Genomic DNA, 42,954 nt, shown 5'->3' with positions numbered 1-42,954 from the left:
GTCCGACACCGTTGGTCGAACTCACCGCATCCTCGGATAGCAGTGCCTCGCCAGCGACGGTCGACAATTCGGACCCGGCCCGCGTACGGTGACTCAGAGTTCGGCCGCCAGCCGCGTGCCCTGCTCGATCGCGCGCTTGGCGTCCAGTTCCTTGGCCTCCTCGGCGCCGCCGATGAGACGCGCTCGCACACCGAGGGATTCGAGCCCGTCCTGAAGATCGCGCACCGATTCCTGACCGGCGCACACGATCACGTTGTCGACCTCGAGTACCCGCCTGCCGTCCCGGTTCGAACCGAAGCTGATGTGTAGGCCGCGATCGTCGATCCGCTCGTAATTGACCCCGCCGATCTGCTCGACGCCTTTCGCCTCCAAGGTGGCGCGATGGATCCAACCGGTCGACTTGCCGAGACTCAGCCCGAACGGTCCCGACTTCCGTTGCAGCAGTGTCACTTCCCGCACAGCGGGAATGTGCCTGCGCGCGGTCAACTGTCCCGGCGCGCGATGGTCGTGGGTGACACCCCATTCGTGCCGCCACTGGTCGAGTTCTAGTGCGGCCGGACCGTCGACGGCGAGGAATTCGCTGACATCGAAACCGATTCCACCCGCGCCTATGACGGCGACACGCGTGCCGACGGCGCGCTCCTGCCGGATCAACTCCGGATAGGACAGGACCATCGGGTGGTCGATCCCGGGGATATCGGGCACACGAGGTCGCACGCCGGTCGCCACGACGACCTCGTCCCAGCCGCCGCCGACCAACTGCTCGGCGGTGACCGGGGTGTTCAAATGCACCGTGACAGAATTCAATTCGAGTTTGCGGCGGAAGTACCGGATCGACTCGTTGAACTCCTCCTTGCCCGGGATGCGCCGGGCAAGGTCGAACTGGCCGCCGATGGTGTCGGACGCCTCGAAGAGTTCGACGTGATGACCGCGCTCGGCGAGCCCGATCGCGGCCGACAACCCCGCCGGGCCCGCGCCGACGACGGCGACGCGTTTGGCGTGCTGGGTGGGCAGCAACTGCAGCAGTGTTTCGTGACAGGCCCGCGGATTGACCAGGCAGGATACGGTTTGGCGAGTGAAGGTGTGGTCGAGGCAGGCCTGGTTGCAGGCGATGCAGGTGTTGATCTCGTCCACCCGGGACTCGGCGGCCTTGCTCACCCATTCCGGATCGGCCAGCATCGGGCGGGCCAGCGAGATGAGATCGGCTTGGCCCCGCTCCAGGATCTCCTCGGCGACCTCGGGCATGTTGATACGGTTCGAGGCGCAGACCGGAATCGACACGTGGGTCTTGAGTTCGGCGGTATATCCCACGAACGCTGCCCGCGGCACCGAGGTGGCGATCGTCGGCACCCGCGATTCGTGCCAACCGATATCGGTATTGATGACGTCGACCCCGGCGGCTTCCAATTCCTTGGCCAGCGCGATGATCTCCTCGAAGGTCTGCCCGTCCTCGACGAATTCGGCCATGGATAGCCGGAACATGAGGAGGAAGTCTTCGCCCATCGCGGCCCGGGTCCGCGCCGCGATCTCGACCGGGAACCGCCGCCGGTTCTCGGCGGAGCCACCCCAGCGGTCGGTGCGGTGATTGGTTCGCGGCGCGAGGAATTGATTGATCAGGAAGCCCTCGCCGCCCATCAATTCGATGCCGTCATAACCCGCTACCTTCGCGAGCCGGGCGCAACGCACGTGGTCGGCGATCGTCGATTCGATGCCCTCTTCGGTCATGGCCTTCGGCTCGAACGCAGTGAGCGGGGACGCCACCGCCGAGGCCGATACATTGATCGGGATATTCGAATCGCGCCCACCGTGCACGATCTGCAAAGCGATCTTGGCCCCCGCCTCGTGCACCGCGTCCGTGATGACCCGGTGGCGTTGCGCGTCGCCCTCGGTGATCATCGCGCAGGCGAAGGGCCACAGCCATCCTTCGCGGTTCGGTGAATATCCGCCGGTGACGATCAAGCCCACGCCGCCACGGGCCCGTTCGGCGAAAAACGCGGCCAGCCGGTCGATATGCCAATCCCGGTCCTCGAGCCCGGTGTGCATCGACCCCATCACCACACGATTGCGCAGCGTGACCCGCCCTACCCGGAGTGGCGACAACAAGTGCGGAAAAGCTGAACTCATGTGTGGAACCTAATGACTGCTCCGCACCCCCGCAACCGGGGTTGACCAGCCATCGGTCCGCGGGTGAAATCGATGACCGGGTGACGAGCGCTCGGTGCTCACGCTGGATCAGCGGGTGCGGCAGGCTCGATCGAGTGCGCTCCCGGCCCCGGTCGGAATGCCACGTCACGAGGGGAGTCGATGTGATGACCGGCGGCGCAGACGAGTTGGACACCGACCTCGGCCTCGCATTCTCGGTGTAGCGAGGTCACCGGCGGCCCCTCCGGATCCGCCAGGTAGCGGTCGCCCCATTGACGAATCGCCACCACTATCGGAAACACATCGAATCCCATTGGGGTGAGCCGGTATTCGTGGCGCTTGCGCTCGCCGGGCTCCTGATACGGCCGGCGGACAAGCAAACCCACCTCGCAGAGCCCGGCCAGGCGATTGGTCAGCACCTGTCTCGGCACGCCCGCGTGCTCGCGGATCTGGTCGAAACGCCGGATGCCGTTGAAGATTTCGCGCAGTACCACCACTGTCCAGCGTTCGCCGAGGATCTCCATCGCGCGGGAGACCGTGTCGTTCTCGGTGGACCAGTCCATGGCGGGTGGGTGCGGCTGTGTCATGGCAGCAGTCTAGATGCTGGATCTTATTGACAGACTCAGCCGTCGCTGCGAGGCTGCATCCATGTTTCGAACTCAGGTGGAACGTCCTGGTGCGGACCCACAACGCAACCCGTGGCCCGCGCTGATCGCGATGGTCGTCGGGTTCTTCCTGACAACCGCCGACATGATGATCGTCCTGGTGATCAATCCGGTACTCCTGCGTGCTCTGGATGCCAGTGTGGCGCAGGTGATCTGGGTGACCAGCGCCTATCTGCTCGCCTTCGCGGTACCGCTGCTGGCCTGCGGTCGTCTCGGTGATCGCTTCGGCCCCAAGTACATCTACCTCGCCGGGCTGGCGATATTCACGCTTGCCTCGCTGTGGTGCGGGCTGTCGCAGTCCATCGGCGTATTGATAGCCGCGCGCGTGGTGCAGGGGTTCGGCGCGGCGCTGATGACACCGCAGACCATGGCCGTGATCAGACGCACCTTTCCGGCCGAGAAGCGGGGCGCGGCGATGTCGCTGTGGGGTGCGGTGGCGGGACTGGCCCTGCTGGTCGGACCGATCCTCGGCGGCACGCTGTCGGATGCGTTCGGGTGGCGGTGGATCTTCTTCATCAATATCCCGATCGGGGTTGTCGGTCTTGTACTCGGTCTGCGGTTGGTGCCGGCGCTACCGACCAACCCGCACCGCTTCGATATCCCCGGCGTACTGCTGAGCGCCGTCGGCATGTTCCTGCTGGTGTACGGCCTGCAGGAGAGCGATATCCGGAACTGGGACACCCTCATCTGGATTTTGATCGCCGCCGGGTTGGTGGTCCTGGCGATCTTCGTGGTGACCCAGCTGCGCGGTGGCAGTGAACCGCTGCTGCCGCTGACGTTGTTCCGCGACCGCAACTTCGCGCTCGGCAACATCGCGATCGTCTCCACCGGCGCCACCGCGACGGCCGCCATGGTCCCGCTGTACTTCTACCTCGAAGTGGCGCGTGGGCTGTCCCCGACCCGGGCGGCGCTGGTTTTCGCGCCGATGGCCGCCATGATGCTGGTTTTCGCGCCGGTGGTCGGCAAATTCGGTGACAAGGCGCATCCTCGGTTGTTCCCCCTGGTGGGTTTCACGCTCTACGCGGTGACGATTGTCGCGATGTCGATCCTCATCCCCCGAGAGGCGCCGATCGCGTGGTTCGTCGCGGTCGGGGCGGTCAGCGGCTTCGCCAACGCGTGCACCTGGGCGCCGCTGGCGGCGACGACCACCCGCAACCTCCCCGAACACCAAGCCGGCGCCGGGTCGGGGGTGTACAACGCGATGCGCCAGATCGGTTCGACGATCGGCAGTGCCGCCATCGCCGCGACGATCACCGCGCGTATGTCCGCGCACGGTCTGGGGGGAGGCAAGATCGGGAAAGGGGGTATGGGAGCCGACATCATCCCCGACGCCGTCAAGGACCCACTCAGTTCGGCATTGAGCCAGGCCATGTATCTGCCCGTCGGATTCCTCGTGGCCGGCATCGTCGCGGCGCTGCTGTTCGAATCGGCGACGTCACCGCGTCACGATGCCGCCGAGACGGTGCCGCCCGAACCATCGCGTCCCGCCGATGCGGTCGCGGTCATGACGGCCGAGGCGGGCTGACTGTTCGTGGTCGGCCGATGAAGTTCGTCTCGTCTTCGGCGAGCCGTCCGTTGGCCTGTATCCCGGTTGGTGTACCGCGGGTGTCGCCGTCACGACCGCAGAGGTAGTGCCCGGTCGTGACGGCGAAGACCCCGGAAAGCACCAACCGGAGCACGATGTTGTCGATCATGTGGAGTCGCGGCTGTTCGAATCGGCTCTCGGCGGCCGTTGGTCTTCGGGGTTGTCCGGGTCGGGGTCGCCGAACCACCGTGACGGCGTGTGCTCGCCATATGCGTCGTGCCAGTCCCACCATTCGTAGGGCGGGGTCTGCGGGTAGCCCTCCGGTGAGTCCTCCCACTGCTCCTGGCGGCCCAGCGCGGTCATGTCGAGGTAGCTCCACGTGGTCCCCAATGCCTCGTCGCCGCGATTGTTGATGAAGTAGGTGCGGAAGACGCGCTCGCCGTCGTGAATGAATGCGTTCGTGCCGTGCCATTCGTCCACGCCGAAGTCTGCGTCGAAGTCGTCGGTGATCGTGTACCACGGCATTTCCCAGCCCATCCGAGCCTTCAACCGCTCGATGTCCTCCTGCGGCGCGGGGGAGGCATACACGAGGGTGGTATCGCGGGTGTTCAGGTGGGCAAGGTCGGGTACGTGATCGGCCATCATGGAGCAGCCGCGACAGGCATGGTCGGGCCAGCCGTCCACGCCGGGCTCGAAGAAGGCGCGGTAGACGATCAGCTGACGCCGGCCCTGGAACAGGTCGAGCAGACTCGCCTTGCCCTCGGGTCCCTCGAATGCGTACTCCTTGTCCACGGCCTGCCATGGCATCCGCCGTCGCAAGGCGGCCAGCGCGTCACGTGCGCGGGTCAGCTCCTTCTCCTTCACGAGCAGCTGTTGCCACGCTGCCTGCCACTCCTGCGGCGAGACGATCGGCGGTGTGTTCATTGTGCGATGCCCTTCCCGTCTGTACTGGTCGTTCAGCCCAGTGGTGATATGCCCGCGGAGGTGAGCGTGTTCGTGTGGTGGACCGGGTGTTCAGCGGTCGCGATTTCGAGAACCGACTTGCCCACCTGCTCCGGGGTGAGGGCGGGTCCCAAGGACCGCACGAACGTGTCGGTGTCGACTCCTTGCCGCTCGGCATAGGCCGCCACCGCCGCCGCCCCCAGATCGGTGGCGGGCGTCAACTGAGGGAGGACGGAGACGAACCTGATCCCCAGTTCGGCCCGTTCCGACTCAACGGCGGCATAGCTCGTGAGGAACCTGACGGTGGCCTTCGCTCCGGCGTAGCCGCCGCTCAGCGGCGACCCGTTGATCGCGGCGCCGCTGGAGATCGCGATCACCGAGCTGCCGCGCGCCAGCGGGCGCCGCAGCGCTTCGCGAATCCAGTGGAACGCCTGCGCTACGTCGACATTCCAGTTCTGGCTGAAGGTCTCCCACGTCTGATCCTGGACGGGGCTCATCCGCGGAGTGGCCCCCGCGCACAGGACCACCGTGCGCGGGCGATGCTCGTCGAGGAGTCGCCTGGCCGTCGCGGGATCGGCGGCGTCCGCGGCCACCGCGGTGAAGCTGCCGCCGAGTTCGTCGCGCAACGTATCGAGCTGCGCGCTGGTCCGGGCGACGCCGACGACGTGTGCACCGGCAGCCGACAGCGCCCTGGCGATACCGCGCCCGAATCCGCGGCCGGCTCCGGTCACGATCGCCGTCGTGCCTTCGAGGCCGCTGTGCTCGAATGTGCTGTGCTCGAATGTCTCGTTCACGGTCGTACTCGCTTTCGTTGGTGATGTGCTCGAGGCCCCCACTAATTCAGATACGCCGCGGCGCTGCGATTCATCGGTGCGGCGCCGACCAATTCGGTCTGGTTGCCGGTGTACTTTCTCGGCGATCGGTGGCGTGCCGACCGATGAATTTCGCTCGCCGGACGTGTCTGTACTGGTAGGGGCGCCAATCCTCGTCACGCCGAGACCTAGGAGTACGACCGTGCCGGTCCAGGAGGATTTCATCGAGCAGGCGGCGCCGTTCCGTGCCGAACTGATTGCGCATTGTTATCGCATGCTCGGCTCGGTACACGACGCCGAAGATCTTGTCCAGGAGACGTACCTGCGCGGCTGGCGCGGCTATCCGGCGTTCGAAGAACGCGCGGCGCTGCGCACCTGGCTGTACCGCATCGCGACGAGCGCGTGCCTGCGCGCATTGGAGAACCGCGCCCGCCGGGTGCTGCCGGCTGGACTGGGCGCCGGCTCGATCGACCCAGATGCGGGTCTGGACGGCGATGCCGGTGCGCACCGATGGATGCAGCCGCTGCCGGACGCGTTGACACCGGAAACGGCACTTATCGCCAGGGAAAGCGTCCGGCTGGCGGTGGTGACGGCCATGCAGGAGCTGCCCGCGCGTCAGCGGGCCGTGTTGATCCTGCGCGACGTCGCGCAGTTCAGTGCCGCCGAGGTGGCGGAAGTGCTCCACACCACCTCCTCCGCAGTCAACAGCGCCCTGCAGCGTGCACGCGCCCATCTCGCCGAGGTGGCCCCCACCGACGAAAACGTGACCGAACCGGAAGACGCCGAACGCCGTGACCTGCTCGACCGTTACTGCGCGGCATTCCAGAACGCCGACCTCACAGCCCTCACCGAGCTACTGGCGACCGACGTCAGGCTCGAAATGCCGCCGGTGCCGCTATGGTTCACCGGGCGCGATGCTGTGACTCGGTTCCTCGCCAAACGTGCCTTCGCCAAGCCTGGCGATCTCATGTTGATCCCGACCGCCGCGAACGGACAACCCGCTGTCGCCGAATACCGTCGGGGCGCAGGCGGCATCCTGGAAGCCCATTCGATACACGTGATCACCACCGGCGCCAACGGGATCGCCGCCGTCACCGTCTTTCTCGAACCAACGCTGTTCGCCGCTTTCGGCATGCCACTGACCGATCCTCCCTGCGCCACCGCAGAGAGATCGTGGTGATGCCCAGCGAGCCGACCTCGGCGTGATCAGCCGCGTATTGGGCGGAGTCCGGTGAATGCTTGCAATGTATTTGTGCCGCTGGAGGTTTCGGCAGAGCTGAGCGAGGCTGGCCGGCCCTCGGACAGATGCGTATTCTCCCGGATCATCGAGGTTCGATCGAAAGCCTGTGGCGGAATATGTTTTTGGGGTCCCACTCTGCTTTGATGCGCTGGAGCCGCGTGTAGTTGTCTCCGTAGTAGAGGGCGTGCCAGGGTGCGGTCGACGTATTCCATACGGGGTCCGCGAGGTCAGGATCTGGGTAGTTGATGTAGCTGCCGCCATTTCGGTCGTCGGGGACCGGGGCTGCGCCGGTGTCGGCGTAGATACTTCCGTAGGTGGTTCGTGCCCAGGAGATGAACCGGTCGTCGTCGCTGGGATCTCGCCAGGTGGCATGGACGAGCATCTTCATGAATGAATCTCGGGCGGGCATGGCGGTGGCGTCGGGTGCGGTGGCGTTGATCGCGCCACCGAATGGTGAAAACTCCACGAAGGATTCACCGTTCACGGTCAGGCCGACCAGCGCGCGGTAGAGGATTCGTAGCTGCTCGGGTGAATACGGTTGGCGCAGCATGGCGGCCTTGATCTTGACCCGAGCCGGGTTTGTCGGGGCCGCGTAGTACTGCTCGATGCTGTCGGCATAGTTGAGCCGGGTGGGTGGCAGCAACACGGGTGCGGGCGTGACCCCGTCGGTGACTGTGGCGAGGAATTCGTCGAGTTGGGACTGGGCGTCGCGGGGCTCTCCGTAGGAGAAGATCAGTAGGTCGGCGAAGCCTTCGATGAGTGGCCGAAAGATGAGCCGCGCGTACAACCCGGCGAATCGGTTCGCGGGCTCGCGATATCTGGAGTGGAAGTCGAGGTAGTTGCCGAGAAACCGCACGAAGGATTCCTCGGTGACCATCGGCATCGGCAGCAACAGCCGCCCGACGAGCACACTGTCGGGCCGGCGCGGGAGCGCAAGCGTCGGATCGGTCCCGTCGGAATCCGGTGAGCGCAACAGAAATCGGGATACCACGCCGAAATTGCCGCCTCCGCCACCGGTGTTGGCCCACCACAGATCTCGATGCGGGCCGTCTTTCGTCGCGACGATCAGCGAGGACTCTCCCCGTGCGTCGACTGTGACGATCTCCACCCCGTACAAGTGGTCGGCGACCAGACCGTACTGCCTCGACAAAGGTCCGTAGCCCCCGCCACTGATGTGCCCGCCCACACCGACGGCCCGGCATATGCCGCCGGGAATTGTCACACCCCACCGAGACAGCCCACGGTAGACGGAGTCCAGATCCGCGCCCGCACCGACCGAGAACGCCTTGTACTGGTCGTCCCAACCGACAGTGTTCAGCCGCTGAAGATCGATCAGACTTCGCGTGTCGGTACTGTCGACGAAATCGTCGAAGCAGTGCCCACCCGAGCGGACCGCGATCCGCAGATCATCCCGCACCGACCGCGCCACCGCCTCCTGCAATTCGCCAGTGCCCGACGGGATGTGAATCCGCTTCGGTTGCGCCACGAATCGCCGGTTGTATCCCCGTAGGGTCAGCCGCTGATAATCCAGCTCACCGGGCGCCACCGCTTGCGGTTCGGCGTGCGCCGCGAACACACCGGTCGCACTCGCGGCAGCGCCCAACGTGGCCGCTGCCATAAACCCTCGACGTGACAACGACATCCGATATTCTCCAAAGAATCTTGTCAAAGCGAAAACCCCGATGTGATCCACACCTGCGACCACTGCCGCACGACCCGGATCCGCACCGGTGTTGCGGCCAGAGCAATCGCGTTGCGCTACAGGTAATCGAAAGTTCGCAGCCGCCAGGACCCTTGGATACGGCCCGCCAGCACTCCGGTGTGCAGCATCCACAGTCCAGACGGAACCCATCTGCGCATGAACACGAAAGCTGGGTTACAAAACAGCACGACCGCGAGAGTTATCAATGTTCCGCGCAATGGATACGGCGGGCAGCCGTTCGGTCGATGTTTGGCATACACGTCGACTTGGGAGCGGCCATAGTTGAGGGACTGATGCCAAGCCTCCCGCAGTGTCGGCCGCAGCCGATAAGCAACCATGGCGCCCGGTGCGTGCCCGAGCGTCATACCGGCCTCCTGAATCGTCCACGACATGTCGAGGTCGTCACCGTAGACCATGGTCTCGTCGAATCCACCAACCTTCTCGAAGGTGGTCCGCCACATGCTCATGTTGTTGCCGTGCATCCAGTACAAATAGTGTGAAGGGAAGCGTTCCTCCGGTGGCGGCGATGGTCGCCATTTGGCCACCTTCGGGCTGTTCAAGGAGACGACCTCGATCGGACCGCCGACCGCGTCGTAGTCCGCGGCAGCCTCGACCAGTGCGCTCAGCCATCCCGGATGGACCCGATCGTCCTGATCGGTGAAAGCCAGGAAATCGCCACCTGCGGCTACCGCGCCGACATTGCGGGCGTGCGGCGCGCCAGCGCGATCGGAACTGTCGACTCGGCGCAAACGCAGCCGCTCGGCCAGCGGGTGTCCTTCGAGATGCCCGGGCAAACCATCGGTGGAGCCGTTGTCGCTGATGATCACCTCGAATGGCCCCGAATAGTCTTGTGCGGCAAGACTTTCCAGCTGCTCGTCGAGCAACGGGAGACCATTGAACACAGCAATGATCACAGAAACCAGCTCAGGCTTCTTCGCCGGCACGAGTTCGCACTCCAACACTCGATCTCTCCTAATCTTGATCAAGGGCCGGTCAAACACTGTCGAGCTCAGCCGCCTCGAAAATTACTGCCTCCCCATCGTTGGGAAGATCAATGCGGGGATGCGGTACTCGTGAATTCGCGAACCCGGTCCATTAGTTGGTTTCCCCGGATCCTTTGGCCAGGACACCGGCGGTGAAGATCTCCGTGTCGGGCTCGGCCGCAACGTGTCTTGCCTTGCAGCACACCGGTTTCGGCGACAACCGCGCGAACAGCGTCAAAGATCCGATTCGGCCGATCCGACATGGCCAGCCGGCGCCGCAAAGGTGAGCGTTCGGCCATCGGCATCAGGAAGATTCGCCCGAGACAGGTCTCGTGGGATCGGCGGCGGCAGGTCCGCTCGGTATTGCCTTGGTGTCATCCCGAACCACCGTCGACATGAACGGTTGAGGGTGCTCTGTTCGGCGTAGCCGAGCAGGCCCGCGATCTGGCTGAGGTGCAACCCCGGTTCGGCAAGGTATTTCGCCGCTTGGTTGCGGCGTACCCGCTCAATGAGTTCCTGACAGCTCAGGCCCTCGTCGGCCAGGCGTCGTTGCAGCGTCCGCGGATGCATCGCCAGTTCGTCGGCGATGACCTCGGCGCTGCACTGACCGGTGGGCAGCAACTTACGGGCCAGCTCGGCCACGCGTTCGGACAGCGCCGCACTGCTCGGAACGTACTGGGCCTCCATGTACTTCGTGGCGATGCGCCTGGTCTCGGCGTCGGCGCCCTGGATACGCCTGTCTGCCAATTCCAGGGGCAGCTCGAACCCGCACGACGGCTGCCCGAAGAGCACGGTGCAACCCAGCGCTTCTCGATAGGCAGCGTCCGAGCCCAGTTGGCCGTGCACGAATGAAACCGAGCTGGGGCGCGCGTCAGGTCCGCCGAGGAGGCGAATCATGCGAACGGCGTCAGCCATGCTCAGCTCATACCCCTGGGGTATCTCCAGGGGAGGCGGGTCGGTGATCTCGTAGGTGAACCCGACGTCGGCCTCCGTAGTGCGCGCGACCGTCAGCTTCATCGCCGGAGAATGGACGTGTAGGTAGCGCGCGATCGACTCCAGTCCACCGAGCACGGTCTGAGCATTCCGCGCGATCACCGCGATGGGTCCCAGGATGTGCAGACCCTGCCAGCGTGCCAGGCGAAGCCCGAAGTCCGGACAATCCAGGCCGGCAGCGCTCGCCTCGAACAGACGAACGGTCGCCTGGAAGGAGACGAACGCGTCCTCCTGATACTCGACGCCCGGCTGGATGTGGAAGCGCGACAAGAAAGGCTCCGGGTCAGCACCGAGCTCCTTTACCAGCTCGCGGTACCCCAACAGGGCTGCGGCACGGATCACCGTGTCCATGCGACCACCTCCTTGTGTCGGGAAATGATAAAAATCTGTCGGGAACTGTCAAGATCTGTGACGTGGCGCACAGTCATCCTCTTTCTACAGCGTCTTGTGAACACAGCACGCAGAAGCAAGAGGAAGCCATGAACGCACAACATTTCGACGTCTTGATCATTGGTGCCGGGCTGTCCGGCATCGGCACGGCCTCGCAGGTGGCGGCTGCCTTCCCCGATAAGACCATCGCCGTGCTGGAGCGACGTGAGCGGCTGGGCGGCACCTGGGACCTGTTTCGTTACCCCGGCATTCGTTCGGACTCCGACATGTACACCTTCGGATACAAGTTCCGTCCGTGGCGCGACCTGACAGTACTCGCCGCCGGCGGGTCGATCCGGGCGTACATAGCGGACACCGCCAGGCAGTTCGGCATCGACGAGAAGATTCACTACGGCCGGAAAGTCGTCACCGCGGACTGGTCGACACCCGAGTCCCGCTGGACCGTGACCACCCTGGACGAGGCGACCGGGCAGACGCGCATCTTCACCTGCGGCTACCTCGTCAGCTGCACCGGCTACTACAACTATGACGCGGGCTACCTCCCGGCCTTCCCCGGCGTGGAGCGATTCGACGGCCGGTGTATCCACCCCCAGCACTGGCCGGAAGATCTGGACTACTCCGGCAAGAAGGTCGTTGTGATCGGCAGTGGCGCCACCGCCGTCACCCTGGTGCCGGCGATGGCTCGCGACGCCGAGCACGTGACCATGTTGCAGCGCTCCCCGTCGTATGTCTTCTCGCTGCCCGCCTTCGACCGAATCTCCCAGGTGCTGGGTCGCTTCCTCCCGCAGGACTGGGTGTACGCGATGGGTCGCAAACGGAACATTGTCATCCAACGTCAGCTCTACCGGGCCTGCCGTCGCTGGCCCCGGCAGATGCGCCGGTTCCTGCTCTGGCAGGTGCGACGCAATCTCGGCGACTCCGTCGACATGAGCCACTTCACGCCCAGCTACCTACCGTGGGACCAGCGGCTGTGCGCTGTGCCCGACGGTGACCTGTTCCGGGTGCTCGCGTCGGACGATGCCTCGATCGTCACGGATCGGATCGACACCTTCACCGAGCAGGGCATCCTGCTGCAATCCGGGCGGGAACTGGAGGCCGACATCATCGTCACCGCCACCGGTCTCGACATCCAGATGCTGGGCGGGATGGCGCTCTCCGTGGACGGTGAGCCGCACGAGCTGCACGACCGGATGACATACAAGGGATTGCTCGTGGAGAGCATTCCCAATCTGGCCTGGGTCTTCGGGTACACCAACGCCCCATGGACGCTGAAGTCCGACATCGCAGGCGCCTACCTGTGTCGCCTGTTCAAGCACATGGACGATCACGGCCACACCGTGGCGACACCCCGCGATATCGAGAACTCCGCGACGGACGACGGCATTTTGGACTCGCTGGATTCCGGCTACGTACAACGCGCGAAGAACACACTGCCGCGTCAAGGATCCAAGCCGCCGTGGAAAGTTCTGATGAACTACGAGCAGGACTCCAAGATGCTCCTCGACGACCCCATCGACGACGGCCTCCTTCGGTTCGAAGCCCCCGCGCTGAAAGGTGCGATGGCATGAGCACGCCGACCTACATTCCGCTCGACGGTCGACGCGTTCGCGTGCGAATCGACGGCGATCCCGACCGCCCGCCTGTCCTGTTGCTGCATGGAATCGGCCGCAGCCTCGAAGATTGGGCACCACAGTTCCATCGACTGGCCCGAACTCACCGAGTCATCGCCCTCGACGTTCCCGGGTTCGGCTTCTCGGACCGTCCTCGGGAACGCATCACGCTGCCGGTGCTCGCCCGCGGGGTCGCGGAAACGCTCGCCGCCCTCGGTGAGGAGCGGCGCGTGCATGTCATCGGAAACTCGCTCGGCGGTGCCGTGGCCATGCAACTGCTCGCCCTCGAGCCGGCGCGGGTGGCAAGCCTGGTGCTGGTCAACAGTGCGGGATTCGGCTCGCAGGTCGCCATGGCGCTGCGGCTGCTGGCCGTGCCCGGCATCGGGTACCTGGCGACTCGGCACACCACCCGCCTCGCGGCGGAAATGAACGAGCGCCTGATCTTCGCCGACAAGTCCCTGGTCACGAAGGAGCGGATCGACCACGCCATCGCCATCGCCGAGCAGCCCGACCCCGCCGACGTGATGTACGAGACCGCCCGTGCGCTGGCGACCGGCCGGGGAGTCAGGCGCGAATGGCGAACCGAGCTGATCGCGGCCGTCGCGAAGTATCCTCGACCCACTCTGGCCGTCTGGGGAGACCTCGACCGCGTCCTACCCGCGCACCACCTGGTCACCGCACGCCAACTGCTGCCGCACGCCGAAACCCACCTGTTCACCGGCATCGGCCATATGCCGCAGATCGAGTGCCCCGATGAGTTCGCCCAGCTCGTACTGACCTTTCTCGCCGGCGCCGCAACGGCCGGGAGCCGAACAACACGGGTCGGTCTCGGTCGCGCTGATGCGCCGTCCTGATCAGCGGAGATGACGTGCACAGCACAATGCAGGACCATCCGCTGACCATTGGCGACGATCATGCGACGGAGGTCCCAGTGCTCACGTTCGGGTATGTCGGCGGGAGGCCTGGCGATCGTCCCCAGCGGGGAGGTCTCGGACATCCCCATGCCCGGGCGATGTGCACGCCGAACTTCTTCTCGAAGGTTCGCACCTCCTGACCTGAAGTTCGCCGACGGCTACACCGTCGTTGGGGAGCGCGGCGCCGCTGTCATCGACGATCCGGACCTCGACGCCGAACAGCGGGCGGCCCTGGGTCGCGGATCCACACCGCGGGCGGCCTCGATGTCATCGAGCTCGCCTGAGGCCGCGAAGCGCTTGCGGCAATCGAATCAAGAAAATCAATCAGAGGAGACATCCATGTCAACGCTCGACAAGATCACCGTGCTCGGCGGCGGAGTTCTCGGCGGACAGATCGCCTGGCATTCGGCCTTCATGGGTAAAACTGTTGTCGTCTACGATATTTCGGAAGAAGCGCTCGACCTCTGCCGCGGAGCTCACGGCCAGTACGCGGCTATCTATCTCGCCGAGATCGGCGCGTCGGTGCAGGATGTGGCCGATGCTCAGGCCCGGCTCACCTACACCACCGATCTGGCGCCGGCAGTGACCGGCCAGGACCTCGTGATCGAAGCCGTCCCCGAGATCCCGGAAGTCAAGACGAAGGTGTACGCCGAGATGGCGGGCCTGCTGGACGCCCACACACTCATCGCGACGAACTCCTCGACGCTGCTGCCTCGCGACTTCGCCGAGGCAACCGGCCGTCCGGACAAGTACTGCGCGCTGCACTTCGCGAACCTGATCTGGGCGTTGAATGTCGCCGAGGTCATGGCTCATCCCGGTACGGCTGCCGACACCCTGACGCAGATCACGGAATTCGCCATCGAGATCGGCATGGTTCCCATTCCGGTGTACCGGGAGCAGCATGGATACGTACTCAACACCTGGGTGGTCCCGCTCTTGAACGCCGCCCAAACACTCGTCACCAACGGCGTCTCCACACCGGAGGACGTCGACCGAACCTACATGATCGTCAACCGGGGCGCCGCACGCGGACCCATGGGCACACTCGACGTGATCGGCATGAAGACCGCCTACGACGTGCTCGCCTACTGGGGAGTGCACAATGACGACCAGCAGATGCTCGCCAACGCCGCCTACCTGAAGGAGAACTTCGTCGACCAGGGCAAGCTCGGGCTGCAGTCCGGGCAGGGTTACTACAGTTATCCGGAACCCGCCTACGCCGATCCCGACTTCCTTTCGGTACCACAGATATCGAGTGCTTCCGACATCGCGGCACGCGCAATGCTCACGTAGCGTCAGGACTCGAACAGAAGGTAGCGACCGGTGAAGGTGAAGCCGACCATGGTCAGCATCAGAGCCAGTTGATCAGTGAGCCGGTGCGCTTGCGGCACCGGTCGTGAGCGACGTCGACACCGAGGATGTGGCCGATCATCATGGCCAGCACCTTGGTTGCCCCCAGCGCCCCCGAGATGCGGCACGGGTTCGACCTGACGGTGCGGCCGCCGCTGCGTATCCGCCTGTACCGGTTGGGCCCCGAGCATCACGTCTTGTTCGGGGTGGTCCATCACATTGCGGGAGACGGCGAATCCATGGGGATTCTCCAGCGTGATCTCCTGATCGCCTACCAGGCACGGGCCCTCGGCCTGGTCCCGGAATGCCCCAGTCCGGCAACGCAGTTCGCGGATTACGCCATATGGCTGCGGCACCTGCTGGGCCCGGATACCCCCGTACTCGAGCAGCAGACGCGGTACTGGCGCACCATGCTCGACGGCGTGCCGGAACAGCCGGTGCTTCCCGTCGACCGGCCCCGCGCCGAGCGGCGGTCGAATACGGCGGCCGCGGTCCCCGTTCTCGTCGACGCCGATACCCATCGCGAGCTCGCCCGGACGGCACTCGACTGCCGGGTTTGCTGGGTCGCCTGCCACTGGTGGGCGGCGGCTTCGGAGAGGAGTCGGCGATCGCGGCCAGTTCCCGGTCGTCGTAGCGGGTGACCAGATCCATCGAGGCCGTCGCGTGGCAGTCGAACAGCCGATTTCGGCGCCGATACGAATGTGACGTTGCTGGATCGGTAACCGGATCGGGTCAGTGGCTGGTTCACGTTCATGCCTCGCTGTGCGCGGCGAGTGCGGGCTCGGTCTGTTCGGTGGCGCGGTGGATGCCGCGCAGGAGCAGGACGGCGGCGGCCACCACCACTGGCGCTGGGGTGGGCTCGACGATGACGGCGCACACGCCGCCCCAAGCCAGCACCATCCACGCCAGGAAGGCCGGCGGGACGATGCCGCGCCGATCCATCCACATCACGAGCAGGCCGACGATCAGCAGCGGCAGGCCGAACCCTGCCGGGTTGCTCCAAAAGGCGTGGGCCGGCAGGGTGTCCTCCGCCCAGTGGCCCCACAGCTGCAGCGACAGCCAGTCCTTGAAGTAGGCATGGCTGAGCAATAATCCGGTTGCGAGATGCCCGGCGCCGATGAACGCGATGATGCGTCCAGACCATGTGATCATTTGATTCACACTCCTATTCCTTTTCTGCGGGTGCTGTAACTGCTTGTGCTGCAACAGATCAACGGCTTCGGCACTGCCATCGGCGACCTGGGGCCGCTGCCGCTGCGTCCTAATGGCGACACCGCCCTACCCGGGCGGTCCCCAGGCTCTGGACGGTTGTGCGACCAACTCTCGACTCAGCGCTGTGGGACATTTGCTGGCTCCGGTGGGGTCGGCGGTGCCGAGTCGTCGCTCGAGGTCCGTATGTTCGGCCGGGGTCGGGGTGGCGCGCTCAGCGCGGTGAGAGCGACGAGTAGGCCGAGGGAGAACGGCCCGACCGGCGTCAGGTCGTGCCCGAGTCCGAATGCCATCGCGCAGGCCCATGACACCATCAGGGCCGCCGCCAGGACGGCGGCGTATCGGACGACGAAGCGGCCCGCCGCCGCGGGAGCCCGCAGTGACCACACCACGACCGCCGGAACCGAGATGAACAGCACGCAGCTGAACAGCCACATCGCATACAGCGCCTGCTTCGGCGAGGATAAGGTATCGCTGGTCAGCAGCGCGGCCGGCCAGCCCTGAAAGGTGGCCAAGGCGGTGTGGAGGATCGCATTGAGGGCTCCGACGAGCGTAGCGACCCACAGCAGCACCCGCCGCCCGGGGCGAGGGCGGACCGGTGGTTGTGACTCTTCGGCCGACCGGGGCGGCCGGGCCAGCAAGGCCAGGCCCGCTACAGCAGCGTGGAGCGTCCATTGCGGCAACGACCGCAGCCCGGACGCGCCATCGACCCAGACACCGGCCGCCGCGTACAACAGTGCCTGCGTGCCGTTCAACAGCGCGATGTAGCCCAGTGCCGGCCTGGTCACGGGCGCTGGCTTGCGTGGTAGGAGCAGCAGGACGACCGGGTAGCTCCAGGCGATCGCCGACATGCCGTGCCACATCATCCGTAGCCCCTGTTGGGCCTCGGCGGTGGCGTTGCCGGCCATCAGCGCGCCGATCGTGGGAGTTGCCTGCACAAAGGTGTGCAGCACGGCGGTGATCGTCGCGACGGCCACAGCGGTCTTCAGCGCCCACGGCCGCGCGATGGTCACCGTGACACTCATGTCCGGCGCCATGGTCGTTGCCGAGTTGTTCATCTCGGCTCACCTTCTGGCGTGGATATGCCGTCGCGGCGGTCGGACCGCCCGGAAGCCGAGCTGGGCTCGGGCACGGGATGGGTGTGTCGGCGGGTTCCGGCCAACAGCAGGATGTTGGCGAGCAGCAGAATCGGCCAAGGCGTGGTCACGAGGACCACGGCGCCGACCAAGGTCCAGGCCCTCAGTGTCCAGGCGATGAAGGTGGGTGGGGTGACGCCCCGGCGGTCCAGCCACAGCACAATCAGGCCGACTACGACGAGCGGCGGCCCGAAGCTGTAGAGGCTGAGCCAGTACGCGCTGCCCGCCGGGCTCATCGCGGCGAGGTCCTCACCCCACAACCCGCCGCTGAACCACGTCCCGGCGTGCAGCGCGGCCTTTTCCAGAGTCAGAGCGAGGAGCGTGTGCGCGGCTGCGAACAGCGTGATGAGCCAACCGGCCCACTTGATCATTTGCTTTCTCCGTTCTCGTCACGGGGCGCTGTGGCCCGTCGGGGTTGTCCGCGCGGCTCCGGTCGTGCCGGGCGTGCGCCTATTGCCGGGGCAGCGCCGGGTAGACGACCAGATAGCGGAAGGGTGCGAAGGCTGAAGGTTTCTTCGGGGCAATCAGGCCGCCGTAGGATTCGCCAACCACCAGGCCGATTGGCCGCCGAACTCGTCGCCGATCACCCGGGCGTAATCGTCGGCCTGTCGGCGATCGTGTGCCCGGCATGTGCCGTTGGCGGGTGACCACTCAGATGGCGTATCCGCTTCGGAATATGACCCGGCAATGGGAACGCGCTCGGCTCAACCGCAGGTATCCAGACACCGAGTCGCATTCGGGCAGGTGAGGACATGGTCGGAGCGCAGCGGATCGAGCGGGGCGGGCAGAGTGAGACGTTCGTGAAGGGGATCTCATCGGTGTGTCCTTCCCAGCGGTTGTCGGTTCGCGAATGCGCGTCCCGGCTGATATACGGCAACGTATAACATGGAGGTTAGACCAGTTATACGGTGGCGTATAGAACTGAGAGATGTGAAAGGAGTCATGTCATGGGTGTGGCCCGCACGCCGCGCGAGGCGTGGATCGAGCAGGGCTTGCGGACACTGGCCGCCAGCGGCGAGGAGGCGGTCCGTATCGAGGTGCTGGCCAAGGCTCTCGGCGTGACCAAAGGTGGGTTCTATGGCTACTTCGCCGACCGCAACGCGCTGCTGGCCGCGATGCTGGACACGTGGGAGCGTGAGAGCGTCGACGAGGTGCTCGAGGCCGTGCAACGCGAGGACGACTCACGCGACAAGATCGCGCTGGCCGGCCGATTGACCCTGTCCAGCGATCGTCTGCTGGGGGTCGACCTCGCAATCCGCAACTGGGCCCGCCGCGACGAGGCGGTCGCCGCGCGGCTGCGCCGGGTCGACAACCAGCGCATGAAACTGGCGCGCGAGATGATCGGCACCTTCTGCTCCGACCCCGACGAAATCGAGGCCCGTAGCCTACTCGCGTTCTGCCTGGCCATCGGAAACCAATTCCTCGCCGCCGACCACAACGGTCGTACCCGCGACGAGGTCCGCGCCCGCGCATCAGCGATCGTGCTCAACCGCCCTCCGAGCCCGACACCGTAGGGATCGGAGCCAGTTCGTGAGACTTCCGCTACCGGGGAGAACTGCAGAAAGGTCGGAGAGATGACAGACACCGAGATGTCGCACGGCAAAGGCTTTGAAGTACACACGATCTTCGAAAAGATCGCCGGATACTACGACCGGATGAACCTCGTCATGACGCTCGGCCGTCATACGCGCTGGTGTCGCGAAGTGGCCACGCGGGCGGCGCCGCCCGCAGGCGGACAGTTGTTGGACCTAGCCACCGGGACAGGTGCAATCGCCTTGGCGGCGGCACAGATATATCCCGCTGTCGCCGTGACGGGTGTCGACTTTTCCGAAGCGATGCTGGCTCGTGCACGGATCAAATCCGGGGCCGGCACGGTTCGGTGGCAGCAGGCCGATGCGACCCGTCTGCCGTTCGAGGACGAGTCCTTCGACGCAATTACCGAAGGCTATCTGCTCCGCAACGTCGAAGACCTGGCCGGAGTACTTCGCGAACAGTACCGAGTCCTCGCGCCCGGCGGCCGGATCGTCATCCTCGAAACCTGCCCTCCCAGTGGCCCGATGAAGCCGATACTCACATGGGGAATGCGCACGATCGTTCCCCTGCTGGGGCAAACGGTCGCTCGCGACCGATCGTCGTATACCTATCTCGAATCCAGCACCCTCGGCTTCACCTCACCTCAACACGTGGCAGATGCCCTCGGGGAACTGGGCTTTCAGAACATCGGCTGGGGTAAGAAATTCTTCGGCACCAATGTCATCCTGTGGGCCACCAAGCCAAGTCGATGAGGTTATCGTGGCCTGGTCACAGCTTCTCGGATGAGCTGCAGCAGGGCGCGGGCTGCGGGCGTGAGGGCGGCGGGATCCTTCGGGACGATCACTGAATGGCATTCAGCCGATTTTGACGCCGCCGTCCGCATTCACCCGGCGCGACTTCGCGCAGCCGGAGCCGTGCGTGTCCGCGAATCAGTCCCGGCATCCACTGCACGGACGGCGAAGGCCGCATCTCTGATGACATGATCACTCAGTTGGTACTCCGGTAATCCGGCTCCACGCCGGACGCGAGACGACCGCGAACATGATCGCCTCGAGCACAGTCGCGTTGATGGAGAAACCGTTCCGCGCAGGCATGTGCTTCGCCGGTGGGCGGGTAGCGCAGGAGCGGGAACGCGACGTGGTCGATGATCGAGTCGATGATGTCGGCGGCGAGTGGTCGTGCGTTGAACATTCCTCGGGTGCGGAGGTCCGCGTGTGTCGCAGGTCCGGTTTGCGATCTTGGTCGGGTTAGTCTTCACATCGAGCCCCGAACCGCCGGCAGAGCCGGTCCCGGGTTGTCTTCACATTCGGTCCGACTGTTCGGAGGAGCGCTGAGCGCACTTCAGCGATCGCTTTCCAACCAGTTCCGGATATATGCGCACCAATGTCGACTCGGTAACGGGAGGATGCGTGGACTGGGAAGTGTGGCAACGGAGTTGGGATCGGCAGCAGGAGCTGTACATGCGGGATCGCGAGGAGCGGTTCCGGGTGATGCTCGAAATCGTCGAGGCGACGGCCGGGAAGTCACCGCGCGTACTGGACCTGGCATGTGGAACCGGCACCATCAGCAGGCGGTTGTTCGCCCGGCTGCCCGAGGCGACTTCGGTGGCGGTGGATAGGGACCCCACCCTGCTCGCGATGGCGAGGGGATCGTTCGCCGGAGATTCCCGTATTGCGTTCGTGGTCGCCGATCTGGAGGAACCGGGGTGTACGCCGGAACTGCCCGCCGAGCCGTTCGATGCCGTGCTGACCGCAACGGCCACGCATTGGATGCAACCAGAAACGTTGGCCCGGCTGTACACGGACTTGACCGCACTGTTGCGCCCAGGGGGCGTATTCGTCAATGCGGATCACATGCCCGATCCCGAGACCCCGAAGCTCAACGCCGTCGACGAGATCATCCAGAGCAGCCACCAGGAGCGTGCGCGGGCGGAGGGGGCACGCGATTGGGAGGAATGGTGGGCCGACGTCGCCGACGAGCCCCGGCTCGCCGCCGAATACGCAGCCAGCCGTGCGATTTTCGACAGCGGGGTACAGGGCGTGGCGCAGCCAATTGCCTGGCACCGTGCTCGACTGTACGAGGCCGGATTCGCCGAAGTCGGGGTGGCGTGGCGGTCGGTCACCGACGCGGTGATCGTTGCGACCCGGTAACCGTGCGGGCCGCAACACTGTCGGCTACCCCCCTCTACCCCGAAGGTCACGTGCGCGTTCGTTTCCGAGGCCACCGCGCTGCGGGTGACTGTATGGGCCGATCACGAGCTTGCTGCTGCCGAGTTGCAGCGAGCGCTCGACCGTGACGGCGACAATTTCGCGGTCGAATAATCATTCCCCCCGCTCACGCGCTGGCTCCTGGATTCGACGCACCAGCGCTGAGCCGACGACGCCTCTCCACGATAAGCATCGAATCGGGGGAGGAATCTATTGCTCGGCCATTAACTCTCCGGGTCCAGCCAGTGGATGGTGACGGGTTGGGCTCCACTCGCCCCACCGCGAGCGAACCAACTGCGCTCGCCAGCACCGGGATTCGCAATCACAGGTCCGGCATTGGTTGGTCAAACTCGATCCGTTGCGCTGTGGACTGCACGACTCGGCGCGAATGGTGTTGGGTGAGAAGGGTTGACGCTGGGGTGTGTTTGTCGAACAACGTCGCCGTTCGGGTCGACCTCGGATGCGCTCGGCTCGCGGCTCGAATTCTGCTGTCCCACAAAGGTAGCTGTGATGGCGGGGTTTGGACTTCGCGATGGTGCGTCGTCGAAAGGTCGCTTACACCGCGGTGTTTCTGCTGAGTGTCGATTGTTTCGTTGTTCTGGTCTGCGATGTCTGCGGAGGTTACCGTTGATGCCAGTAACTTGCAGATAGGCCTCCTGGAGGGTTTCGATGCACATTCCTGATGGGTATCTGTCGCCGGCGACGTGCGCGGTGGGTTATGTGGTGGTCGTTCCGATGGCTGCGGTCGCGGCGCGGCGGGTCGAGAACGTTGTCAAGACCAGGCAGGTTCCGACGCTGGCGATGCTGTCGGCGGTGTCGTTTCTGGTGATGATGTTCAATATTCCGATTCCGGACGGTACGACCGCGCATGCGGTGGGTGGTGCGTTGATCGCGGTGCTGTTGGGGCCGTGGGCTGCGTTGATAGCTGTGGCCGTCGCGCTGGGGTTCCAAGCGTTGTTGTTCGGTGACGGCGGTGTACTTGCCTTCGGGGTCAACGTGTTCAACATGGGCGTGGTGTTGCCGTTCGTCGCCTATGGGATCTATCGGTTGCTGGCCAGGGGGAGCACTCTGACCTCGTGGCGGCGGGTTGTCGGGGCCGCGGTCGGCGGCTATGTCGGTCTCAACGCTGCCGCAATCTGTGTCGGTATCGAGCTCGGCATTCAGCCTGATCTGTTCCACGATGCCTCGGGGACGCCGCTGTATTCGCCCTACCATCTTTCGCAAGCGTTGCCCGCGATGATGTTTGCGCATCTGTTGATCGCGGGGATCGCCGAGGCCGCGTTGGCTGGTGGCGTGGTGGCGTATCTGCAGCGGGCGAATATCCCTCTGTTGCAGGTCAATAATCCGGGAGTGCCGGCCGATGCGGCGGATAGCTCGGCGCCGAAACCGAAGCTGCGTCCGGGTGCGGTAGCGCTGTCGGTGATGGCGGTGCTGCTGTTGTTGACGCCACTGGGTCTGCTGGCGCCCGGCGGCGCCTTCGGCGAAGATGCGCCGGAGGACTTGGATCTGGGTGATCTCGGGCTCAGCGCGGTGCCGACTGGGTTGGCGAAGTACGCCGGGTTCTGGAACCACACCGTGCTCGGCGGCTACGGATTCTCCAATGGTTCCCATCCCAATATCGGCTACTTGGTGTCGGCCGTGGTCGGGATCGTCGTGGTCGGAGTAACGGTCTATCTCATCGCTGTCGGTCTGCGCGCTCTCGGCTCACGGGGTTCGAGCCGAACAGGGACCGAACCGGTGCGTACCTCGGCCGACACCAGCTCATGACCGCGACCCCGTCCGCCGATCCGCGTCCGCTGTCGGCTCCGGACTGGCTGCTCACTCGCGATGTCGCGTTGTGCCCGTGTGGGTGTATCGGCAAGCGCCGCAAGGGATCCTACGTCGAGAAGACACTGACCGGCGGCGCGGATCTGTTGCGGCAGGTGATGTTCAGCGACGACACCTCCGCTCAGCACGGTTTGTTGCAGCGCATCGATGCCCGGGTCAAGATCGTCACCCTGTTCGGGCTGCTGCTGGTCGGGGCGTTCCTGCACAACATCGCGACGCTGATGGTGTTGTATGCCGCCACGCTGATCCTGGCCGCGTGTAGCGCGCTGCCGGTGGGATTCTTCGTCAAGCGGGTGTGGCTATTCGTCCCGATCTTCACCGGGATCGTGCTGATCCCTGCGACACTGAGTGTGGTCACCGAGGGCGAGGTGATCGTGACGCTGTGGCATTGGCACGGCCGAGCCGAGGGGATCACCCGGCAGGGTCTGATGTCGGCACTGCTCGTCGTGGCTCGGGTGGCGTCCTCGATCAGTTTGGTCATGCTGTTGACGCTGACCACGCCGTGGACGCGGCTGCTGGCGTCGCTGCGCACTCTCGGTGTCCCGCGCATGTTCATCCTGATCATCGGGATGGCCTATCGCTACCTGTTCCTGTTGCTCGCCACGGTCACCGATATGTATCAGGCGCGCAAAGCCCGCACAGTCGGTGCCGAGAAGCACGACAAGCACGCGCGTCGGTTCGTATTCGCCACCGCTGGCGCGATGATCGGTAAGTCGATGGCGATGTCGGAAGAAGTGCATCAGGCGATGGTCGCGCGCGGCTATCGCGGTGATGCGAAAGTTCTTGCCCAACCACGGTTGTCGAGGACCGATGTGCTCTACGCCATCGCTGTCGCGGTGTTCGGCGCGGCACTTCTGGTGGGTGAGCATGTCATCACCCGCTGAGGAATCCGAGTCCTGTCATCTGCCTGGCGCAGGGCCCGTCCTGGAGTGCGCGGATCTGCGATATCGCTATTACGGAAAGTTCGAAGCCCTTGCCGGTGTGTCACTGAAGGTTTCAGCGGGGGAGAAGGTCGCGCTGATCGGCGCGAACGGCTGCGGCAAGTCCACGCTGCTGAAGATATTGGACGGCTTGGTATTTCCCGAGAGCGGAACCTACACCGCGTTCGGGGCACCCGTCACCGAGGACGCCCTGGAAGACGAGCAGATGAACACCGGCTTCCGGTCACGGATCGGGTTCGTGTTCCAGAACAGCGACGCGCAGGTGTTCTCGCCGACAGTGCGCGACGAGCTCGCCTTCGGACCGCTTCAGCTGGGCTTGCACCGCGATGAAGCGGCGGCCCGGGTTCAGGACGTTCTTGCCCTGCTCGGCATCGCCGATATCGCCGACCGTGCGCCGTTCCAACTCTCCGGAGGACAGAAGAAACGGGTCGCGATCGGCACCGTGCTGGTCATGAACCCACAAGTGTTGCTGTTCGACGAGCCGACCGCCGCGCTCGATCCACGCACCAGCGAATGGCTGACCGAGCTGATCGAGGACCTCGCCGCAGCGGACAAAACGATAGTGCTGGCCACCCATGACCTCGACAGCCTGGATCGACTCGCCGATCGCTGCATCGTTTTCGGCGAGGACCACACGATCCTCGCCGAGGCGACACCAGCCGCCGTCCTTGCCGACCGGGCGCTACTGCTGCAAGCAAATCTCATCCACGCGCGCACCCGATTGCCGGTTCAGCCGCCCGGATGACTGCCCGGTCCGGCTCAGTCGTGGGTGTGTGAGTGATCGTGGAGCAGATCGCTTTGGTGCGCATGGCGATGCGAATGTTCGGTTCCGTCATCGTGTGCATGGGTGTGTTCGTGTTCGATGTGGTCGTGCTCGTGCGTGCTGTGGGCGTGGGTATGGGTCAGCGAGCCGTGACTGTGGGCGTGTGCATGAGGTTCGCTATGGGCGTGTTGGCCGGTCATCTCTGCGTTCCCTTTCTGTCTCGAACTGGTTCGCTGGGCAGCGCGTGCAGATCGGCGCTGCCGCGGTGGTGTCCGGGGATACCCGAACCTGCATGTTCGGCGTTGTAGACCGCGTCCAGTACCAGTTGACGCACGTGGTCGTTTTCGAGCCGGTAGATCACCTGCGTGCCCTTGCGTCGGGTCCGCACGAGTCGAGCCATCCGCAGTTTCGCCAGATGCTGGGACACCGATGGCGCCGGCTTACCGACATGGTCGGCCAGATCGTTCACCGATAACTCGGCATCGACCAGCGCCCACAGGATCTGAACGCGCGTCGAATCGGCGAGCATCCTGAACACCTCGACGACCAGCGCGGCTTGATCATCAGGCAACCGCGCTATCGGATCGTCTGCATTCATGCGCAGATAGTAGCGTTGTGGAACAACGTGTTCCGTGGCGAACGAGGTACATCATGAAAAACGTCGGCCGATCGGCGACACCCACTTCGCCATGTGTGGGCGATACCGGAACGGCGCTCACTGCGGATACATCCAACTACCCAGCTGTCGAGCACGCCCGATCGATCCTGCGTGCTCACGGATTGCGGTGCACCGCACCACGTTTGGTTGTGCTGTCGGTACTGACCGGCGACCCCGGCGTGGGCCACCTCACAGCACAGGAAATCGTCGCGCAACTCATCGAATGGGGAGAACCCGTCGACCTGACCACAGTTTATCGAACGCTCACGCGGATGGTGGAGATCGGCGCGCTGCACATGCTCACCGTCGGAGCAAGAGGGGCCAGCTACGGGCTGACCGAGCGACCCCACCACCATGCCGTCTGCACACAATGCGCGGCGGTGAGCGAAATCCCCGCCGAACAACTGACAACCGCGCTGGACCACGCCAGTCGCGGCAGCCGCTTCGAACTCGCTGACACCGCCGGGCTGACCCTGCACGGACTGTGCCCCACCTGCCAAAAGGTCGCGCAATAGCCGAACCCGCCGGGCCGATATCGTAGGTCTCGGTCTTCGCGAAGAAAAAGCAGCAACGAGACGCCGCCTACCAGACGCTGAAACTGATCACCGGGTAGCCGGTGCGACCCGAGAGCAGTTCGAGGATCGCGTTTTGAGCGCAAGTCAAATCGGTTGCGGTAGTGATATTTTCGGCGAGCTGAAGCGCGCTGGCGCAGGTGTGTGACGAGGTGGTGTCCATCGAAGCGTCGGCGACGTCGACGGTTCAGGAATGCCCCATGGATCCTGATGCGACACCGTGGGCGGGTTCGTCGGTGATCTACTGTCGGGTTCATGGATGCGATTGCGGAGTTGGGCCGTGTGTCGGCGTTACTCGATGCCGAAGCGAAGGCCGAGGCTTTGTTCGACGAGGTGATCACGCGCGGACTCATCGCGCCGGGGCAGACTGAATCCGCGGTCAGTGATGCGGTGCGTGACCTCGCCGAGGAGATGTTCGGAATCCGTCGGTTCTGGCACAAACGTATCGTCCGGGCTGGTGTCAATACTCTAGAGCCGTACTCTGCGAATCCGCCGGATCGTGTCGTCGGCGAGGACGACATTTGCTTTCTGGATTTCGGGCCGATCTTCGGCGAATGGGAGGCGGACTTCGGCCGCACTTACGTGTTGGGTGACGATCCAGCCAAGTTGGCTGTTCGTGACGCACTGGAGCCGTTGTGGCGGCAGGGGCGCGACCTGTTCGACGCCGATCCGGATATCACCGGCGAGCAGCTCTATGCCTGGATCGTTGACCGCGCTGCCGCGCTTGGCTGGGAGTTCAGTGCCCCGATTGCGGGTCATCTGGTCGGGGAGTTCCCGCACAAGCAGATTTCCGGCACTGCGGTAACCAGCTATATCGCGCCAGGGTCCGATACTCCGATGCGGCGTCTGGATCCTGCTGGGCGCGCGTGTCACTGGATCCTGGAGATCCATTTGATCGACCGTGACCGCGGTTTCGGCGGCTTCTTCGAACAACTCCTGGACGTGCGAACATCCGTGTGAATGCGCGCCCCGATCCCGGCCCGAGGCCATGGCACCTGATATTGATCTCTTTCGCGGCCGATGCCATGGACGGTCGAGAGGCACTTCACCTCCCGAGGGTGTCGGTGGTGTGGTTTGCTGTCGTGTCGTGGCCATCCATCTGTTGTTCTCCTACGGCACCCTGCGCCAACCCGAGGTGCAGTGCAGCATCTTCGGTCGCGAACTGGCCGGACGCGGTGACGAGATCATCGGATACGAGCTGGGCGAGGTCGTGATCACCGATGCCGCGGTGATCGAGGCCAGCGGCAGCGCCGTTCATCCGGTCCTGCGTCCCGCCGATCACGAAACCGGAATTCCTGGAACGGTTTTCACCCTCGACGACGACGATCTGGCCGCCGCCGACGCCTATGAGGTCGACGACTACACCCGGATACTGGTGCCGCTGCGCTCCGGGGTGCAGGCGTGGGTGTATGTCCTGGCAGGCCAGGATGGCGGTACCGCCGCCACCTAGGCGTCCGATAGCTATTCTCGCCTGCCCTGCCCTGCCCTGCCCTGCCCTGCCCTGCCCTGCCCTGCGGTGACGGTGCTGCGCCCACCATCGGCGCGCGGCATGGCGCCACAATCGCCAGAGCCTGATCGACTACGTCGGCTATCTGGGCTGCGTCCGACTGCACCGCGGATAATCTACGTTGGACCGCGCGGAGGGTATGCCCTCGCGCAGCACACCGGCATCGGTCAACTTCGCGTCGCGCCCCACACGCCCGAACCCAGCGGTGCCTGCTGAACCTTTTCTGGCGATGACAGCGCATACGAACGCAATCCGGGCGGTCGATATTCTGGCGAACAATGGTCTGCGGTCCGAGTGCCGCGTCAGGGCGTTGGAGAGCGCGAACGGCGTGCCTCGAAGGGACCAGTCGGGATATTCTGGCTGGTGCCCGGTGGGTAGATCACGAGTAGCCAATGGTCGAGAGAGATCCGTTCAAGACGCAGCGTGATGTCGGTATTGAGGTCGTCACGGAATTGAGCGCTGCTGGTTTCGCCGATGCCGAGGAGATCGGGCGGGGCGGTTTCGGGGAGGTGTTCCGCTGTACCCAGCCGGCCGTGGGGCGCACGGTCGCGGTGAAGGTGCTGACCGGCGAGCTGGATGAGAATCGGGAGCGTTTCTTTCGCGAGCAACGTGCGATGGGACGGCTGACCGGGCACCCGAATATCGTCGACATGCTCGAGGTCGGCGAAACCAGCAGCGGTCACCCCTACCTGGTCATGCCGTATCACGCTCGCGGGTCCTTGGATGCGCGCGTGCGCCGCGACGGTCCGTTGTCGCTGGCAGAGGTGCTGCACCTGGGGGTGAAGATCGCCGGGGCGCTGGAAACCGCGCATCGGGCACAAGTGCTGCACCGCGATATCAAGCCGGGAAATATCCTGCTCACCGACTACGGTGAGCCCGCGTTGACCGATTTCGGGATCGCCCACATCACCGGTGGATTCGAAACCGCGACCGGCACGGTCACCGGGTCCCCGGCGTTCACCGCACCGGAGGTCCTCGGTGGCGACGCCCCGAGCCGGGCCTCGGATGTGTACGGGCTGGGAGCCACGCTGTTCTGTGCGCTGACCGGGCATGCGGCCTTCGAGCGCCGCAGCGGCGAGGAGGTGGTCACGCAATTTCTGCGAATCACGCAGCAACCGGTACCGGACCTGCGTGAGCAAGGAATTCCCGACGACGTCTGCGCGGTGATCGAGGCTGCCATGTCACGCGAACCACGCGGCCGCCCCACCGCCGCGGAGTTGGGCGAGCAACTGCGCCAGGTGGAACGCGCTCGAGGTTTCGCAGTCGACGCGATGGCGCTGCCGACCGAACCAGGAGCTGAGCAGGCATCGGTTGTCATGTCGGTGCCCGCGGCGGGGAATCGCACCGGAAGCCTGCCGCTCGAGCTGACCAGCTTTGTCGACCGGCGGATCCAGGTGGCCGAGGTCAAGAACCTGCTGGCGGGGTCACGTCTGGTGACGCTGACCGGCATCGGCGGGGTCGGCAAAACACGACTCGCGCTGCGCGTCGCCGACAAGGTGCAGCGAAATTTCACCGCCGGTGTGCGGCTGGTCGAGTTGAGTGATCTGCACGATGAAACACTATTGGTCGACGTCGTGGCCACCGCCCTCGGTCTGCGAAACCAGAGTGCCCGGCCGATGCTCGAGGTGCTTTTGGAGTTCTTGTTCACGCGCAATCTTCTGCTGGTACTGGACAACTGCGAGCACATGATCGAAGCAGTCGCGGCGCTGACCGAATCACTGCTGCGCAACTGCCCGCAGGTGCGGATTCTGGCGACCAGTCGCGAGGCGCTCGGTGTCGGTGGGGAGTCGGTGTCCGCGGTGCCCCCACTGGGGATTCCCGATCTGGCCAGCAAACCCGGGCCGCGCGGGATGGCCCGCTACGACGCGGTGATGTTGTTCGCCGAACGGGGGGCCGCGGCCGTGCCGGGTTTCGAGGTAACCGATGACTCTCTGCTCAGTGTGGCCGGGATCTGCGCTCGACTCGACGGGCTTCCGTTGGCGATCGAGCTGGCCGCTGCCCGGCTGCGCACGATGTCGCCCGAGCAGATCCTGACTCGGCTCGACAACCGCTATGCCCTGCTGACTCGCGGGAGTCGTGGTGCCCCGATGCGCCAGCAGACCCTGCGGTGGTGCATCGGCTGGAGCTATGACTTGTGTACACCGGCCGAGCAGCGGCTCTGGATTCAGCTGTCGGTGTTCGCGGGCAGTTTCGAACTCGATGCCGCCGAGCAAGTATGCGGCACCGACCTCACCGAGGCGCACTTGCTCGACGCATTGTCCGCACTGGTCGACAAGTCGATCCTGATCCGCGAGGAAACCCAGGGCACGATCCGTTTCCGGATGCTCGAGACCGTTCAGGAATACGCCAGGGAGCAAGCCGAGAACAGCGGGAGGTACCCGGAATACGTTCGGCGGCATCGAGATTGGTACGAGCGGTTGGCACTCCAGGCGGAAGCGGAATGGATCGGTCCGCACCAACTGCAGTGGGTTGCCCGGTTGGAGCGGGAGCTGCCGAATCTGCGAAATGCGCTGGAATTCAGCCTGTCCGAGTCGGGCGAAAGTGCGTTGCGGATCGTCAACGCCCTGTACATCTTCTGGACATCGCGTGGACGGCTCAGCGAGGGACGTCGCTGGTGCGAGCGCGCGCTGGCCCAATCGACCGATGCACAGCCGCTGAGTCGGGCCAAGGCTCGCTGCGGGGCCGCTACGATGGCCGTCCTGCAGGGTGACCTACCCGCCGCAGCCGAGAACGTGGCACAGCTCGAGGCCCTGGCCGAGCAGACGGCGGACCCACTGGTCGCAGCCCTGCTCGCCCACGCCAAGGGAAACTATTGTTCCGCGGGCGGTGCTGACAATCTGGCTCGTGCGAGTAGCCTGCTGGCCGATGCCATCGACAGCTACGAGGCATCTGGTGACCTCAAATCGCAGCTGGAAGCGCGGATTTCGCTCGGCTGGGCTTATGCACAACAGGGCGATACCACGCGGGCACTCGCGGACCTCGAGAAGGCGCTCGCGATCACCGAATCCGCCGGTGAAACAATGATTCGGTCGTGGGTGCTGTGGGCATTGGGATTCGCCGTGTGGCGAACGGGTGAGCCCGACCGCGCCGCACCTCTGTTGCAGAAGGGAATTCGAGCGGCCCGGCTGGTGTCCGATCCGGTCGTCGCCACCATCTGTTTGGAGGCACTGGCCTGGATCGCGACCGAGCAGCGCCATGCCCGCCGCGCCGCTACCCTGCTGGGCGCCGCCGATACGCTGAGCCGCATCGGCGCCAGCGCCGTGTCCATGCTACCCAATATGCTCGTCTACCACGAGGAATTCACCCGCTGCAGTCGCGAGATGCTCGGCGCGCGCGCATTCGAGGCGGCCCATCAGGAAGGCGCCGCAATGAGTTTCGATGCCGCAGCGGGCTTCGCACTCGGCGAGCGAGCCGAAGCGACCGCGCCGCCCCTCCGCTCAGGAGGAAAACTGACCAAGCGTGAGCGCCAGGTCGCCGATCTCGTTGCGCGCGGCCTGACCAACAAGGCGATCGCGGCCCGGCTGGTCATTTCACCGCGCACCGCCGATGGACACGTGGAACATATCCTGACCAAACTGGGGTTCACCTCGCGCGCACAGATTGCGACATGGGCCGCCGAACAGCCCGAACTCTGAAATCTTCGTCGCCACGCCGACATCAGCGCGTCCAAGACCGTGCGCTCGAGCCAGCGTATTTCCTTGTGGTCGGCGATGTGCGGTCGCAGGCCCGCATCGAGCATCTCATGCAGCGCCGATGGCCGACACCGAATGCGACCGGCAGGTCGTTGGAACTGGCGCCGCCGAATGGTGCCCAGCGGATGGCGAATTCGATCACGGACCCCGCGTCTGCGTCGACCGAACGGGCGGGCGCGAGAAAGTCCAATTGACTCAACGATGACCGAAACCATTGCGAGCCGTGGTTCATGCCTGTCCTCATTCTTTTGCGACAGGCCGGATTCGGCGACGGCCACACCCGCAATTCTCGTCACCTCAAACCAGTCGGGCGACACGCGCTGACCGATCGACTAGTCTGTCGCGGAGTCGCCACCGTAGAACACAGTGGCTCACGAGGGGGAACAACACTGCATTTCGACACTCGACCTCGGTTCGACAGCACGGAACTGCTGGAAGCCGGTGTGCGGCATCGCTTTCGATTCTGACCTTCCCCGCGGTCCAGGCCGGCTACATCGGCAAACCTGGCAAGGCGTACCCCGCCATGCTGCTGTTGGGCGACCGCAACTTCGAGGTGACGGCTCTGGTGGACGAGATTTACGCCGAGATCGTCGTGCGTTGCCAGGTCGGGCCCGCGCCGGGCCGCCGCGCCCGAACGGACCAGTGTCTTGCGGTGGTCCTATAGGCCGTCAAGTGCGCTCGGCGGACGATTGAATCGTTTGTCACTCAGCTGCTGCGAGGACCTGGCGTCTCGTTCCAATGCGCGATCATGCCGCATGCCGAGCGAACGCCCCTGGCCGACGCCTGGGGTGCGCGCGGTGGTCCAATGCACCAGCGGAGCGCCGATCGCCGACAACTCAGTGAAATTCAGCAGTTCAGCCGTGGTTTTTACCTACCGAACGCCTACCGGTCCGATCCGAATCTCTGGGCCATCGGCCGTCAGAGTGTTCGCGTTGTGAAGCGTTAGGCCCACTGAATAACGAAGCGTGGCATTGCGCGAACACATTGCGGTGATTCAGCATCGCTTGTTCCGAGCCATCCAGGGCCTCCAAGGCCCGACACACTCCGGCAGGCGGGGGTGGTAAACGCGCGCCCATGCCGAGTTGAGCGAGCCCGGTACCGCTTGCCAACTACTCCTCGGTGATCCAGTTGCCGTGGAATCCGATCGGCACCCGCCGGGGCAGGCGCACGGCGGCTACCGGCCCGGCTTCGACGGCGGTGGCGTCGAGAATCCGCAGCTGCGAGGGCACATTCGTGTCGTCGTGGATGACGAGGGACATCAGCCAGCCGTCGTCCTCGCTGCGCGCGTCGGCCGCGGGGACGAACACCGCTTCACCCGCGTTCCAGCCCGAACCGAGCTGGTGCACAGTAGATTTGCCGGTATCGACGTCATACTTGACGATGGTTTCGCGGTCGACCGCGTAGAGGTACCGGTTCGGGCGGCCGACGTGGCGGGCGTGGACGGTCGGGAACTCCACCGACCGATCGTCGAGCGGCTGTTCGGCGACCCGGCCGGTCGCGGGGTCGAGCGCCCACCGGTAGAGCTGCTGACCGCGGCCGGTGCCCGGCGAGGGGGTTTCTCCCGCCAAGGCGGGCCACGTGGAGTTCCACGCCCTCGCGTCGTATCGAATCGCATCCAGAATGACGCGGCCCGAGCCATCTTCACAGGCGTTGCCGACGTGGAAGACATAGCAGGGTTCCACCTCGAACCAGCGCACTGGGCCGCCGTTCTTGCTCATCACACCGATGCGCGCGCCATAGTCGTCGCTCCACTGGAAAGGCAGGCCCTTTCCCGAGAACTGAAGGGTGACAGGGAGATCCAGCCAGATTACGTGGTTCTCGGTGATCGCGAAGTCGTGCATCATGGTTGGCCCGGGGACGTCGACCGGGGTACTGAACACCAATTCGCCAGCGGCGGAAAGCCGGTGGTAGGTGACGAACGGTGGCCGCATGTCGGAGCCGAAGAAGTGCAATTCCCCCGTGATCGGGTCTTCCTTGGGGTGCGCCGTCATCGCGGTGGTCAGCTTCCCGGCGAAGTCGCACGCACCGACCGTGTCAAGCTCCGGCGTGACTTCGGACGGAAAACTTTGCTCCACCAAGGCGAACAGCCGTCCGCTGTGGCAAATGATCGACGTGTTGGCCGTGCTGTAGGCGCGATCGAAGCTGCCGTCCTCGCGCAGCGGCGAAGCCCCATCGAACTTCAGCGTGCGCACCCATCGGTTTCGGTACCACTCCGCCCGTCCATTGCGCAGCCGCACACCGTGCAGCATGCCGTCCCCGACAAACCAGTGCGGGCTTATCTGACCCGGCAACGGATTCGACCCATTGCGGAAGTACCGCCCATCCAGCTCGGCGGGCAGGGCGCCGACGACCTCCAACGCGATGGAATCGATCTCGTCATCAACCGGTGCGTAGGGACCGGCCATGTAACTCGGAGGAGGTGCTTCGTTGTCGAACTCGGGTGAATGTTGTTGTGGGTCCTGGGCTTTGCCGGGTTGCTCCATAACTGCTCCTGCGATGCTACGCGCTCACCATGCGGCGAACCGCGTCAGCGACTTGCTCGGGTCGCTCGGCGGGGATGATGTGCTCGGAGACCGCGTCCTCGAATTGCCCGCCGACCTGTTCGGCGTACCGGCGCTGGTATTCACGCATGACGTCGAGATTGCGAGCCTGGTAGCGGGCGGCGTGGATCGCCGAGATGACGATGACGCCGGATTTCGGCGGTTCTGGTGGGCGGCGGCGGAATTCGTCGATCGCCCCCGCGACGGCCGCTATTTCATGCCGGGTTGTGGCGAGCCCGGCGGGGGTGAAGTCTTCGGCCAGCATGGTCGCGTAGCTGTCGGCGGGGAACTTGCGCCCATAGGAGCGGGTCAGCATCCGCATGAGCGGTGGGAAGTGGCTCAGTGCCTGCTGCGCGGCGAGGATGCGGTCGGTCTTCTTGGCGGTCGGCGCCCAATTGTTGTAGTTCGGAGCGGCTTCCGGTGTCGGGTCGATGAGGACGAGCCCGGCTGGCGACAGCGTTTCGGCGGCGCGACGGACGATCAGCCCACCCATGCTGTGGCCCACCAGGATCACCCGCCCCGGCGTGAGCGCCTGGACCAACGCCACCAGGGTGGCCGCCATGCCGTCGATGGTCTGCAGTTCGGCGGCGCTGCCGCTGCGGCCGCGACCGGCCCTGTCATAGGCGACGGTATGCGCGATGTCCCCCAGTAACGGCACCACCCGATCCCAGAGCGTCCGCCCGGCGCCCCCACCGGATTCGAACACCACCCAGGTGTCCCCGGTGCCGGACTCTTCGAAGTAGATCTCGGTGCCGTTCACCATCATTCGACGCCCAGGAACATCCCGCATCGCGGTCACCCTTCCATTCAATACCAACTTTGGGAAAGGTACCATATATGGGATAGTTACGTATGGACCCGATCGAGTTGCTGCTCCACCCGGTGCGATTGCGCATCATCCACGCACTGTCCGGCGGCCGATTACGCACCGCAGGAGAGTTGTGCGGCCGCATGCTCGATGTGCCCCGGACTAGCGTCTACCGCCAGCTCGGCCTGCTCACGGAGGGCGGAATGCTCGAGATCGGTGACGAGCGACGCGTGCGCGGCGCGGTGGAACGCTCCTACCGATTGCGCCCCGACCGCCCGACCGTCTCCCCCGAGGCGAGCAGCGCGATGACGCCGGACGATCACCGCCAAGGGTTCGCCGCCGCCATGGCCGTCCTGATCGCCGAGTTCAACGCCTACCTCGATCAAGCCGACGCCGATCCCGTCGCCGACGCGGTCGGCTACCGCCAAGCCACGCTCTGGCTCAGCCCCGAGGAACTCGACACCATGCTCACCGGCTTCCGCGACCTCGTCGCACCCCTCGCGGCGAACCAGCCCGGGCCGGGCCGCAGACCGTACTTGATCAGCCCGATCCTTTTCCCAGGCGAGAAACCAGCATCGCCGAGCTGACAGTGCTGCCGCACGTTCGCCGCACCCGCACGCCGACGGCTTCCAGACTCCGAGGCCCGGGGTATCGCCACGGATTGAAACTTCGATTGTTGGCCTCGGAGTCACCGACTGGTCCGCGTCGGTCCGGAAAGTCCAGCGGCCCCGGCGAGGCGATGCGGGGCCGTTGGATCCCAGCGACGTAGCTGTTGACCGGTCTTCATGTTGCGCGCGGTGCTAGTTATGGATCTTCTGGAGGATGTTGGTGCTCAGTTCGTCGGGGAACAGGGGGACGCGGTTGGCCCTTGCACCGGTGATCAAGTCGTCGAATTCGCTGGTTATGTAATTGAAGTTGTCCCCGGTGATGCCGATTTCGTACATGCGGGGCAGCCTGGGCCACGAGCCGACCCTGTTCAGCTCGGCGGCTTCGCCTTTGCTCGGCTCGGTGCTGTAGTAGGACAGGAAACACCGGGCCTGGTGGTCGATCCCCTCGGCCTCCGTCCTGGCCAGCAGGTAGCGAAGTTGCAAGGCTCCACGCCCGATACCGCACACCGTGAGCGGTTCGCCGCCGTTCCTGTAGTTGATCGTGCGTGTGATCACCGACCGCAGGCTGTCGTAGGCCTTGCCGTCGAGGCTGTCGCTGGTGCTCAGCGACACCAGGATCAAGTCGTAGCTGGCGTTGTTGAGCATGGCGCGGAACGAATAGTCCGGGCTTGGGCTGTCGATTTCCTTGGCGAAAGCGTTGGGATCGACCGCCGCCTCGGCCGAGTCGCCGACCAGGATGAACGGGCGGACTATGCCGTTGCGGGAGGGGAACACCGCCGCGGTGCCGAGAGAGAGGTCCCACTTGGTGGCTGGTACGACACTGGTCATCGCCGAGCTCCTCACATGGTCGAAAAGATCCGGAGAAGAAGTAGACGTGCAGCGAACACCCCTCACGTGGATGCTCCCGGGTCGACCAGGGAACATCGCGCGAGACCAGGTCCGATGCTACCTAGGCCCCCTCTGCTCCAACGGCTTTCGCGAGAAGCTGTGACCAGCGAGGACTCGGGAACGACGGGCGGTACCGGATCGAACCACGGCGTACTGGGACGTGGCGCCTCCCTGATCGGCAACGGGAACGTGGCCGAAGATCTCATCTCCCACGGCGGTCCCCGGTCACTCCCTCTCTCACCTCGTCGACGGTTCCGGCGGCATCCATGCCGGGGATATGGGGAAGTCCACGGTCGCGATGTCTCGGAAGACGCCTGGTTATCGTGGGGGCATATCCGGTTTGATGCTCCGACGGATGTGTCATGTTGCAGTTATTGGCGCTGCCCGGAGTTGCTGAACCCAAGGATGGCGAGCCAGGCATCGGTGTCGTCGGCATCCGGATACGACAGCTCATCGCCCCGGAAGGCAAGCCATCTCTGCGCTTGCTCGCTGATCGTGGACGGTGTGGGGAAGCCGCGGTCGCTGAAGTACTGGTCTGAGGACGGCGTGCACCCGACACCAGCTGGTCACGCCGCACTCGCGGCGGCCTGGCTGCGCCTGGTCGCACCGGCAGGAGTCCAGCGTCCGGTCGTCGCGGCGAGCTCGGCGAACATGCCGTCGGCGGCGAGCAGGTGCGCGTCGTACTTGCGGGCGATCTCGCGCACGACCTGGCTCTTCGGGTCCAGGTCGGCGCGCCACTTCTTGCGGCCCTCTTCGTCGAGGCGCGCGTAGCCGTTACCGACCTCGACAATGCCGCTGATCGGCAGGAGGAACGGCTCGATGAGGATCAGCTCGGCGCGCCGGTGTCGGCGAGGGGTGCGAGCAGCCGGTCGTACCCTGCGGCGTAGTCCTCCGCGGGGATTATGTAGCCGTTTCCCAGCGCACCGCTGAGGCACACGTCGAACACATCCGGACCAAACTCGGATTCACCTCGCGCGCCCAGATCGCAGCCTGGATCGGCGAGCAGAGCCGACCGGCGCACAGGTGAAGCTACAGTTTACGAACTCGCGTTCGGGCGTTCGGGCAGGTCTATCTCAGCCGACCGAACGCACGGTAGTGGGTGAATGCAGCGTGTCTTGTTGGTCTGGTGAACCGGTGCGCCTCAGCAGCAGGCACGCGATCAGCTCTCGTGCCGGGTCGCGTACCCGATCCACGCCGCGATCTGGGCGCGAGAGGTGAACCCGAGCTTGGCCAGGATGTGCTCGACGTGGGCATCTGCGGTGCGCTGGGAGATCACCAGCCGGGATGCTATCTGCTTGTTGGTGAGCCCCTCGGCGACCAGGTCCGCCACCTGGCGTTCACGTTTGGTCAATGTCGTCCCGCCGGCGGGTGGTGTGCCGGCCGGTTGTTCTTCGTTCAGCGCGTAGGCGACCGCGGCGTTGATTCTCATTGCCTGGCCGCGTCGCCACGCCGCATCGAAGCGCATTTCACCGAGTGCGCGACGCACGACACGCTCGCAGTCGAGGTGGGCCTCGACCATCTGTGGGAAGTAAATCGCCGCGCCGGGGGCGGTCCGCATCATATGTGCCGCAGCGCCCATCAGCACGGCGGCTCGCTGGTGGTCGGTGCCGGCCGCGATCCACGCCAGCACTTCGAGATCCAGTGCCGCGACGAGAAGGCTGCGCATGCGCTGGTTGAGCCGCAGCGACTCCCGCAGCAAATCCTGTGCGCGGGAGCTCTCACCCTGCTGCCACGCCGCGATCCCGGTCATCCCCAGAGCGGTCGACCGGAACAACGACTCGCCGCACGCCTCGGTGATGGACAGGATCCGCTGATGGCACTCGGCTGCCCGTCCGGTATCGCCCTGCTGCGCGTGCGCCACACCGAGCAACAGCAACGCAGTAACGTGCAGGCATCCTCGCGGGTCGGAGCTCAGCACCTCGATGGCTCGATTGATACACGACACCGCACGCGCGGGCTCATCGAGATAGAGAGCTAGATCACCCTCCGCATAGGCGATCAGCGCCTGATTCATGGGTGTGGGATCGCGCTCGGCGAGCACACGCCCCTGCGCGAGCAGGGTGGCTGCCGTCTGGAGGTCCCATTGCCGCGTGGCCATGAAGACGCTGGCGTGCAGCGCCCGGACCTGGTCGGTTGTCGAACGTACGCAGGGATGGGCCAGGGCGCGGTCGAGCCAGCGGCGGCCTTCACCGAACAAGCCACGGAAACTCCAGAACACGAAGGAGGCGGCGCTGATGCGCAGCCCCGCTTCGGCTGACTGCTCGGTCGGGTCGGACATGCAGAATTCGAGCACTGCACGGATGTTGCCCTGCTCGCGGTCGAGCCGGGCCAGCCAGTCGAGTTGCCGGTCGCTGATCCAGTCGGCCTCGGCATCGAGCACCAGCCGTCGGTACCAGTCCCGGTGCCGACGCCGCAGATCCTCGTCCGCACCGGCCTCCCGCAGCTTGTCCTGCCCGTAGTCCCGTACGGTGTCGAGCATCCGGAAGCGGACCGCACCCGCGGGTTCTTCCCTGATCACAACCGATTTGTCCACCAGCCAGGACAGCACATCGAGCAGCTCTGCCGCCTCGGTATCGGCACCGCACACCGCCTCGACGGCGTCGAGTTCGAAACCACCGGCGAACACCGACAGCCGGGCCCACAGCAGTTGCTCAGCCGGGGTGCACAGCTGATAACTCCAGTCGATGCACCACCGCAAGGTCTGCTGCCGTGTCGGCGCGGTGCGGTAGCCCCGGGTGAGCAGCGCGAACCGATCGGTGAGCCGCAGCAGAATCTGGTCCGGCGACATGGCGCGCATCCGAGCCGCCGCGAGTTCGATCGCCAGTGGCAACCCGTCCAGCCGGGAACAGATCCCGCCCACCGCGGCCTTATTCTCCTCGGTCAGCGCGAAGCCGGGCACGACTGCCGCAGCGCGATCGGCGAACAACGTCACCGCATCGTATTTACACAGCTCTCGCAGCATCGGCTCGCGGCCGGCGGCAGGAACGCTCAGCGGCTGCAGCCGCCGCACCGCTTCTCCGCCGATATCCAGCGGCTCGCGGCTGGTGACCAGGATCCGCAATCCCGGACACACCGACAACAACGTCTCGGCCAGGCTTGCCATCGACTCGGCAACCTGCTCGCAATTGTCTACGACGAGCAGGGTTTCACGGGATCGCAGAAACTCGACCAGCGTGTCATCGACCGGCCGGGCCGAATCGACCCGCACGCCCAGCGCGGCAGCGACGATGGGAGCCACCAGCGACGGATCACGCACGTCGTTCAGATCGATCGCCCACACCCCATCGGCGAAATCGCGTCGAGCAGCCGAGGCCGCCCGCAGCGCCAGTCGGGTCTTGCCCACGCCGCCCATCCCGGCCAGCGTCACCAGCCTCGACACGGTCAGCAGGTGCTTGAGCTCGGTCAGCTCGGCGCGCCTGTTGACGAAGCTGGTCAACTCGGGCAGCACGTTGCCGCTGCGTCCTATGGTTCGCGATGAGGTCGGCTGACGGTTCTTCGGCTCGTGGTCGCGGGCGCCGGCGGGGTCGCTGCGCAGGGCCATCTCGCCAGCCGGGTAGTTGCAGCATTGCTGCACTTGCCGGATAGCCTCGCCAAGCTCCGCTGCGGAGGGCCGCTGCTCGGGATCGCGGTGCATCGCCGATTCCACGACAGTGCACACCTCGGCTGGGAAGCCGCTATCGCGCAGGTCCGGCACCGGCCCCCGGCTGATCCGCACAAACATGGCCACCAGTTGCTCACCGCTGCGCCGCGCGTAGGCAGCATGCCCGGTCAGCGCGCAGAACAAGGTGGCACCGAGCCCGTAGACATCGGCGGCGGGAGTCGGAGTGCGGCCCTCGAGCACCTCCGGCGCGGTGAACGCCGGCGATGCCGTCACAATGTCGGCAACCGTTTCGAACCCGCCGGGGATGCGCGCGATCCCGAAGTCGGTCAGGACAAGTCCACCATAATCGGTGAACAGAATATTGCCCGGCTTCACATCGCGATGCACGATGCCCAGCCGATGCGCGCTCTCGAGCGCCCCGGCGATCCCGGCCCCGATCCGCAGCACGTCATCCACCGGGAGCGGACCGCGCCGCCGGATCCGCGCCGCCAGCGAGTCCAAGGGGTAATACGGCATCACCAGATAGGGCCGCCCGTCGCTGGTAACACCGGCCTCCAGCACGGTGACGATATTGGGATGCCCGGTCAGCCGGCCCATCGCCCGCTGTTCCCGCACGAACCGCGCCCGGTTCTCCTCGTCCAATTCCCCGGTCAGGACCTTCACTGCAACCGTGCGATTCAACCCCACCTGCCGACAGCGATAAACCGCACCGAAACCGCCGCGACCGATCTCTTCGGTGTCCTCGAAGCCGACCGCACGCAACTCCTCCGCTACCGTCATGCTCACGTCACGGCGGGTACGGTTCGCGGCGTCGTCGATCATCAGCCGCGCGCAATCCTCTCGGTATGGCTGTGAGCACCGGACATGGTCAACTCACCTTTCGACGGTGCCCAGCCTATCGCCCATGACGAGCGGACATCCAGCTATTCGACGGATGCGGCACGGCTATACACGGTTCCTCCGTGCCGACCGCGAACACCGGGAAGCAATCCCATGGTGTAGATATCCGAGGCCCTCATCACCGCTCTGGTACATCGCGACCACGACCGGAGACGGCGCGGTTGCCACCGACGTCAGCATGGCCGTGTTCCGCACAACGGCCTCGAACGTCCTCAATTGCCGCATAGCGCGCACGGCAGAATCACCTTCAGCTTCCCGCCTGCCACGGAGTCCGCGCTCCAGCTGCTCTCCACTGCAGTGAAGAATTCGCCTTCCATGATGGCGGAGAGGGAGCACCAGGTTGGCGGCGAGTGATGCTGGGCCACCGCAGGATTCGAGGAGGTAGTGGGCCTGCGGGTCCGTGGTTGCGTTGCCGCGGTAGAGGGTGGGCAGGGTGGTTTGGACGTAGAGCCAGCAGCATGGGTACAGGTGCCCAGAGGCCGAGAGGAAGATCTCGCGGGCGTTGAGCGCGGAGCAGCTGATCCGGCAGGTGTCGAAGCTGTCGTAGTATTCGGCCTTGGCTTCGATGGTGCACGCCCACAGCAGGACTTCGTTGACGAGTCGCTCGTTGGCCGGAGGCCGGAGTTCGCCGATCACCGCGCCAGCGCGGTCGTAGATGGGAGCGGCGTTGATGCCGTCGCCGGGGCGGAGTTCGGGTGCGGGTTCGTAGAGCGGCCGCAGGAAGCGGGCGGTCTTCTTGACGTGGAACTCGGCGAATCCGAGTTCGTTGGCGCGGGTGCGGGCGGTGTCGATCTCGTGTTCGTTGTGGGCGAAGGCGATGTGGTCCCACTGAGCGCGCCCACCGGCAGCGATGAACGCGGCGGCGTTGCGCAGGACCTTGTCGATGTCGACCTTGCGGCGGTAGATGTGGTTGGCGTCGAGGCCATCGATGGCGAAAATTGCTTGGATTCCAGGGATTCCGGCGACCTGTGCCCACCACAGTGGTGTGCGCAGGCCTCCGTTGGAGTAGATCCGGATCGACGCGTCCGGGCTGATTCGATGGACGTGCTGGCAGATCTCGAGTAGTTCGGGCGCGATGGCCGGGTCTCGGTAGGCGCCGCAGATGTCGATGATCTCGAGCTGGGCCAGGACGTCGTCGGGGATGCAGGTGCGGAACTGGTTCAGTGTCATTGAGGTCTCGACGAGGCGTAGTGCTCCTGGGTGGTCGAGCTGTGCCGCGCGGCCCGGCCTCGCCCGCCGGTTCACGAGCCTACGAGCACATCCCGCTGCGCCATGTCTGAACGAGGACGGAGTGCGGGCCGTGGCCGAAGCCGAACACCTCACCGGCACCGAAACTGTGAAATCCTCGGTCACGCGATGGCGATCCGCCCAATCACAACCCATCTAGGTACGTAGTTGCGTACTTTGCCGATGTGCGTCGCCTACCTATGCGACGACGGTAAAAGGTGTCGGCGGGCACAGGTGTCGGTTGGGAGCATTCCACCGCGCGATTGATGCCCGTCAGCGACGACGGCGACCCCCGCGGTGCACAACGACGTGGAACCGAGGCGGGCAACAACGCCCAGCGGGGTCGCGGTCATCAACTGGATACGAGTGTTACCAGTGCCGAGCTCGGCTTTGCCAGCGAGGCTACGGCGAACATATCCATCCGGCTGGCGCAGGCGATTGTCTGCGGTTGCCAGTCGATGCGGAACTGGCTTCTTACGATGACTGCACTACTCCCTCTGGCCTACGGGTACTTGCGCGATGACTTGATCGGTGAACGCGACCGCGATTCGGGTGAAGACACGTTACGGGCTGCGGCTCGCTCGCTCGGCTACGAGCTGGGTACCGTGTTCCATGAACCGCCGCCGGAGACCGGAATGCTCCCGCCAGCGTTCGTCGATCTGATCCAGGAATGCCGCCGCGCCGCAGCGCACGCGGTGATCACACTGCACGGGCACATGCCGAACATGTCGGTGTCCCGGATGGTCCTGCAGGCGGTCCTGCAAGTGCGCGCCGAGGTCGTCGTCCACGAAGTCGGGTAATGAGTTGAGTCTCGGGGCCCAGCGAAAGGATGGTGTGGCGATTCAGATCGATGCGTGGCGAATGTTACGAAACTTGTTGTGCGAGTGTGTAACTCGCAGTGAACCGATACGCTGAGCGGGCAGGACTGGCAGCAGAATCATCCGACGCGTTTCCAGAGACGACACACTGACGCATTTCATTTTCAATTAACACACGAACTGTTGCTTCGCGTTGAGGTGTTAATTTGTAAGAAGATTGCTGTAATTGTTGTTTTACTCTATTTAGACGT

General features: G+C 65.0%; 37 protein-coding genes and 2 pseudogenes. 20 read left to right on the top strand and 19 right to left on the bottom strand.

What is annotated here, in order from left to right; translation table 11 throughout:
• Positions 1-93: 93 nt before the first annotated feature.
• Positions 94-2,124: an NADPH-dependent 2,4-dienoyl-CoA reductase gene (locus ABZW16_RS25445; RefSeq protein ID WP_354958525.1), complete on the bottom strand. Its 2,031-nt coding sequence runs from the start codon at positions 2,122-2,124 to the stop codon at positions 94-96.
• Positions 2,125-2,222: 98 nt separating this feature from the next.
• A complete protein-coding gene (locus ABZW16_RS25440) occupies positions 2,223-2,729 on the bottom strand; it encodes a helix-turn-helix domain-containing protein (RefSeq protein WP_354958524.1) in 507 nt (168 codons plus the stop codon).
• 61 nt (positions 2,730-2,790) lie between these two features.
• Here ABZW16_RS25440 and ABZW16_RS25435 point away from each other — a divergent pair, with 61 nt between their 5' ends.
• Complete coding sequence (locus ABZW16_RS25435) at positions 2,791-4,332, top strand: DHA2 family efflux MFS transporter permease subunit (RefSeq protein ID WP_354958523.1); 1,542 nt, start codon at positions 2,791-2,793, stop codon at positions 4,330-4,332.
• 165 nt (positions 4,333-4,497) lie between these two features.
• Here ABZW16_RS25435 and ABZW16_RS25430 read toward each other — a convergent pair whose 3' ends face one another.
• Together ABZW16_RS25430 and ABZW16_RS25425 are read right to left on the bottom strand one after the other, a co-directional pair.
• Complete coding sequence (locus ABZW16_RS25430) at positions 4,498-5,256, bottom strand: DUF899 domain-containing protein (protein ID WP_354958522.1); 759 nt, start codon at positions 5,254-5,256, stop codon at positions 4,498-4,500.
• A gap of 32 nt (positions 5,257-5,288) precedes the next feature.
• Positions 5,289-6,068 carry an SDR family oxidoreductase gene (locus ABZW16_RS25425; RefSeq protein ID WP_354958521.1) on the bottom strand — a complete coding sequence of 260 codons (780 nt, stop codon included), beginning with the start codon at positions 6,066-6,068 and terminating at the stop codon, positions 5,289-5,291.
• Positions 6,069-6,288: 220 nt separating this feature from the next.
• Between ABZW16_RS25425 and ABZW16_RS25420 the strand changes: the two genes are divergently transcribed.
• The gene (locus ABZW16_RS25420; RefSeq protein WP_354958528.1) at positions 6,289-7,266 is read left to right on the top strand and encodes a sigma-70 family RNA polymerase sigma factor; all 978 of its coding nucleotides are present in this window, start codon (positions 6,289-6,291) and stop codon (positions 7,264-7,266) included.
• A 142-nt stretch (positions 7,267-7,408) separates the two neighbouring features.
• Here the strand turns inward: ABZW16_RS25420 and ABZW16_RS25415 are convergent, their stop codons facing one another.
• From ABZW16_RS25415 to ABZW16_RS25405, 3 genes and pseudogenes are all read right to left on the bottom strand, one after another.
• Entirely contained in the window at positions 7,409-8,968 is a 1,560-nt protein-coding gene (locus ABZW16_RS25415; protein ID WP_354958520.1) for an FAD-binding protein, read from the bottom strand.
• Between the two features lie 116 nt (positions 8,969-9,084).
• Positions 9,085-9,942, bottom strand: coding sequence for a glycosyltransferase family A protein (locus tag ABZW16_RS25410; protein WP_354958519.1), 858 nt, complete (start codon positions 9,940-9,942; stop codon positions 9,085-9,087).
• Between the two features lie 423 nt (positions 9,943-10,365).
• A pseudogene (locus ABZW16_RS25405) lies at positions 10,366-11,355 on the bottom strand (AraC family transcriptional regulator); the annotation flags it as partial.
• A 128-nt stretch (positions 11,356-11,483) separates the two neighbouring features.
• On the opposite strand from ABZW16_RS25405, the gene ABZW16_RS25400 reads away from it, so the two are divergent.
• From ABZW16_RS25400 to ABZW16_RS25385, 4 genes are all read left to right on the top strand, one after another.
• On the top strand, positions 11,484-12,962 hold the full coding sequence (locus ABZW16_RS25400) for an NAD(P)/FAD-dependent oxidoreductase (RefSeq protein WP_354958517.1): 1,479 nt from the start codon (positions 11,484-11,486) through the stop codon (positions 12,960-12,962).
• Positions 12,959-13,858, top strand: coding sequence for an alpha/beta fold hydrolase (locus ABZW16_RS25395; RefSeq protein ID WP_354958516.1), 900 nt, complete (start codon positions 12,959-12,961; stop codon positions 13,856-13,858). The genes ABZW16_RS25400 and ABZW16_RS25395 overlap by 4 nt, the downstream gene beginning before the upstream one ends.
• A 399-nt stretch (positions 13,859-14,257) precedes the next feature.
• Entirely contained in the window at positions 14,258-15,211 is a 954-nt protein-coding gene (locus ABZW16_RS25390) for a 3-hydroxyacyl-CoA dehydrogenase (RefSeq protein WP_354958515.1), read from the top strand.
• A gap of 140 nt (positions 15,212-15,351) precedes the next feature.
• On the top strand, positions 15,352-15,909 hold the full coding sequence (locus ABZW16_RS25385) for a condensation domain-containing protein (protein ID WP_354958514.1): 558 nt from the start codon (positions 15,352-15,354) through the stop codon (positions 15,907-15,909).
• Positions 15,910-16,018: 109 nt separating this feature from the next.
• Here the strand turns inward: ABZW16_RS25385 and ABZW16_RS25380 are convergent, their stop codons facing one another.
• The 3 genes from ABZW16_RS25380 to ABZW16_RS25370 all read right to left on the bottom strand — a co-directional run bounded on the left by ABZW16_RS25380 (position 16,019) and on the right by ABZW16_RS25370 (position 17,984).
• Positions 16,019-16,420, bottom strand: coding sequence for a DUF6463 family protein (locus tag ABZW16_RS25380; RefSeq protein ID WP_354958513.1), 402 nt, complete (start codon positions 16,418-16,420; stop codon positions 16,019-16,021).
• Between the two features lie 176 nt (positions 16,421-16,596).
• Positions 16,597-17,535 (bottom strand): hypothetical protein, encoded by a 939-nt coding sequence (locus tag ABZW16_RS25375; RefSeq protein ID WP_354958512.1) that lies wholly within the window; start codon positions 17,533-17,535, stop codon positions 16,597-16,599.
• The gene (locus ABZW16_RS25370) at positions 17,532-17,984 is read right to left on the bottom strand and encodes a DUF6463 family protein (protein WP_354958511.1); all 453 of its coding nucleotides are present in this window, start codon (positions 17,982-17,984) and stop codon (positions 17,532-17,534) included. Before ABZW16_RS25370 ends, ABZW16_RS25375 begins: the two co-directional genes overlap by 4 nt.
• A gap of 576 nt (positions 17,985-18,560) precedes the next feature.
• Between ABZW16_RS25370 and ABZW16_RS25365 the strand changes: the two genes are divergently transcribed.
• The 6 genes from ABZW16_RS25365 (at position 18,561) to ABZW16_RS25340 (ending at position 24,866) form a co-directional block, all read left to right on the top strand.
• A complete protein-coding gene (locus ABZW16_RS25365; RefSeq protein ID WP_354958510.1) occupies positions 18,561-19,127 on the top strand; it encodes a TetR/AcrR family transcriptional regulator in 567 nt (188 codons plus the stop codon).
• A gap of 60 nt (positions 19,128-19,187) precedes the next feature.
• Entirely contained in the window at positions 19,188-19,898 is a 711-nt protein-coding gene (locus tag ABZW16_RS25360) for a ubiquinone/menaquinone biosynthesis methyltransferase (RefSeq protein ID WP_354958509.1), read from the top strand.
• Positions 19,899-20,606: 708 nt separating this feature from the next.
• Positions 20,607-21,296 (top strand): class I SAM-dependent methyltransferase, encoded by a 690-nt coding sequence (locus ABZW16_RS25355; protein WP_354958507.1) that lies wholly within the window; start codon positions 20,607-20,609, stop codon positions 21,294-21,296.
• A 726-nt stretch (positions 21,297-22,022) separates the two neighbouring features.
• Positions 22,023-23,120, top strand: coding sequence for a cobalt transporter CbiM (gene cbiM, locus ABZW16_RS25350; protein ID WP_354958506.1), 1,098 nt, complete (start codon positions 22,023-22,025; stop codon positions 23,118-23,120).
• Positions 23,117-24,064, top strand: a complete 948-nt coding sequence (cbiQ, locus tag ABZW16_RS25345; protein ID WP_354958505.1) for a cobalt ECF transporter T component CbiQ — start codon at positions 23,117-23,119, stop codon at positions 24,062-24,064. Before cbiM ends, cbiQ begins: the two co-directional genes overlap by 4 nt.
• Entirely contained in the window at positions 24,048-24,866 is an 819-nt protein-coding gene (locus tag ABZW16_RS25340) for an ABC transporter ATP-binding protein (protein ID WP_354958503.1), read from the top strand. Before cbiQ ends, ABZW16_RS25340 begins: the two co-directional genes overlap by 17 nt.
• A gap of 14 nt (positions 24,867-24,880) precedes the next feature.
• Here ABZW16_RS25340 and ABZW16_RS25335 read toward each other — a convergent pair whose 3' ends face one another.
• On the bottom strand, positions 24,881-25,084 hold the full coding sequence (locus tag ABZW16_RS25335; protein ID WP_354958502.1) for a zinc transporter Slc39a7: 204 nt from the start codon (positions 25,082-25,084) through the stop codon (positions 24,881-24,883).
• The gene (locus ABZW16_RS25330; protein ID WP_354958501.1) at positions 25,081-25,482 is read right to left on the bottom strand and encodes a metalloregulator ArsR/SmtB family transcription factor; all 402 of its coding nucleotides are present in this window, start codon (positions 25,480-25,482) and stop codon (positions 25,081-25,083) included. Before ABZW16_RS25330 ends, ABZW16_RS25335 begins: the two co-directional genes overlap by 4 nt.
• 53 nt (positions 25,483-25,535) lie before the next feature.
• Between ABZW16_RS25330 and ABZW16_RS25325 the strand changes: the two genes are divergently transcribed.
• From ABZW16_RS25325 to ABZW16_RS25305, 5 genes are all read left to right on the top strand, one after another.
• A complete protein-coding gene (locus ABZW16_RS25325; protein WP_354958500.1) occupies positions 25,536-26,057 on the top strand; it encodes a Fur family transcriptional regulator in 522 nt (173 codons plus the stop codon).
• Positions 26,058-26,369: 312 nt separating this feature from the next.
• Positions 26,370-27,074, top strand: coding sequence for a M24 family metallopeptidase (locus ABZW16_RS25320; protein ID WP_354958499.1), 705 nt, complete (start codon positions 26,370-26,372; stop codon positions 27,072-27,074).
• A gap of 127 nt (positions 27,075-27,201) precedes the next feature.
• Entirely contained in the window at positions 27,202-27,564 is a 363-nt protein-coding gene (locus ABZW16_RS25315; RefSeq protein WP_354958498.1) for a gamma-glutamylcyclotransferase family protein, read from the top strand.
• 449 nt (positions 27,565-28,013) lie between these two features.
• Complete coding sequence (locus tag ABZW16_RS25310) at positions 28,014-31,256, top strand: protein kinase (RefSeq protein WP_354958496.1); 3,243 nt, start codon at positions 28,014-28,016, stop codon at positions 31,254-31,256.
• Between the two features lie 580 nt (positions 31,257-31,836).
• Positions 31,837-31,977 (top strand): hypothetical protein, encoded by a 141-nt coding sequence (locus tag ABZW16_RS25305; RefSeq protein ID WP_354958495.1) that lies wholly within the window; start codon positions 31,837-31,839, stop codon positions 31,975-31,977.
• A 445-nt stretch (positions 31,978-32,422) separates the two neighbouring features.
• On the opposite strand, the gene ABZW16_RS25300 is transcribed toward ABZW16_RS25305, so the two are convergent.
• Together ABZW16_RS25300 and ABZW16_RS25295 are read right to left on the bottom strand one after the other, a co-directional pair.
• The gene (locus tag ABZW16_RS25300; protein ID WP_354958527.1) at positions 32,423-33,718 is read right to left on the bottom strand and encodes a carotenoid oxygenase family protein; all 1,296 of its coding nucleotides are present in this window, start codon (positions 33,716-33,718) and stop codon (positions 32,423-32,425) included.
• 94 nt (positions 33,719-33,812) lie between these two features.
• On the bottom strand, positions 33,813-34,643 hold the full coding sequence (locus ABZW16_RS25295) for an alpha/beta hydrolase (protein WP_354958494.1): 831 nt from the start codon (positions 34,641-34,643) through the stop codon (positions 33,813-33,815).
• 62 nt (positions 34,644-34,705) lie between these two features.
• On the opposite strand from ABZW16_RS25295, the gene ABZW16_RS25290 reads away from it, so the two are divergent.
• Positions 34,706-35,248 carry a helix-turn-helix domain-containing protein gene (locus tag ABZW16_RS25290; RefSeq protein ID WP_354958493.1) on the top strand — a complete coding sequence of 181 codons (543 nt, stop codon included), beginning with the start codon at positions 34,706-34,708 and terminating at the stop codon, positions 35,246-35,248.
• Positions 35,249-35,461: 213 nt separating this feature from the next.
• Here the strand turns inward: ABZW16_RS25290 and ABZW16_RS25285 are convergent, their stop codons facing one another.
• A complete protein-coding gene (locus tag ABZW16_RS25285) occupies positions 35,462-36,097 on the bottom strand; it encodes a hypothetical protein (RefSeq protein ID WP_354958492.1) in 636 nt (211 codons plus the stop codon).
• Between the two features lie 422 nt (positions 36,098-36,519).
• On the opposite strand from ABZW16_RS25285, the gene ABZW16_RS25280 reads away from it, so the two are divergent.
• Positions 36,520-36,696 carry a hypothetical protein gene (locus ABZW16_RS25280; RefSeq protein ID WP_354958491.1) on the top strand — a complete coding sequence of 59 codons (177 nt, stop codon included), beginning with the start codon at positions 36,520-36,522 and terminating at the stop codon, positions 36,694-36,696.
• Positions 36,697-36,723: 27 nt separating this feature from the next.
• On the opposite strand, the gene ABZW16_RS25275 is transcribed toward ABZW16_RS25280, so the two are convergent.
• From ABZW16_RS25275 to ABZW16_RS25265, 3 genes are all read right to left on the bottom strand, one after another.
• Complete coding sequence (locus tag ABZW16_RS25275; RefSeq protein ID WP_354958490.1) at positions 36,724-37,092, bottom strand: hypothetical protein; 369 nt, start codon at positions 37,090-37,092, stop codon at positions 36,724-36,726.
• A 224-nt stretch (positions 37,093-37,316) separates the two neighbouring features.
• Positions 37,317-40,580 (bottom strand): protein kinase, encoded by a 3,264-nt coding sequence (locus tag ABZW16_RS25270; protein ID WP_354958489.1) that lies wholly within the window; start codon positions 40,578-40,580, stop codon positions 37,317-37,319.
• A gap of 123 nt (positions 40,581-40,703) precedes the next feature.
• On the bottom strand, positions 40,704-41,828 hold the full coding sequence (locus ABZW16_RS25265) for a radical SAM protein (protein WP_354958488.1): 1,125 nt from the start codon (positions 41,826-41,828) through the stop codon (positions 40,704-40,706).
• Positions 41,829-42,364: 536 nt separating this feature from the next.
• Between ABZW16_RS25265 and ABZW16_RS25260 the strand changes: the two genes are divergently transcribed.
• The gene (locus ABZW16_RS25260; protein WP_354958486.1) at positions 42,365-42,685 is read left to right on the top strand and encodes a hypothetical protein; all 321 of its coding nucleotides are present in this window, start codon (positions 42,365-42,367) and stop codon (positions 42,683-42,685) included.
• A 64-nt stretch (positions 42,686-42,749) separates the two neighbouring features.
• Here the strand turns inward: ABZW16_RS25260 and ABZW16_RS25255 are convergent.
• Positions 42,750-42,954, bottom strand: a pseudogene (locus tag ABZW16_RS25255) (hypothetical protein); the annotation flags it as partial.

The sequence above is a fragment of the Nocardia sp. NPDC004604 genome (assembly GCF_040609795.1).
In the GTDB taxonomy this organism is placed as follows: domain Bacteria; phylum Actinomycetota; class Actinomycetes; order Mycobacteriales; family Mycobacteriaceae; genus Nocardia.
Note: the sequence above shows the minus strand (reverse complement) of the source record. Positions and strands in the feature narration are given on the sequence as shown.

Coding starts and splice junctions, on each gene's coding strand:
- ABZW16_RS25440 (WP_354958524.1), bottom strand. CDS start 2,729: ATGACACAGCCGCACCCACCCGCCATGGACTGGTCCACCGAGAACGAC.
- ABZW16_RS25395 (WP_354958516.1), top strand. CDS start 12,959: ATGAGCACGCCGACCTACATTCCGCTCGACGGTCGACGCGTTCGCGTG.
- ABZW16_RS25270 (WP_354958489.1), bottom strand. CDS start 40,580: ATGATCGACGACGCCGCGAACCGTACCCGCCGTGACGTGAGCATGACG.
- ABZW16_RS25300 (WP_354958527.1), bottom strand. CDS start 33,718: ATGGCCGGTCCCTACGCACCGGTTGATGACGAGATCGATTCCATCGCG.
- cbiQ (WP_354958505.1), top strand. CDS start 23,117: ATGACCGCGACCCCGTCCGCCGATCCGCGTCCGCTGTCGGCTCCGGAC.
- ABZW16_RS25325 (WP_354958500.1), top strand. CDS start 25,536: ATGAAAAACGTCGGCCGATCGGCGACACCCACTTCGCCATGTGTGGGC.
- ABZW16_RS25430 (WP_354958522.1), bottom strand. CDS start 5,256: ATGAACACACCGCCGATCGTCTCGCCGCAGGAGTGGCAGGCAGCGTGG.
- ABZW16_RS25335 (WP_354958502.1), bottom strand. CDS start 25,084: ATGACCGGCCAACACGCCCATAGCGAACCTCATGCACACGCCCACAGT.
- ABZW16_RS25435 (WP_354958523.1), top strand. CDS start 2,791: ATGTTTCGAACTCAGGTGGAACGTCCTGGTGCGGACCCACAACGCAAC.
- ABZW16_RS25340 (WP_354958503.1), top strand. CDS start 24,048: ATGTCATCACCCGCTGAGGAATCCGAGTCCTGTCATCTGCCTGGCGCA.
- ABZW16_RS25370 (WP_354958511.1), bottom strand. CDS start 17,984: ATGATCAAGTGGGCCGGTTGGCTCATCACGCTGTTCGCAGCCGCGCAC.
- ABZW16_RS25280 (WP_354958491.1), top strand. CDS start 36,520: ATGTTGCAGTTATTGGCGCTGCCCGGAGTTGCTGAACCCAAGGATGGC.
- ABZW16_RS25320 (WP_354958499.1), top strand. CDS start 26,370: ATGGATGCGATTGCGGAGTTGGGCCGTGTGTCGGCGTTACTCGATGCC.
- ABZW16_RS25365 (WP_354958510.1), top strand. CDS start 18,561: ATGGGTGTGGCCCGCACGCCGCGCGAGGCGTGGATCGAGCAGGGCTTG.
- ABZW16_RS25260 (WP_354958486.1), top strand. CDS start 42,365: ATGACTGCACTACTCCCTCTGGCCTACGGGTACTTGCGCGATGACTTG.
- ABZW16_RS25330 (WP_354958501.1), bottom strand. CDS start 25,482: ATGAATGCAGACGATCCGATAGCGCGGTTGCCTGATGATCAAGCCGCG.
- ABZW16_RS25375 (WP_354958512.1), bottom strand. CDS start 17,535: ATGAACAACTCGGCAACGACCATGGCGCCGGACATGAGTGTCACGGTG.
- ABZW16_RS25385 (WP_354958514.1), top strand. CDS start 15,352: ATGGCCAGCACCTTGGTTGCCCCCAGCGCCCCCGAGATGCGGCACGGG.
- ABZW16_RS25290 (WP_354958493.1), top strand. CDS start 34,706: ATGGACCCGATCGAGTTGCTGCTCCACCCGGTGCGATTGCGCATCATC.
- ABZW16_RS25415 (WP_354958520.1), bottom strand. CDS start 8,968: ATGTCGTTGTCACGTCGAGGGTTTATGGCAGCGGCCACGTTGGGCGCT.
- cbiM (WP_354958506.1), top strand. CDS start 22,023: ATGCACATTCCTGATGGGTATCTGTCGCCGGCGACGTGCGCGGTGGGT.
- ABZW16_RS25360 (WP_354958509.1), top strand. CDS start 19,188: ATGACAGACACCGAGATGTCGCACGGCAAAGGCTTTGAAGTACACACG.
- ABZW16_RS25310 (WP_354958496.1), top strand. CDS start 28,014: ATGGTCGAGAGAGATCCGTTCAAGACGCAGCGTGATGTCGGTATTGAG.
- ABZW16_RS25445 (WP_354958525.1), bottom strand. CDS start 2,124: ATGAGTTCAGCTTTTCCGCACTTGTTGTCGCCACTCCGGGTAGGGCGG.
- ABZW16_RS25295 (WP_354958494.1), bottom strand. CDS start 34,643: ATGCGGGATGTTCCTGGGCGTCGAATGATGGTGAACGGCACCGAGATC.
- ABZW16_RS25285 (WP_354958492.1), bottom strand. CDS start 36,097: ATGACCAGTGTCGTACCAGCCACCAAGTGGGACCTCTCTCTCGGCACC.
- ABZW16_RS25305 (WP_354958495.1), top strand. CDS start 31,837: ATGCTGCTGTTGGGCGACCGCAACTTCGAGGTGACGGCTCTGGTGGAC.
- ABZW16_RS25400 (WP_354958517.1), top strand. CDS start 11,484: ATGAACGCACAACATTTCGACGTCTTGATCATTGGTGCCGGGCTGTCC.
- ABZW16_RS25265 (WP_354958488.1), bottom strand. CDS start 41,828: ATGACACTGAACCAGTTCCGCACCTGCATCCCCGACGACGTCCTGGCC.
- ABZW16_RS25355 (WP_354958507.1), top strand. CDS start 20,607: ATGCGGGATCGCGAGGAGCGGTTCCGGGTGATGCTCGAAATCGTCGAG.
- ABZW16_RS25380 (WP_354958513.1), bottom strand. CDS start 16,420: ATGATCACATGGTCTGGACGCATCATCGCGTTCATCGGCGCCGGGCAT.
- ABZW16_RS25390 (WP_354958515.1), top strand. CDS start 14,258: ATGTCAACGCTCGACAAGATCACCGTGCTCGGCGGCGGAGTTCTCGGC.